Genomic DNA, 57419 nt, shown 5'->3' with positions numbered 1-57419 from the left:
CAGGCCATGCCAGCGGCAGCCGCGCAAGGGCCGCCCCGCCGCGCTGGCTGTGTCCCCCTCCCGCGAAGCGAGAGAGGGGGAAGGCGCGAAGCGCCTCAGGGGGTGTGCCCTCACACTCTTTCGAAAATACCGGCTGCGCCCTGCCCCATGCCCACGCACATGGTCACCATGCCGTACTTGAGCTTCTTGCGCTGCAACGCATGCACGACGGTGGCCGAGCGGATCGCACCGGTGGCGCCCAGCGGGTGGCCGAGGGCAATCGCGCCGCCCATGGGGTTCACCTTGGACATGTCGAGCCCCAGCGTGTTGATCACCGCGAGCGACTGCGCCGCGAAGGCTTCGTTCAGCTCGATCCAGTCCATGTCGTCCTGCTTCAGGCCCGCATAGCGCAGCGCCGCAGGGATGGCCTCGATCGGGCCGATGCCCATGATCTCGGGCGGCACGCCCTTGCTGGCATAGCTCACGAAGCGCGCCAGCGGCGTCAGGCCGAAGCGCTTGACTGCAGCTTCGCTGGCCAGGATCAGCGCCCCCGCGCCGTCGCTGGTCTGCGAACTGTTGCCCGCCGTGACCGAGCCGCGCGCCGCGAACACGGTGCGCAGCTTGGCCAGGCCTTCGAGCGAGGTGTCGGGGCGCGGGCCTTCGTCGAGACTCACGGTGCGTGTGCTGGTGATGATGTCGCCCTTGGCGAGATCGAGGCCGCGATCGATCACATCGATGGGCGTGATCTCGCCGGCAAACTCACCGGCCTGTTGCGCCGCGATCGCGCGCCGGTGCGATTCGAGCGCGAATGCGTCCTGCGCCTCGCGCGTCACCTTCCATTGCTGGGCGACCTTCTCCGCGGTCAGCCCCATGCCGTAGGCAATGCCCACATCCCCATCGCGCTCGAAGATCGAGGGCGAGAGCGACGGCGCGTTGCCCATCATCGGCACCATGCTCATGCTCTCCACACCGGCGGCAATCATCACGTCGGCCTCGCCTACGCGGATGCGGTCAGCGGCCATGGCTACGGCCGACAGGCCGGAGGCGCAAAAGCGGTTGACGGTGATGCCGCCCACGCTGGTCGGCAATCCCGCCAGCACCGCGCCGATGCGCGCCACATTCAGGCCCTGCTGCGCCTCGGGGATCGCGCAGCCGCAGATGATGTCCTCGATGGCCTGGGGATCGAGGCTGGGCACCTGCGCCAGCGCCGACTTCAGGATCGTCGCGAGCAGGTCGTCGGGGCGGTAGTTGCGGAAAAAGCCCTTGTGCGAGCGGCCGATCGGCGTGCGCGTCGCGGCAACGATGTAGGCGTCTTGCTGTTGTTTCATGTTGAGTACTCCTTGCGTGACGCGTTCATCAGTTCCGCACTGGCTTGCCAGTGTTGAGCATTCCGAGGATGCGCTCATGTGTCTTCGGGTGCGCGATCAGGTGCGTGAACGCCTTGCGCTCCAGCTTCATCAGGTATTGCTCGTCGACGAGCGTGCCGGTATCGACATCCCCGCCGCACACCACTTCGGCGATCAGTGTCGCGATGTGCTGGTCGAACTCGCTGATGAAGCCGCCGTCGCGCATGTTCACCAGCGAACCACGGATGGTGGCGATGCCGCTGCGGCCCGCGACCGGGAAGGTGCGTGCCAGCGGCGCGCGCCAGCCGGCGTTGGCCATGGAGCGGGCTTCGTTGATCGCCACATGGAGCAGCTCATCCTTGTGCGCAACGATGATGTCGCTGTCCAGCAGGTAGCCCAGCTTGCGCGACTCGATGGCGCTCGTGCCGACCTTGGCCATCGCCGCCGCGGTGAAGCCTTCGGTGAGGAAGGGCAACAGGTCCTTGCCCGTGCTGGTCGTCGCGTTTTCGGCGGCGCGGCGCGCGATGTAGGTGAGACCGCCTGCGCCCGGCACCAGGCCCACGCCGACCTCGACGAGGCCGATGTAGCTCTCCATGTGCGCCACGCGGCGCGCGGAATACACCGACAGCTCGCAACCACCGCCCAGCGCCATGCCGTGGATCGCAGCCACCACCGGCACCTGCGCATAGCGCATGCGCAGCATCATGTTCTGCAGTTCCTGCTCGATGCTCTCGATCGCCTCGGCGCCACCCACGACGAATGCAGGCATCGTCGCCTCGAGGTCGGCACCCACGCTGAACGGTGCGTCACCGGACCAGATCACCATCGCCTTGAAGTCGCTCTCGGCAACGTCCACGGCTTCCACGAGGCCTTCCATGACCTCGGGGCTGATGGCATGCATCTTGTTCTTGATGCTGGCAATCAACACCTCGCCGTCGAGCGTCCAGGTGCGCAGCGCCTTGGTTTCCGAAATCGTCGTGCCCGCGGTCTTCCAGTCGGGCAGGCTGTCCTCGCCCAGCAGCTTCTCGGGGAAGATCTGGCGCTGGTACACCGGCAGCTCGCGGCGTGGAACGAACTTCTTCTGTGCGGGACTCCACGAACCCTGCGCCGTGTGCACGCCGCCGGCCTCGGCCACCGGACCCTCGAACACCCATTGGGGCAACGGTGCCTTGGTCAGCGCCTTGCCCGCGTCGATGTCTTCCTGCACCATCTTCGCCACATCGAGCCAGCCGGCCTCCTGCCACAGCTCGAACGGGCCCTGCTTCATACCGAAGCCCCAGCGCATGGCCTGGTCCACGTCGCGCGCGGTATCGGCGATGTGCTCCAGGTGGATCGCAGCGTAGTGGAAACTGTCGCGCAGGATCGCCCACAGGAAGCGACCCTGTGCGCCTTCCGCGTTGCGCAGCAGCTTGAGGCGCTCGCCGGCGGGCTTCTTGAGCATGCGGCCGTAGACCTCGTCGCTCTTCTGGCCTGCGGGGATGTATTCCTCGCTGTCGAGCTCGAACTGCAGGATGTCGCGGCCGACCTTCTTGAAGAAACCGGCCTTGGTCTTCTGGCCGAGGTTCTTCAGATCCAGCAGCTTCTGCAGCACCGCGGGCGTTCCGAAGTTGCCGTAGAACGGATCGGTCTCCAGGCTCAGGTTGTCCTGCAGCGTCTTGATCACGTGGGCCATGGTGTCCAGACCCACCACGTCCGCCGTACGGAAGGTGCCGCTCGACGCGCGGCCCAGCTTCTTGCCGGTGAGGTCATCCACCACGTCGAACGAGAGGCCGAAATTCTCGGCCTGCTTCATCGTCGAGAGCATGCCTGCGATGCCGATGCGGTTGGCGATGAAGTTGGGCGTGTCATGCGCACGCACCACGCCCTTGCCGAGCGTCGAGGTGACGAAGGTCTCGAGCTGGTCGAGCACCTCGGCGTTGGTCGTGGGCGTGTTGATCAGTTCCACCAGCTGCATGTAGCGCGGCGGGTTGAAGAAGTGGATGCCGCAGAAGCGCGGCTTGATCGCATCCGGCAGCGCCTCGGACAGCTTGGTGATCGACAGGCCCGACGTGTTCGATGCCACGAGCGCCGTCTTGGCGACGAACGGCGCGATCTTGTGGTACAGGTCGAGCTTCCAGTCCATGCGCTCGGCAATGGCCTCGATGATGAGGTCGCAGCCCTTGAGCAGCTTCATGTGCTCTTCGTAGTTGGCGGGCTGGATCAGGTCGGCATCTTCGGCCACGCCAATCGGTGATGGCTTGAGCTTCTTGAGGTTGGCGATCGCCTTCTCGGCAATCGCGCTCTTCGGGCCTTCCTTGGCAGGCAGGTCGAACAGGATGACGGGGACTTTCACATTGACGAGATGGGCAGCGATCTGCGCACCCATCACGCCCGCGCCGAGCACGGCGACTTTCTTCACCTGGAATCTAGACATATTGTTGGTTCCTCAGAAATTCCACACTTCGCTTGGCTCATGCCACAGCAGGACACGGCTCGCCCGCCACTGCGCCGAGGGCCGCGGAGCAGGCCATGCCAGCGGACGCCGCGCAAGGGCCGCCCCGCCGCGCTGGCGTCGTCCCCCTGGAGGGGGAAGGCGCGTAGCGACTCAGGGGGTGTTTCATAGTCAGTTCACGCGCTGCCACGTCTGGGTCCGCCAGAAAGGACCAAGGAAACCGCGCACCTCGAGCTTCGCACCACCTTCAACGGGGGTGAGGCTCGCGCGGTATTCCTTGCCGTTCTCGGGGTCGATGATCTTGCCGCCGGACCACACCTCCTTGTCGGCTTCCTTCTTGCCGCCACGGATGATCTCCAGCCCGATCATGGGCTTGTCCTTGCGGTCGTCCTTGCATTCGACGCACAGGGCTGCCGGATCGGCCCCTTTCTTGAGCAGCTTCTCGATGCGGCCATGAAGGCCGTCGGCTTCATCGGTGATGCGGATTTCCGCCTTGGCTTCACCGGTCTTGTCATCCACGCTGCGCCACACGCCTGCCGGGGACATTTGTGCGAACGCAGGTACGGCCATGGCCAGGCCCAACGCGGCTGCAAACAGGGTTTTCATAAAGCCTCCATCGCAAAGATGCTCATCTGGCAATCAGGTTTCAGGCAACGCACGGACCATCAGGCCAGTGCCGCGTCCGTATCCATCAACGACTTCGAACCGGCGCGCGCTGTGCGCATCAGCGAAGCAGTCTCGGGGAACAGCTTGGCGAAGTAGAAGCGTGCGGTCTGCAGCTTGCCCTGGTAGAACGGATCGGTGTTGCCATTGGCGATTTCGCGCAGCGCAACCTGCGCCATGCGGGCGAAGAAATAGCCAAACACGAGGTGGCCCGCAACGCGCAGGTAGTCCACGGAAGCCGCGCCCACTTCGTCGGGGTTCTGCATGCCCTTGAAGCCGATCTCGGTGGTGAACTTGGTCATCTGGTCGCCCAGCATCGCGATCGGGTTGATGAACTCGGCCATCTTCTCGTTCACGCCTTCCTCTTCCACCAGTTGCGCGACCAGCTTGCCGAACTTGCGCAGGGTTGCGCCCTGGTTGGAGAGGATCTTGCGACCCAGCAGGTCCAGCGCCTGGATGCCGTTCGTGCCTTCGTAGATCATGTTGATGCGCGCGTCACGCATGAACTGCTCCATGCCCCATTCCTTGATGAAGCCATGGCCGCCGTAGACCTGCTGGCTCATCATGGTGGCGGCCCAGCCGTTGTCGGTGACGAACGCCTTCACGATGGGTGTGAGCAGCGCCACGAGGTCGGCGCTGTCCTTGCGCACCTTCTCGTCGGTGTGGTTCAGTTCCTTGTCGATCAGGAAGGCCGTGTAGGTGATCAGTGCGCGGCCGCCTTCTGCATAGGCCTTGGCGGTCAGCAGCATGCGGCGCACGTCGGGGTGCACGATGATCGGGTCAGCGGGCTTGTCCTTGGCCTTCACGCCCGACAGGCTGCGCATCTGCAGGCGGTCCTTGGCGTAGGCCAGCGCGTTCTGGTAGGCCACTTCGTTGAGGCCCAGGGACTGGTTGCCCACGCCCAGGCGTGCCGCGTTCATCATCACGAACATGGCCTGCAGGCCCTTGTTGGGCTCGCCCACCAGGGTGCCGATGGCGCCGTCGATATTGATCTGCGCGGTGGAGTTGCCGTGGATGCCCATCTTGTGTTCGAGCGCCCCGCAGAAGATCGGGTTGCGCTCGCCCAGCGAGCCGTCGGCCTTCACGTGGTACTTGGGAACCACGAACAGGCTGATGCCCTTGGAGCCCTGCGGCGCATCGGGCAGGCGGGCCAGCACCAGGTGCACGATGTTGTCCGCCATGTCGTGTTCGCCGGCGCTGATGAAGATCTTGTTGCCGGTGATCTTGTAGGTGCCGTCGGCCTGCGGTTCAGCCTTGGTGCGCAGCAGGCCCAGGTCGGTGCCGCAATGCGGCTCGGTCAGGCACATCGTGCCGGTCCATTCGCCGCTGGTGAGCTTGGGCAGGTAGGTTTTCTTCTGCTCTTCCGTGCCATAGGCGTGCAGGGCTTCATAGGCGCCGTGCGAGAGGCCGGGATACATGGTCCATGCCTGATTGGCGCTGTTGAGCATTTCGTAGAGCGCCGAATTGACCACAAAAGGCAGGCCTTGCCCGCCGTAGTTGGGGTCGCATGACAGCGCCGGCCAGCCGCCTTCTACGAACTGCTTGTACGCTTCCTTGAAGCCCGCGGGGTCTTCACCTCGTTCGTGCTCTTGTCGAGCGTGCAGCCTTCCTCGTCGCCGCTGATGTTCAGCGGGAAAGTCACGTTGGCGGCGAACTTGCCGGCTTCCTCGAGCACGGCGTTGATGGTGTCGGCGTCCACCTCGGCGTACGCCGTCATCTGCTTGTAGTCGTCGGCGATCTTGAAGACCTCGTGCATGAGGAATTGCATGTCACGGAGTGGCGGCGTGTAGGTAGGCATGTGGACTCCAGAAAGGTGATGTGAATGAACTGAAGAAAAGGATCGTGGACGCGGATTCGGAAGACTGTCTGGCGCCTGCCGTCATGCGGCGGCGACAGGGTCGGCGCCGTAGCGCAGCAGGATGCTGTTGAAGCCACCCACCGCGCGCTTGATCGAGCCGGGCGTGCGCAGGAATCGGGCCTCGTAGTGCAGGGCGAGAATCAGGCCGTGGATCTCGAACAGCATCTGCTCGGCATCCACGTCGACCTTGAGCTGGCCGCACTCGGCGCATTGCTCGATGGCGCGCTTCATCGCTGCATGCCAGGTGAGGACCGAGTTGGCGAGTGCGTCACGCACCGGACCTGCGCGGTCATCGAACTCGACGGCCCCGCTGATGTAGATGCAGCCCGAGTCCAGCTCGATGGACGTGCGCTTCATCCAGTTGTCGAACATCGCACGCAGGCGCGGCAGGCCGCGCGGTGCGGTCATCGCCGGATAGAAAACTTCCTGCTCGAAACGCGTGTGATACTCGCGGATGACGGAAATCTGCAGTTCCTCGCGCGAGCCGAAGTGGGCGAACACGCCGGATTTGCTCATGCCCGTGACATCGGCCAGCGCACCGATGGAAAGGCCTTCAAGCCCGATGTGCGTGGCAAGGCCCAGCGCGGCCTCGACGATGGTGGCCTTGGTCTGCTGCCCCTTGTGCAGCACCCGGCCTTCGCGGCTCGCGGGAGCGCGCGCAGTCTTGCGGGTTGGGGTGGAAGTGGCCATGCTGGTCAATAAAAAGAACGATCGTGCTATTTTGCACAAAAGTTTTCTCCAATGCCAGAGTCCACCCCTATCTTCTCGTAAAAATCGGGAAAACCCTTGGTGCGCACGCGCAGGCTCCTACCCTGAAATCGGCGCTCTGACTATCGACCCATCAGTTGTGAGCAGGAAACACCCATAGCGCCGCCTCATACCGTCGACAGGCTGGGACGGCATATGCATGCGAGCAATAAAGTGTGAGGAACAGTGCCGCACCGGCCCCGGGAATACCCACAACCGGCGGGAAAGTTCATGCCAGGGCAGCGTCTTTCCGCAGTCCGGGCATGGAGGAGGTCAGTGCCTCAGTGGAGCACTGCCAGCAGTACCTGCGTGTCTGAGGCGGGAGAGGTCTTGAAGCCCGAGCGCACGAAACGCAGCAGGCGCCCGCGCATCAGGTCCCCCAGCAGCGCTGCGCGCAGTTGAGCGTCGGCGCTGGGCGTGCTCGAGCCCGCGCTGTCGGCGCCGTCGCGCAGGCACTGGCGCAGGGCAGCCTCGATCTTGTCGAAGAACAGGTTCATGCGCTGCTGCAGGCGCTCGTTCTCATGCACCAGCGCATCGCCGATCATCACCTTGACCATTCCGGGATTGCGCTCGGCGAACTGCAGCACCATCGCAGCAATGCGCAGCGCCTGCTGCGTGCCTCGGTTGGCGCCATCGCCCGGTTCAGCACCGGCCTCGGTGATGCGATTGATCAGGGTGAACACACTGCTTTCGATGAATTCGATCAAGCCTTCGAACATCTGCGCCTTGCTGGCGAAATGCCGATAGAGCGCCGCTTCGCTGACTTCCAGTCGTGCAGCCAGGGCCGCAGTAGTGATGCGCTCGGCTCCCGGCTGCTCCAGCATGGCGGCAAGCGCCTGCAGGATCTGCACGCGGCGCTCTCCGGGACGGGGACGCTTGCGCACAGGGGCCTGCACGGGGGAAACGACATCGGTTTCTTCTACTGAGGACATGGGGGTTTGTTTATTCGCAACAGTTGTAATAAGAATTTTCGCATACCCGCTTTCGGAGAAAGCGGGCATTCCTCACTGGCACGCAAGTTCAAGTTCTTGCGAAGCGCACTGAAACGCGCAATCCACTCTTGCCTTCATTATTGTCAAAAACCAAGACCGCTCCGTGCAAACGTGCAATTTCGTCAGCAATCGACAGGCCCAGTCCCGAGCCTTCGACCGCACAGGCGGCAGCCGACTCCCCGCGATAGAAACGCTCGACCAGGCGCAGCCGCTCCTGCGCCGTGATGCCGGGGCCGTCGTCCTCCACTTCGAGCACAGGCACGTCGAGACCGTCGATCTGCTCCAAACAGCAGCGGATGGTGACGCTGCCGTGGGCGCGCGAATACTTGATCGCGTTGTCCACCAGATTGGCGAGGAGCTCGCGCAGCAGCCAGTCATGGCCGCGCACCTGCACCGGATTGGCTTCCAGGCCGAGATCAATCCCCTTGGCCATGGCCGCATCCAGGTGGTCTTCCAGCGTCTGCTCGCACAGCGTCTTCAGATCCACACCGGGGGCCGATGAGCCACCCAGCAGGTCCGGCTGCTCGACGCGCGAGAGCGCAAGCAACTGGTGCGCGAGCTTCGACGTCCTGCGCGCAGCGTCGCGCAGCTTGGTGATCTGCTCGATACCTATGCTCACCCGCGCGTCAGGCAACGCCTCCGATGCCGGGGCAGGCATTGCCTGGGGGGCGAGCGCCCAGGCCTCCACCTGCGACTGCAGGCCCGCCAGCGGTGTCCTCAACTGATGCGCCGCATCGGCAATGAAGCGGCGCTGCGCCTGGGCCTGCGCATCTACTAAGGCGAAGAGATGGTTGAGCGACTGCACCAGCGGCCGCACCTCGTGTGGCGAGCGATCTTCGTCGATCGGCTGCAGGTCGCGCGGAGAGCGTCGTTCCACGGCCTCCGTCAGTTCCACGAGAGGCCGCAATGCAATCCGCACGCCCAGATGGATCGCCCAGGCCGCGCAGGCGATCAGCACCAGGTGCGGCAGCAGCACCCGCCATATCACCTGCCGGCCCCATTGCTGGCTCGGGTCGGAGCCGTCGGCCACCGCCACCACGAACTCGCCGGCCGCCGTGCGCCCACGCTGAAGCGCAACGCGGTAGAGCGTCTGGTTGTACTCGATGCTGTGGAACTCGGGCTCCGTGGTGCGCGGAACGGTGGTCTTGATCCATTCGTCGCCCAGCCGCACCCGGCCGTTCAGGTCCCAGACGCTGAAGCCCGTGAAGCCCGCCCCCTGGCGCAGGAACTCCTCCACCGGCGGCGCGAGTATCAGCACCAGCGAGGACGACTCGCCCGGCTGAGTGACTTCCAGAACGGAATCGGCCAGCGGCGTGAGCAGGCGCGCAAGGCGCTGGTCCGCACGGCTCGCTGCCTCATCGGCCCAGAGGTACTCGACCCAGCTGCCCACCAGCGCCAGCAGCACGAGTGGCAACAGCAACCACAGCAGCAGGCGATTGCGCAGCGTGAGCCGCATGCTGGACGGGACGGCGTCGGAGCCTGCCTGCGGCGTGGCAAGAAAAGCCATCAGGTGTCTGGCTGCCTCAGCTCGAGGCGATAGCCAAATCCGCGGATGGAGCGCAGCGTGACGCCATGCGGCTCGAGCTTGGTGCGCAGGCGCGAGATGTAGACCTCCACCGCGTTCGGCGTGATCTCGCGGTCCCAGCCGGTGAGCGCCTGCAGCAGCTTTTCCTTGTTCGCGGGCTTGGGAGCGTGCACCATCAGATATTCCAGCACCGTCCACTCGCGCGGGCCGACCTCGAGCACCGCCCGCGCCGTACCAGGCACATCCGCGCCCTCTGCCACCTGCGAGCGCACGCTGAGGGTGCGGCGCGCAGTGTCGAGTTCCAGCGAACCAAACGAGAGAATCGCCGTGGTTGCGGCCTGCGAACGGCGCAGCAACGCCCGCAGCCGCGCCAGCAGCTCGGGCAGCTCATAGGGCTTGAGCATGTAATCGTCCGCGCCCCAGTCGAGGCCCCGGACACGATCCTCCAGGGCATCGCGTGCGGTAAGAATCAGCACCGGGATGGACGGGTTCACCATCTCCGGCCGGCGCAGGTGCCGTGTGAGCTCCAGGCCGTCCATACCGGGCAGGCCGACGTCGATCACGGCCACGTCGAAGTGCTCCTTGCCCAGCACCTCCGCAGCGCGCTCGCCACTGCCAACCCAGTCCACCGCATAACCGGCATCGCCCAGCCCGAGCTTGATGCCGCTGGCCAGCATGACGTCATCCTCGACCAGCAGCAGCCGCATGCGAAAAGGGCCTGGGGATCAGTAGCTGCGAATCATGGTGCCGTAGGCCTGATCGGTCAGGATTTCCAGCAGCATGGAGTGCGGCACACGGCCGTCGACGATATGCACGGCATTCACGCCGCTCTTGGCGGCATCGATGGCACCCGCGAGCTTGGGCAGCATGCCGCCCGAGATGGTGCCATCCTCGATGAGGTCGTCGATCTCGCGCGAGGTCAGCTCGGTCAGCAGCTTGCCTTCCTTGTCGAGCACGCCTGGAATGTTGGTGAGCAGCACCAGCTTCTCCGCCTGCAGCACGGAGGCCAGCTTGCTGGCCACCACATCGGCATTGATGTTGTAGCTCTCGTTTTCCTCGCCGAAGCCGATCGGGCTGATGACGGGAATGAAGGCGTCGTCCTGCAGCGCCTTCACGACGCTCGGGTCGATGGCGACGATATCACCCACCTGGCCGACGTCGTGTTCGATGCTGGGATCCTTGTTGTCCAGCAGCTTGAGCTTCTTGGCGCGGATCAGCCCTCCGTCGCGCCCGGTCAGGCCCACGGCCTTGCCGCCCGCCTGGTTGATCAGGCCGACGATGTCCTGCTGCACCTCACCGGCCAGCACCCACTCCACCACTTCCATGGTTTCGGAGTCGGTCACACGCATGCCCTGAACGAATTCGCCCTTCTTGCCCAGGCGCTTGAGCGCGGTCTCGATCTGCGGCCCACCGCCGTGCACCACGACCGGATTCATGCCCACGAGCTTGAGCAGCACCACGTCCTCGGCGAAGTCAGCCTGCAACTCGGGATCGGTCATGGCATTGCCGCCGTACTTGATCACCATGGTCTTGCCATGGAACTTGCGGATGTAGGGGAGCGCCTGGGCCAGGATTTCGGCCTTGTCGCGCGGTGCAATCGAGGAAAGATCGTTCATGGGTGAAAGGCCGTCCGGCAGCAAATGGAGATCGGAAAGATCGACAACCTCAAATTGTGCCGCAAACGAATGACCGCTGACGCAAACCGCCCCGCCACTCGCACGGACAGGGGCTATTTGGCAACTCAGCGCATCACAGCTTCATCCAGTTGGGCACCTTGAACCGCACGATGCACAGGTACGCCACCACGTAGCTCACCACGAACAGACCGCAGAAGGCCATCAGCACCCACGTCTTGTTCCAGAACAGCACGGCGGGAACTACCGTGAGCATGGTGAACGCCCACAGATAGGGCGATGTGCGATTGTTGCGCATCAGCATGCGGCGCGATTCGTCGTCATGGAACACGCCGATCACGAGCCGCCGGTAGATCAGCTGGTGAAAATGCAGCGCGTCCGCCATGCCCGGCGACACCCCCCGCGCCAGCTTGCGGTAGATGGAAAACAGCGTCTCCCAGATCGGATAGATCAGCAGCAGCACGGGGAACCATGGGGAGACATCGGGATTGCGCTGCACCAGGGAAATGCTGACCATGGCGATCACCACGCCCCAGATGTAGGCTCCTCCGTCGCCCGCGAACAGCATGCCACGGGGGTAGTTCCAGACCAGGAATCCGCCCGTCACGGCAGCCAGGCAGATGATCAGCGAGCCCAGCGAGCGATCGTTCACCTGCAGGCACACGTGCGCCAGCGCGAGGCTGATGATCAGCGCCACCATGCCCGCCAGGCCGTTGTAGCCGTCGATGATGTTGAATGCATGCGGAAGGCCGGTGATGGCCAGCAGCACGATCGCCATGCCGATCCAGGGCGCCTGCACGAGCCACGCGTCAATCCAGGTCATGCCCAGGCGCGGGATGTTCAGGTCGAGCAGCCAGACGGCCAGCACGCCCGAGAGCAGCGTGAGCGCCAGGCGGTAGCGGATGGGCATGCGCTGCGTCATGTCCTCGACGATGCCGCCGAGCGCCGCCGGGAGCACGGCAAAAATCCAGAAGAAGGCCCAGTTGCCCAGGCGCAGCGAGCCGGGATCGCCCGCCTGCGTCTGCACCACGCCCAGGGCCCAGCTCACGCACAGGCCGAGCAGCAACGCCACGCCGCCCATGCGAGGCACCTCGCCGATATGGAAGCGCTGAGGCTTGGCGTCATCGTAGTGGGGCGTGCGGCGTCCCTTGAGCGCACGGATGATGAAGGCAGCGCACAGCCCGGAAACCAGAAAGCCGATCAGAGACAGCCAGATCATGGGTGCACAGCCCCACGCGTAGCCCCTGGGGCCTGCGCCAGCGGGGGAAGACGCCTGGCTTGGCGGTAGACCGAAGAACTCCACAGCCGCAGGAGGCTGCGAACATGCCAGAACAGGTGATTGAGCGAACGCCCACTTCTGCGCTGAGCTTCATGGATAAGGCTCACAGGAGCCTTCACGAGCGTCCATCCCGCCAGTCGGATCCGCAGACTCAAATCGACATCCTCACAGTACATGAAATAACGCTCATCAAAACCTTGCAATTGCTTCCAGACCGCCGTCGGAAGCACCAGACATGCGGCATTCACCCAATCCACCCGTTTTTCGCCGTGCCCCAGCGCCCGACGTTGCCAAAGAGCAACAGGCGTGGGAAGCGCCCGCTCGCTGTCCTGCACCTGTCCATCCACATCCAGCTGCTCCGGATACGAACACCCCACCCCCGGCTGCGAGGCGCAATCGACCAGCGCAGCAAACGGATCAGCTGTCAGGCGGATGTCCGGATTGAGCACGCACACACAGTCTTCGCGAGCGTCCGCGAGAGCCCGATTGTGGTTTTCGCCGAAGCCAAGCGGATGCGCGTTGCGGCGAATCTGCAGCAGGAAAGGCCAGGCGGAATGCGGTTCCGGGGACAGATCGATGGTTTCCCCCGGCAAGTTCAGCGTCACGATCACCCGATCGACGGATTGACCGCTGAATTTCTTCAGATCATTGATCAGATCTACAACGCACTCACCATGGCCGTGGCTGACAACGGACACTGCCAACCGTCTTGGAATTGTTATCTCGGAATCCATCGGGTGCGTATTGTCCTCGTTACAGACTCGGCTTGTGTCATTTTTTGATTCCCGCCAAGACTTGGGCCTTAGTCATAATCCGGGTATGACACAGAATATTGAGGATTTGCACGTCTATCTGCGCAATATCCGTCCCGGCGAACGCACGTCGCTTTCGGTAATCGCGAGTTTAGTCCATCGAGGCGCCACGCTGCTGGACCTGGGCTGCGGCAGCGGTGCGCTCGGCCAGTACCTGGCCGAGACCATGGAATGCACGAGCGATGGCCTGACCTGGAGCGAAGCAGAGGCGTCCCATGCCCGTCCCTACTATCGGCAAGTTGAAGTAGCAGATTTAGAAAATTGCGATTTACTTACATTATTTGCAAATAGACGCTACGACTACATCGTCTGCGCCGACGTTCTGGAGCATTTGCGCCAGCCGGAGCGCATTCTCGAGGCCTGTCGCACCCTGCTGGGACCGCAAGGCAAGCTGCTGGTGTCCGTGCCGAATGCGGGGTATGCCGGCCTTGTTGCAGAGTTGTTGCAGGGTGAGTTCCGCTATCGTGAAGAGGGATTGCTGGATCGCACCCACCTGCGCTTCTTCACCCGCCGCTCGCTGTCGCGCTTCCTGGGCGAGAACGCCTGGCAGATCGATGTCCTCGATACAGTGCGCCGGGAACTGCCCGAATCGGAATTCAAGACGCAATTCGACGACCTGCCCCCCGCCGTCTCGCGCTTCCTGCTGGCCGCCCCCGATGCCTTGGCCTACCAGTTCATCGGCGCCGCCCATCCAGTAACCGAGCCGGTCACCAACATCCTCGATGGAGAAGCTGCGGAAGACGGTGCCCCCCAGGCCCTCTTCACCACGCAACTGTATGTCGACCGCGGGCAGGGCTATACCGAGGATGGCAAGCTCAGCGCCACGGGCGCGATCGGCCTCGATCACCAGAAGGTCCGCTTCGACATTCCGGCAGGCGAGACTCCCGTCACACGGCTGCGGTTCGACCCGGCAGACCGCCCTGGCTTCATCTACCTGTACGCCATCACGCTGCGCGATGCCGCGGGCAACGCGCTGTGGAGCTGGGACAATCAGCGCGCCGGCAAATCGCTGCTCAGCCAGACGGAGCACCACCAGATCGTCTGGCAGGCGCCCACGCCGCTGATCTCGGCCGCCACGGTCGCGCTGCTCACGGGAGACGATCCGTGGCTGGAGTTGCCCGTGCCCTGGAGCCAGATCGCCGAAACCGGGAGCCAGGCGCTCACGCTCGAAGTGGACATCGGTTGGCCCATGTCGGCCGACTACATGACGCTGGCGCACCAGGTGCTGCCGCTGCAGGACCGGGTGGATGCACTCCATGGCGAGGTGCATGTGCTCAATGACCGGGTCAGCGCCCTGACCGGCCACGCCGAGCATCTCTCGAATGCGCTCGAGTCCAGCGAGAACAGCCGCAAAAGCTTCCAGAGCGAATCGGCACAGTTCCAGCGCAATGCGACCCGTCTGGAGCATGAACTGGTAAAGGTGCAGGGAGAATTCAAGGACCTTGCCGAACACCTGAAGAACATCGAGAACTCCACCGTGTTCAAGGCCACCCGTCCGCTGGTCAAGGCCAAGATCGTGCTGGACCAACTGCGCGGGCGCAAGCCCAAGCACGAGACGCTCAAGCCCAACCCGTTCCTGCACTCGATGCAACCCCGCTTTCCGATGGAGCCAACATCGCATCCGGTCGACGTCATCGTGCCGGTCTACCGCGGGCTGGCCGATACCCGGCTGTGCGTGGAGTCGGTGCTGGCTGCGCCCGTGCAGGTGCCCTATCGCCTCATCGTCATCAACGACTGCAGCCCCGAGCCTGAAGTGACCCAATGGCTGCGCGAACGCGCCGCGGGCGAGCCGCGCATCATGCTGCTCGAGAACGAGGAAAACCTCGGCTTCGTCGGTACCGTGAACCGCGGCATGGCGCTGTCGCAGGACAACGACGTGCTGCTGCTCAACAGTGACACCGAAGTCGCCAACGACTGGCTGGACCGCATTCGCAACGCGGCCTATGGGGATCGCAAGATCGCCTCGGTCACGCCATTTTCCACCAACGCCACCATCTGCAGCTATCCGCGCTTCTGCGAGGACAACCCGCTGCCGCCGGGCTACGACACCGCACGCATGGACGCCCTGTGCGCCGCGACCAACCCGGGAGCGGTCGTGGACGTGCCCACGGGCGTCGGCTTCTGCATGTACATCCGGCGCGACAGCCTCAAGGAAGTGGGCCTGTTCGACACCAAGAACTTCGGCAAGGGATACGGCGAGGAAAACGATTTCTGCCAGCGCGCCATCCGCTCGGGCTGGCGCAACGTGCACCTGCTCGACACCTTCGTGCTGCACACCGGCGGCGTGAGCTTCGGCGACAGCAAGAGCCCGCGCGAGCGTGCGGCCATGGACAAGCTTGCGCGCCTGCACCCCCACTACGCGAGCGACGTCCACAAGTTCGTGCAGGCCGATCCGGCGCGCCCGTATCGCCTCGCCCTCGATGTGGCACGCATCCGCGATGCCAACCTGCCGGTGATCGCGACCGTGCTGCACGACCGTGCGGGCGGCACCGTGCGCCACGTCCGCGAACTGGCCGAGTACCTCGAAGGCAAGGCCGTGTTCCTCATCCTCACGCCGTCGGCCAACAAGAGCGTCTCGCTGCGCATGGCATCGGCGGCGGAGGGGTTCGAACTGGCCTTCAAGATCGAGGACCAGTTCGAGGACCTGCTGAACGTGCTGCGCCAGCTGCATGTGTCGCACGTGCACTACCACCACCTGCTCGGCCACGACAGGCATGTGCGCGACATCCCTGCGCTGCTGAACGTGACCTACGACTTCACCGCGCACGACTTCTACAGCTACTGCACCTACATCACGCTGACCGGCGAGGAAAACCGCTACCAGGGCGAACACGCGCCCGGCCAGTGCAAGTGCTGCACACCCGACATGCCCGCGCCGATGGAGGGCAACGTGGCACGCTGGCGCGGCGCGAACGCGCGCTTCCTGTCCGCGGCGCGCCATGTGATCACGCCAAGCCATGACACGGCCCGGCGCATCCTCGGCTTCGCACCGGCCGCCCACGTGCATGCCGTTGCCCACACCGACATCGATCCGGCGGTGCCGCTGCCGGTACCGGCCCCCCAGGCGATTGCCGACGATCGCCCGCTGCGCATCGTGGTGCTGGGTGCGCTCAGCGCCATCAAGGGCGCCGATGTGCTCGAGGCAGCGGCCATGGAAGCCACGCGCCTTGGCGCGCCCATCGAGTTCCATCTGCTGGGCTATGGCTACCGCCATCTGCTGAGCCAGCCCAAGGCGGCCCTCAGCGTGCATGGCGCCTACAAGGACGAAGAGCTTCCCAAGCTGCTCGCCTGGCTCAAGCCGGACCTGGTCTGGTTCCCCGCGCAATGGCCGGAGACCTACAGCTACACGCTGAGTGCCGTGCTGCAGGCCGGCCTGCCGCTGGTCGTGCCGGACATTGGCGCGTTCGCCGAGCGTGTCGTCGGCCGCCCCTGGAGCTGGATCAGCGACTGGGATCACGATGCCAAGTCGTGGGTGAACTACTTCACGCAGCTGCGCAGCGAGCATTTCGTGCCGGCCGTCGCGCCTACCATCGAAGCCTCGCAGCCCGCCGGGCTCGTTGCGCCGACGCCCGAGCCATGGAACTACCGCGAAGACTACTTTGCCGGCATGTCGGCGCCATCGCAGCCGGAAGGCGACGGGCCCGAACTCGACCGTGACTACCTGGCGCAATTCGTGCAGGAGCGTGCGTATACCGGAGCGACCAAGGCCGGCCTGCTCGGCGTGCTGGTCTACCTGCGCTCCCTGCCGGTGCTGCGCGGCGTGGCGCGCAAGATTCCACCGCAGTTCCAGCGTCAGGTGAAGACCTGGCTGAACGGGTGAAATAGGCAACCGCTGAGCGGTTCGAGCAACGCTGGCACCAAGGCAATGGGCTCCCTCGGGAGCCCATTGCCTGGATCACTTGGCGTCTGACATCACCCGGAACAGCGTCCAGTTCACGCCATCGGTCTTCTCGATCTGCAGATGCGCGTTGCCCTTGAGCAGGTCGGCGTCCTGCAGGTTGGCGAGCACGAAATCCGCTTTCACCTTGGCGAAATCGAAACGCTGTGGCTGCACTGCGAGCGTCACCGCATCCATGCGCGGACTGCTGATCTGGAAATCGGCACCGGCCATGGCCGGCTCGAGCTTGATCTGCATGAACTGGTAGCGGTTGTAGATCGGCTCGAGCTTGCCCTCGGGATCGAGATCGCGCCAGAACCTGAGCGGAGGATCATAGAAAAAGCTGTTGACCACGCCCACGCCCGAGATCGGCAAGGCGCTCACCCACAGGTCCTCGTTCACCACGGCAACACGCGCCGGCACGCTGGCGCCCGGACGCTTCAATGCGGACTGCAGCTCCGGCACCAGTTGCACATGCCGGGGGCCTGCTGCAGCGGATTGAAGGGAAGGCTCACGGCGAGCGTCCATGCCGCGCTGATCGCCACCGCGCTCCAGACCTGCCCACGCACCAGCAGGTAGGCAAGCCACGCGGCTGCGGCCAATATCAGGGCCAGCACCGCGGGATTCAGCCACTCCTGCATGGGCACCGGCATCATCGACAGGCTGCGCGCGTTGAACCAGGCAAAGCCGATGGCGGTCGCCATGGCCACCCCTTGCAGGCCCGCCGTTCTCGCGCGGGAGCCATCGGCCCATTGCCGCAGCGCCGGCGCATCCTTGAGAAAGTACCCGAGCAGGAACACCTGCGCCAGTACCAGCACCACATCGAGCCGGAAGGCCGGAACCTTGCCCCACAGCGTTGCGCTTGCCAGCCAGGCCGGAATCCCCATGAACATGTGCACCAGCACGAACGCCGTGAACAGCCACAGCACCACCACCAGCGCATCCACGGAACGCCTGATGACAAGCTGCAGCAGCGTTGCCACGGCCAACGGAATCAGCAGGTAGAGGCTGCCCGCCGCATCGCTTGGAATGGACCACTGCGAACTCTCATACAGCGTCACCAGATTGGCCAGCCCCTTAGCCAGGTGCCATGGCTCGACATACCCGCCCAGCTCCATCGAGCGCTGTCCCGGATACACCGTGTGGCCCAGCGCGCGAATGGCCTCCTGCGCATCGCTCCACCAGGCCCCCAGCAGCGCGCCGCCCACCAGCGCCGCAAGCACCAGGCCGAGCGCCTGGGCCACGCCACGGTGCATGCGCGAGCGCATGTGCCACAGCTGTGCCAGCGTGAGGCATGCCATCAGATAGGCCAGCGGAATCTGCCAGCCCGGATAGAGCACCAGCACAAAGCCCGCTGCAGCCCACCCCAGCACCAGCCCCCAGAAAGCCGCACCAGCCTTGCTTTTGGTGAGGAACAGCCGCACGGCAGCCCATGCCGCGAGCAAGGGGAAAAAGCTGGCATACGCGGGCCAGCCCGACCACCCCACGGAATAGGCCGATCCCGGAACCAGCACTGCCAGCACGGCCGCCTTGCGCCAATCCAGCGCGAACCAGCAGCGCAGCACGGCCCACAGCGCGAGAAAGCAGGCAAAGAAGGGAAACCACCAGTGCCACGCCAACGCACGTTTCAGGTCGAACGCGACAAAGCCCCAGCTCGCGGGCTTGGCGAGGGCCGGAAGCCCCAGCGTGGGAGCGCCGCTCATGCCCACCACATTCATGTTCTGGCCATACACGCCATGCAGCGGATTGACCGAGGAAAGCCACCTCGGCTCAGCCCCTTGGCTCATGGCCAGCGGCGTGACGATCAGCCATTCGTCGCGCCGTACCTCCTGGGCCTTGCCGATGAAATTCGCTCCGTCGTGCTGCAAGATCCTGGCCCGCTCGAGCAGCAGGGGAAGCGAGGAGCCGCTCCAGCCGCCCGCCACCAGCAAGGCAAAGGACGCCAGGACCGCAGCCGCGAAGCCCCGGCTCCCCGCAATGCCGTCACGCCGTGCAAAGGAGAGCATCAGGTAGCCCACGGGTAGGACAACCGCCAGCGCCAGGGCGAGCTGCGCCTTCATGCCGGGCGTGCGCGCACCATCGGGGATCAACACCTCGCGCGCCTCGCCGCTCAACGCCAGATCAAACCGTCCCCCGTCGCCATTGGTGACCTGCACGCGCAGTGGGAACGCGCCAGGAGCGGCATCCCTCGGCAGGCGTATGGGCAGATGGAATCCGCTGGCGAGCCACAGCGGCTGTCCCGTGGATTCGACCACATCGGGCCGGTTGGTCAGGAAGCCCAAACGGCCGCGATAGACGGCACGATCGCCCAGCCAGATTTCCACCAGCGTGACATAGACACTCGGGTTGTATGCGGCGGCCCAGCCCTGCAGGGTCAGCACACCATCGCGCACCTCGGCCTTGTCGACATAGCCCTTGCCAGCGGCCGTGGCGGCCACCGTGGGATTCAGCGGCTCGCGCGCATGGCCGGGCGTGGACCACACCGCCATGGCCAGCCACAGGAGCAACGAGAACACCACCATTCCGAAGCGCCCCGAAAGCGAAGAGGCCATTCTGGTCGCTGCGAGCGGGTGGCTCCGGGTCGGCATCGCGTTCATGGCGATTCAGGCAATGCAGGTGATTTGCGCTGCCGGATCAACGATAGCCCGGCATCACGCGATAGCGCAGTTGCTGCATCAGCCGGCGGCGCAGCATCTGCATGCCGCTGAGCGGCGGCTGGCGGAACACGCCCACCGTATCGCCCCAAGCGGCGCTGTCCTCGGACGGATGCGGCTCCCAATCGGTGCTGACCTGCAGCAGCTCAAGCGATGCGTACTTGGCCAAGGCGCGATAACCATCGGGATAGAAGCGCCAGCAATCCTGCGGATAGCTGTGTTCGGGACCGCGCGACGGCGCCAGCAGGAAGATGTGGCCGCCCGGCTTGAGCACGCGCACCATCTCGAGCCAGGAACACCAGAAATACTCCACATGCTCGAAGGCCTGGCCGGAAACGATCACATCCACCGAAAAGCTGTCGAACGGCAGCCTGTAGGGCGACTGCAGCACCACGTCCACATTCGGTCCCGCGGCAAGGTCGACACCGGTGTATTGCCAGCTCGGATGCAGGAAGAACTGCTTGTAGCTGCCATTCACGTCGTAGCTGCCGATGTCGATGATCTTCAGCGGCCGGCTCGTGCTGGAGGACAGGTATTTGTGAACCAGCCCCTGCACGTGGGCCAACGAACTTGTATGCATGCTTTGCGGATCCTAGGCTTAAATCATGAGGCAGCGTGTCGGCTTGCCATCACGGCTTCTCGATGACGATGGCATCCTGGTGATGCCAGAACTGGCGCTCGGCGACCTTGAGCAGGCGCGCGTCGGGCAGGGTCTCGGCAATGCGCGCCCGAACGAACGCCTCCGACGTGAAGGTCGTGCCGTACTCCTGGCCATCGATGGCGTTCGACTCGCTCGAGGCGACGAAGAAATAGCCGTTCTCGTCCAGCGTCACGTTCTGCTTGAACACGGCTTCCGCGCCGTGCGTCGTGAACACCAGCACACCACCGGGCGCAACCATGTCGTAGATGCGGCGCAGCCAGCGCGACCAGGTCGATGCGGGCAGATGGGTGAACAGCGACAGCACGAACACCAGGTCGTGCTGCTTGTCCCACTGCACCTGCTCGGGCACGGAGGGCGACACGAAACCCTCCACGCCGAACGTCTTGCGTGAGAAATCGACCGAATCGACCACCACATCGTTCGCCACCACGCGATCGGCCCCCAGGGCCTTCACCAGATGGCGGGTGAAACGGCCATGGCCGCTTGCGAACTCCAGCACGCTCCGGGTTTTCAGCAGCGGGTGCCCCACCTCCTCCAGCAGCAGCACCAGCTCGGAGAGGGTGCGCCAGCCATCGGCCAGATAGTCGCGGATGGGGTTCAGGCTCGACGGATGGGCCGCAAAGAACTTGAAGATGTCATCCGCTTCGGAGATCTGGCACGGACAGCCCATCCACTGCCCATAGGACAGCAGCGGGAAGTGTTCCTCGATGAGGTTATGGGCAGCCAGGCGCGTCGCGGCCACGTCGCGCGCAGCCACCAGCAGCTGCCCCGCGGCCTCCATCTCGCCACGGCCCATCAGGGTCCTGGCCTGGGTGACGGGGTCGGGTGTCGTCGTGGAGGCGTTTTCGGAGGACATCATCAATATTCAGGAAACAAACGTTGAGCAGTGAGCGGGTTCTGCGCGGGCAGAAAGAACTTCAGGAGCGAACTTCAGGTCCACTCATGCGGCAGGCGGACAAGGCCCGGCATGAGCGTAGGCGAAACAAAACGGAAATGCTGGTAGTGCAGCCATGCATCGTATAGCACGAGACCGCTTTCATCGAACAGGTAGGCACTGACCACGTATTCGCCACTGTGCAGCGGCAGATTCGGAAAGCGCAGCACCGAGCGCCACGTACCGTCGGGTTGGCGCACGGGGTGGGCGCCCTCCTCGTGCGTGGCCAGCGAGGTGATGCCCGTGCCCTGCGATTGCTCGATCATGAAACCCAGGTTCGGGCGCTCCTCGCCGCGGCCGCGCACGAGGAAGGTCACCTCCAGATCCACGCTCTCGAGCAGCGGCGGCTTGCCTTCGCCCAGATCGGAAATCGTCACCGACAACAGGCTCGCGCCCATGGCATCGGGATTCGCCTGCATGCGGGTGCCGGAGGCCTGCGGCTCGGGCAGATCGTCATCCACGGCATTGAGAGCGATGTCGGATTCGTCGCCTGGCTCCGCCAGCGGCAACGATTGTTGCGGCGGCTGCGGTGCATCGGCGCGCAGGCGGCTGTGCATTTCGTACGAGCCCATGACGGCCTCGGTCGGCCCCATCTCCATCACCTGCCCGCCCTTGAGCCAGATGGCCTGATCGCAGAGATGGCGGATGTGGTACGAGCTGTGCGAGCAGAACAGGATGGTGCAGCCGTTGTCGCGGAACTCCATGATGCGCGCCACGCATTTCTTCTGAAAATGCTGATCGCCGACCGCCAATGCCTCATCGATGATGAGCACATCCGGCGGCACCGCCGTGACCAAAGCGAACGCAAGCCGCACCGTCATGCCCGACGAATAGGTCTTCACCGCACGGTCCATGGCGTCGCCGAGTTCGGAGAACGCGATGATGCCGGGTTCGAGCTGCTTCATCTCCTCATGGCTGATACCGATGAGGCTGCCCGCGAAATAAAGATTGTCACGACCGCTGAACTCGGGATGGAATCCCGCCCCCAGCTCCAGGATCGCGGTGACACGCCCCACGCGGTCTACCGTGCCGGAGCTTGGCCGCATCGTGCCGGCGAGCAGCTTGAGCAGCGAGCTCTTGCCCGCGCCGTTGTCGCCCACCACACCCACGCATTGGCCACGCTTGAGCTCGAAAGAGATGTCCTTCAATGCCCAATGGCTGCGATGGCGCACCTTGTTGCTGAACAGCGCCTTGAAGCGCTCGCGCGGCGAATCGTAGAGCTTGTATTCCTTGCTGACGTGGCTGACGCGCAGCACCACCTCGTTCGGATTTTCGCCGTTGCGCACCGGAGTACCCTGTGTCGTTGCCTGCACGTTCATAGCCAATCCACCAGTTGGTCATGGCTGCGGCGCACCGCCACGGAGAGCAGCGCGGCCGCACCACCGATCCACAACACCAGGGCCAGCCACACATGCCAGGACGGCCACGCACCTTGCAGCAGAATCGTCTGCCAGCCCGAAACCACGGGCGTCATCGGATTGATCCACAACACCCAACGCCAGGCGGCCGGGAACATCGTCATCGGGAATAACACGGGCGAGACAAAGATACCGATCTGCAGCGCAAAACCGACCATCTGCACCGTATCGCGCAAGGCCGCGGCCATGATCGCGAACAGATACGCGAGCACGAAAGTCATCATCACCTGCAGCAGCAGCAGCGGAATCACCGCAATCACGGGCAGGGCAAAGTGATGCACCGGCGCATAGGCCAGCGTGAGCAGCAGCAGCATCGGGCCGAACACCACTGTGCTGGCCAACACGGTACGCGCCGGAAAGATGATCGGAGGAAGCGCATTCTTCTGCAGCAACCCGCCGGCATCGAGCAGGCTGTTGGTGCCACGCCCGAACGCATCGCAGAACGCCATCCAGGCGAGCGAACCAACGATCAGATAGGTGCCGACACGTGTGGTGGGCGCATGCTCGCCCAGGCGCATCGCAAACACCACATCGAATACCAGATAGTAGGCAGCCACCGTCAGCAGCGGCTGAATATAGGCCCACAGCACCCCCGCCGCCGAGCCCTGGTATCGCGCCACGACTTCCCGCCGCGTGAGAACGGCAACAAGCCCACGCAAGCGCCACAGTTGCGCGAGTTCTGACAGAAAGGTGCCCATGTAGATGCGTGCGTCGTATTGCGCGATTCGAAGATCGTGGATCAGTCAAGCCGGCCGACGCTTTCAGCGAGCGACCGCCGGGAATGCCAACGCTGTTCTTGCCAACGCCAGAATCACTTGGCCCACAAGAGACGCCCCCACAGCGCCGGCCGAGCAAAAGGGCACATTGTAATGAGATGGGGCCTTGTCTGCACAAGGCCCCAGGGAGAACAGGCATCACCCGCTCCAGGCGATGCCATGAAACAGTATGCCGTCAGGCTTACTTGGCGGCAGCTGCGCCCAAAGCCTTGATCGCCTCTTCGTTGATCTTGGCGTCCTTGATGAGGCCGTTGGTCATGGCCAAGCGCTTGTCGGTGACTAGGCGCTTGGACGCAGCCTCGCGCAAGCGCTCGCCTACTTCTTCATATGGGAGCACACGCGAAGGCTTGCGATCCTCCAGCTTGATGATGTGCCAGCCAAACTGCGTTTTCACCAAGTCGCTGACTTGGCCGTTGGTCTTCAATGCATCCATCGCCTTGCTGAATTCGGGAACATAGCGGGAGGCGGGTCCAAAGCCGAGATCACCTCCACTGGGAGCGCTACCGGCATCTTGCGAGTTGTCCTGAGCCAGTTTGGCAAAATCACTGCCACTCTTGATCTGCGCCAGCAGTTTCTCCGCCTTGGCCTTGGCTTCGGGCGTATCACCCTCGATCAGGATGTGCCGAACACGTGTTTCCTCGGGAAGAGTGAATGCCTTGGGATTGGCCTTGTATTCAGAGCGCGCATAGTCATCAATGGCCTTGGCATCCGGCTTGTTGGCTTCTTCAAACTGTGTGATCCGCGCATCGGACAGTGTCTTTTCGTCAGCCAATTTCTGGCGGGCCTTGACGATAGGCTGTGCAGCCAGGCCATTCTTCTGAGCCTCAAGTGCAAGCAAGCGACGAGCTGCGAGATTTTTCGCGGTTTGCGCTATGCCTTGCTCGCTCTGCAACATTTGCTTGCGCTGAGATTCGGGAGCTCCCACGGGAATGCTCGCCAGAATATCCTGATCCGTAATCTTAACGGAACCAACTTCAAGCACCACCACTGGGGCAGCAGCCCAAACACCAGCGGAAAAGCACAAGCCTACTGCAGCAGCAGCCCAATGACGAGAAAGATTCATAACCCTTGAGATCCTGTTTGAAAAATGTTCCAACATTGAGTGAAGTGCTTGGAACAAGCGGCCACCACTCAATATCAAGGCCAATTCACGCATTGATCGGGAATGGCCTGCAACATCGAAGTCAGCTTTATATCGCACACCGCAATAAGAAGCATGAAACACATTGCGTTTTGAGTACAGAGAGTTGACTCGCACGCATCTCGGTAGTTCCCAAGACCAAGGGCGAGATCAGTTTGCATTTGTTGGCTTGACAATCTCTCGGCGCTGAATCGTTGCTCATGCCAGATGCTACAGACACGGGCTTCTTCAGTTTCCGGGTAGCGCTGGACCATCTCATCAGACTATCGATCTATGCAAACCACGTCTCTAATGAGGCTGCGGAAGCGCGAACGCACTCATCACCGAACGCTCGATACAACCCTGCTGCTGCATGCACTCGAGTTTTTTACCCCCAGCACTCCACGATGAGCATAAAAAAGGCGGGGATAAATCCCCGCCTTCTTGGCTTACTTATCCGAACGTCAGATTACGGACGGATGAAGCGATGGCCCCAGGTCACGCTGAAGTTACCAGACGTGCCTTGGTCAACGGCTTGGTTGTAAGCGCTAGCGAATGCGCCGCCGATGATTGGCAGGCCAACGCCGGTAGCGCCAGGAGTTGCCAGATCAGCCCAACCGTTTTGGTACTTCGAGGAATCCACACCGCTCAGGGCCAGCTTGGCGCTCAGAACAGCAGACTTCGAGCTAGTAGCTTCTTCGCCGAAGGTCAGGATCGACACTTCACCGCAGAATGCCTTCTTTTCAGCAGGCGTACCGGGGGAGATCACGTCTTCGTTGGAAGCAACTTCGGTTTCTTCTTCACGGCCCCAGATTGTTGCGGAAGGATCGTTCACGCACAGAGCGTCACCGTTCTTCACAACGTTCTTGTTGGTGTCGAAGTGCAGAACGTTGGCTGTGTTTTGCAGAGCCTTGTCGTTCTTGTAGTCCATGGCCACAGCGTAGCGGCGGGTAGGCATGGAGAACACCCAGTCGGTGTTAGCCATGATGCCGTCGTCAGTCCAGAACTCGTTGATGACGTGAGTCGTAGCGATGGACTTGGCCAGGTCTTCAGCTTGCTTGCTTGGTGTAGCAGCACCATTCAGGTACGGCGTAGACATGTCAGGCAGGTCGTACATTGCGGCGGCAACAGCAGCAGCAGGCGTGTTCAGCACGGGATCGGCAGTGAACAGAGCCACGTTAGCTGCAGCAACTGGGTTGTTGGTTTGTGGGAAGTACACCACATTACCAGTGCCCAGTGTGCCGTCAGCCTTCACAGCCTGGATGGCCGTTGCGGAACCGGACCACGACAGAGCCTTAGGCACGTTCATGATCGTCCAGTTGCCCATCAGACCAGTCGTTGGGTTCACGAGACCCAGAAGAGCATAGTCAGCCTCGGCAGCCAGATCGTTCGACAGCTTGTTCCAAGCAGCCAGTTCTGCAGGAACAGCGGAATCCCAGCAAGGAGCCTTGCCGTTCTTGTGCTTGATCACGTTGTAGACGAGCGAGTCCTTAACGATGTCAGCCATGTTGAAAATTTCAACGTAGCCTTCCAGCGTCTCACCATTCTTGTCCACCTTGCCGCTGACGCGATCCGTGATGAATTCACGGTTCACGCTCTTAGGACGTGTGCAGCTGTTGTCTTCCGTAGTCAGGAACGACTTGCCAGCAGAATTCTGGCTGACGTTGGCGGTCCACACGTCGCCAGGCGACAGGAACACTTGGAAGTCGAACACGTCGTCAGAGTTCTTGGCGCCGCGGAAACGAACCTTGACAGCCTTACCGTTCACGGTGTCGGTGTTCACCAGCGACAGCAGAGTGGCATTGCCGTTCTGTGTGGTGAAGTAAGGAACCAGCAGCATATGGCCGATGCCTGTGTCACCGAAAGCCAGCTGGGTAGCAGTAGCTGCCGTACCCAGGGTTTGGATGGCATGTGCGCTACCAGCAAAGCCCACCACAGCGGTAGCAATGCTCAGAGCGAGAACATTCTTCTTCATAGAAACTCCAGTTGAAAAGTTGTTTGGCGCAACTAAGGTAGAGGTTGATTACGCCTTTTAATCCTAGCATAGCGGGGAGGCACTTTGCCTAGAGAATTCACCCCCTCCGCTTCGAGATGTTGGTTGGGTGCAACATTTACAGGTACTCGATACTCGTTTCCTCCATCAGTCACGCCAATTCAACCTGCAATCGGGCATGGGGCTCGGCTTCAGATTTTCTCGAAGTACCACCACTGCCCGTCTTCCAAAACCCACGTTTCGTCAACATAGGTCACGATTTCCTTAGGGAACTGCTGACGCATCATGATGGTTGCCGTCGCCGTGAGCTTGATCTGAGCATCACACTTGTCCGCCGTCGGGCAAGTTACCTTGTTGACTTCGCCCTTGAGAATACGCACATCCTTGCCGCGCAAGGTAACGAATTTCTCATAAGGAACCGTTCCTCGATAGCCTGGCGTATTGTATTTGTAGGCTTCAGTGAAGTCACGCTTCACCCAGGCTGCCCAGCGCGCGTTCGCGCGCTTCTCCACGACTTCCTCAGGGGTGCCCCCACCCAACGTGGCGCAACCAGCCAAAAGAGCAAGCGCGGCGCCCGCCGTGATCAACTTGGCAGAGCGCGCCCGTCGGCCCTGCTGCAAGGGGAGCGCCTGTGTTGCACTGCGATCTATCATGTTTATTTACTCCTGGATACAGAATGAGGTGAAATGCATCAAATTACTGAGGAGGTAGAGCCGAAATTGGCGTAGAAGTTCGCGCAGGCGCATCCTCCCGCTTCAACCCATCCGTATCCCGCAAGCCGCGCATGCGATCACGCAACTCATCGGACACTTCGCGAATATCGATGTCAGTACGAACGACCCGTGGCGAAATCACGACAAGCAGTTCAGTCCGATTGTTCGTCGTGCTTTGTGTCCCGAACAAGGCACCCACCACGGGAATGGAGGACAGGATCGGAACACCGTTCTTGGTCTTTGTCTCTGTATCCTTGATCAAACCTCCGAGCACGATGGCATCGCCCGAACGCACTGCCACCTTGCTGCTGATCTGGCGCTGCATGAAGATGGGTTGTTTCGTCGTCGCATCGGTTCCGCCCACATCCGTCAGCATCTGGTCGATCTGCATGGTCACCAGGTTGCCGGAATTCACGGACGGGGTCACCACCAGGTTCACACCGGTATCCTTGTATTGAACTGTACTGGTCGTGGCCGTATTGGTGGTCAGGTAGTTGGTCGTGCTGGTGTTGACCGGCTGCTGCTGCCCCACGGCGATCGTGGCCGTATGATTATCCAGCACCATCAGATTGGGGCTGGACACCACCTTCAGGTTGGTCTTGGTGGACAACGCCGACAACAGCGCACGCACCTTCCCTGCGGAGTTGGTCAGCGAATAGGTGAATGCCCCCGCTACTTGCAGGGCCCCATTCAGGCCTCTCGGATCCGTCGTGGTGCCGGTGGCATTCGGGTCTCCGCCGATGTAACCCTCACCAGCATAGGCATTGTTGCGACCAAGAGGACGCGGGTCGCTGAAGGCCCACTGCAGGCCATAGCTCAGGCCATCGCCCAATGTCACCTCGACGATTGACGCCTCGATCATCACCTGTGTCGGAGGAATGTCCAGGCGCTTGAGGGTGGCCTCGATCTTCTCGTACTCCGCCTTCGTCGACCAGATCAGGACCGAATTGTTGAGTTCGTCTGCCACTACACGGATCGAGCCGAAGCTCGCCGTGACAGAAATGGACGGTCGGTTGACATTGTTGCCGGTGTTGCGCAGGTTGAGGTTGTTCAAGCCTCCGGAGCCGAACCCGGATCCCGCGGACTGCCCGAATGGCGATCCACCGCCAAAGCCTCCGCCGTATGCACCACCACCGTAGCTGTTGTTGAAACCGCCAGCGCCGCCACCGAATGCATTGTTGTTGCCGAAATTGTTGTTGTTGAATCCCGTGTTTCCAGCCACCCCACCCTGGCCTGGTGCCACGCCGGTCGCACCGGTCGCGTTGCTGCCATTGTTGGCCTGGAAAGGATTCTGCATGCCACTGAAGATGCCGCTGAGCACGGTCGCCAGGTGACGTGAATTCACGTTCTGCACCTGGTAGATGAACAGTTGGGGCTCAGCACCGTTGTCGCTGGGCTGGTCCAGCTTCTCGATCCAGCGGCGTGCCTCCTCCAGATAGGAGGCGCGTGGCGTTACCACCAGAATGCTGTTGATGCGAGCAATGGGCAGGACCCGGATGGCACCATACAGCGGGAAGTTTTCACTGAGCGCCACGGCCGGAGCGCTGGCCGCAGCCGCTCCGGCGGCACCGCCGCCTCCCGGTGTTCCTGCCGATTGCCCCGCGGGACGCGGAGGAGGCGCGGCAGCGCCGCCCGCACCTGCCGCCCCGCTGTTGAGCAGTTGCAGCGCCGACTCCACCTCCTTGATCGAGGCATATTTGAGCGGGAAGATGCCGACGGTCATGCCCTTGAGCAGGTTCACGTCGAAGGTGCGGACCATGTCCATCCACCCTTCGGCCTGCGTGCGCGTGCCCTGCATCACCAGGACATTGCGCAGCGTGTCGACGCGGATGATCGCATCGCCCGGCACCATGGGCTTGAGGATGGTCGCCATCTCCGTCGCGCCGATGAACTCCAGCGGCACGATGACCACGCCATAGCCCGGCGGCATGACGTTCTTGCCACCCGCCACGCGGATGTTGGACACGATGCCCTTGAGCGCTTCCAGCTTGCCCACATGGTAGACACCGCGCGAATCGCGCCCCATGGCCAGGCCATTGGCCTGCAAGGCACTTTCCAGCAGCGACAGGCCATCGTCCGGAGAGATCGGGCCGCGCGTGGCAAGCGTCACGGTGCCGTTGATCGGCTGGTGCAGGATGTAGTCGACCTTGAGCACTTCACGCATGAAGACGCTGACCACGTCGATGATCGGAGCTTCCTCGAACTTGTAGCCACTGGCCGGCCCCTCGAGCGTCTTATAGGCCGCCGGGGGATTGATCATCTGATCGTCGCCGCGAATGATGCGAGGCTCGAAGCTTGCAGCATTGGCGGTATCCGCGGTATCCCCTGCGCCGTCCGCCTTGACTGCCTGAGTCGCCTTGGGAGTCACAGGAGCCGGAGCGGGCACCACCGCAGGCGCAGGAGTCTGTGCGGCAGCGGGGGGAGCCGCCGGTGCGGACACCACGGGAGCTGGTGCTGATGAGCGCCTCATGTGCCTGCCCGCGGCAGGGTCGGCGGCCGTTTGGGCCTGGAGCGATCCGGTCAGGGCCACCAGCAGGCTGGAAGCGATCAGTTGGCGCGAGTTCATGGATTTCAATCTGTTCATTGGCTTAGCTGTTGTGCGGACTTGCGTTGGAGACCACGTCTTCACCGACGACGCATAGTCCGCCGCCTCTCTTCCATCATTCTTTGAAGTTGTTCACTGCGTTGCTCTGGCGTTCCGGTCGGACCCGCAGCGCTGACGCCACTGGGGTTGGGCGCTGCACCCGGGGCACCCGCAACAGCCTTGGGCGGAGGCGCGGGCTTTGCCACGACCAACGTCAGCTTGCGCTCTTCACCATCCTTGGAGAAGACGGCATCGCGATCATCAATGCCCTTGAGCGTCCAGCTCCCCACCTTGCCATCGATCGACACGCGCTGGACCTTGCCGCCGATGCGGGCCAGCATGCCTGTGGGTGATCCTTCTCCACCATAGAGGCCGAAAAGATGGATATCTGCAAATGGATCCGGCTCTGCCGGCTTGTCATCCTTGGGCGGCGGGGGCGGTGGGGGCGGACGTCGATTGGGCGAGAACAAGGGTCGCTCCAGCGTGGCCACGAACAGGCTCACATCCACCTTCGACGCCGACACCGGCAACGGGTCTGCGAACTGGAGATCGGGGAAGATGGGCTCGGGCGGCGTCCAGACCGTGTTTCTGAGCGAACCATCCGGCCTGAGCCAAAGCGCTGCCAACCCCGCGGTCAGCGCAAGGATCAGGATGGCAAGAATACGTGTTGCGGGCTGTGTCATGCAGGTTTGCGGTGCAACACCGAGAGTTTGAGTTCAGCAGCAAGGCGCTGCGGCTTGTCCGCCGTCTGGCGCCCCGTGACCTGGATATTGATGCCGTCCACCAGGATCACCGGCGTGAGGCTGGGCAGTACCGCCAGAGCCGCCTGCAGGTGAATCAGTTCCCCCTCCGCACGGACCGAGAGGGAGATGCGCTCGAAACCCTGGTCCGTCTTGGTGGGCAGCACCTGGCTGCTGACGACAGCCATGCCGGCCGTGGTCAACACCGAGCGCACGCTCTGCTGAGCGGCATTGCCCGCCTGCGTGGCATCCATCTCATCGGGAAAAACAAAGGCAGAGATCCGCTCATTGACGACCTTCAGGCCACTATCGAGCTTGTCTTCGCTGCGCTGGATGCCCAGGATGCGGGCGAATCTCGGCTCGAGCTTGTCCAGTTGCGACTGCGCCTGTGCTGTCTTGTCGAGCAACCAGGCGCCGAGCATCAAGAATGGAATGAGCAGGACCACGACGGTCAATGCCATCAGGATCATGTCCTGACGCGAAAGCTGTTTCATCGCGCGCCTCCTGCTGCGGCCTTGTTGCTGGGTGATGACGCCGGCGGTGTCGCCGCCGATGCGGGCGTTGCGACGGGAGCCGCCGAGGATGCCGATGCCGACGCCGAAGAAGCAGGCGCTGCAGGCACGGCAGTCGCGCCGGACGCCGCACTTGCCGGAACCTGGGCTGCGGAGGCACCGGCAGCCGGAGCAAGCGCCGTGGCCACTGCGGCATCCCCGGCGGAGACGCCAAAATCGTCGGTCAGCAGGAATTCAATCTGAAAACTGTCCTTGAGCATGCCCGGGCGCCGCGTGGTGGCGGACAACGGCCGCACCTCACGCACCTGTGGAAGCGATCCAAGCTTCTGCATCAACCCGGCGGCATCCGATGAATCGCCGGCAATCATGACCTTGCGGCCTTCGAGCTGCAGTCGCTGCAGCACGGCGTCATCCGGCAAGGCATTGGTCAGCATCTGGATCACCTGCAGTGCATCGAGACGGTGGCCGATGATGTCGGCAAGGGCTTTCACCTCGCCTTCGGCCTTCATCAGCGCTTCGCGCTTGGCGAGTTGCGGTGCAGCGCGCTTGTCCAGCATTCCATAGGCGATATTGGCCTGCATGACACGCGCGCGCAGTTGCAGGTAGGGAGTGATCGCCATGGCCGCCATCAACAGGATCGCCACGGCAGCCAAACCGCCCACGAGCGTCCAATAGCGCCGCGCACTGGCGGCACGCGCCGACTCGCCATATCCCGAGACCAGCATGGCCGCATCCTTGCGGCCCGGAGCCAGCGCCCAGACTTCCGGCTGCCGACCGCCCTCGGCCACGTCCAACTGCGCCCCGAAATGCTGCGAGATCCGCTCGCGGGAGGCCACCACCATGTCCACGGCAACCACGTCCGGGCTCGGCACAGCGGCCTTGTTGTTGATGGCGTAGCCCCACGCCAGGTCGGACGAGCGGAACGGACTGCTGTTGGCAGCCTCCAGCCCGATGGCGCGCGACATGTGCTCGCCGTCCAGCGGCGGCATGAAAAGGCGCTTGCGCAGGACCATCTGCTCGGGCAACACCACCGCCTCGAAGGCTGGCCCCTTGCGCCGGGTGGATGCATCCGGTCCGTCGGACACCTTGCGAAAGCCGCGTGACCGTGCATCGGGCTCCCAGACAGATTCAGTCCCGACATCGCCCGCCGCCCCCCGCACACGGATGGCGGCGCCCGGTGCCAGCCACGACCATGACGGCGAACTGGCCAGCTTCACCCAAGGACTCTTGAGATCGCGCCACAGATTCCGCAGGTCGAGACCAAACAGCCTCAAATCGTCACTGGCAATAGGCATGCTTCAATTTCTATGTTGTAGGGGTCGATGCCAGCTCAACTCGGAAAGCGGCGTAAAAAACCCGCCATGGTAATCCGTCTTTTGCTGCGGGGCCAACCATGTACCGGCGGATGACAATGATCGCGCCCCCATCGGGCAACGGTACACGCGCGTTGAGTTCGACAACCTTGGAGGGAGAGCCGCTGTCGATGAAGGCGCCGTTCATGCCACTGGTGTCGGCGCCGATATTATCGCCAGCCCGCGATTGTAGGAAGGTGCCCACAGCGCCTTGATTACCGCCCGCAACAATATTGAGCACAATGGGGGGAGCCGCCTTCACATTCACCATGCCCGATCCACCCGCCTCGGTCGTGAGAGCGGGAGCCACACGGGAATAGAGCGCATAGTCCATGCCCGAGATGAGCATCAGGTCCTCCACGGCCTCGAAGCCCGGCGGCCGTCCCGAAGGACCGGGCTCACGTCGCATGGCCTCCACGGCGTTGGCCAGATTGGTCGCGGCGCCCTCATCCAGTCCGCCCGCATACTGGAATGCCGCCGCCAGCAGCGGCACCGGAGCGCGGTTCAGGTCGATGAGACCATTCATCGGAACCAGCCGGACCTGGACTTCCCGACCGGCGTAGGAAACAGGGGCTTCGACCAGCTTGTCGATGGGCTGGCCCGATGCCAGCATTTGCTGCAGCGCGATCTGCATCGCGCCTTCCCCACCGCCTGTGCCGCCACCGACTGCCGAGCCAGGCCCGCGGTGCGCAACTCGGCCCGCACGGTCAGCATGATGCCTCCGACCAACACGGTCAGCGCCGAAACCAGCCACAGCACGGCGATCAACGCAAACCCGTTCCGAGTGGAGCGCATGGGCATTCTCGTCATTGCGACCCTCCCCCAATCACGTCCTCACCGCTCAGCAGGCCCCCAGGGCGGCTGACCGGCAAGGGCCAGAGCGGCACGGCCCATTCGAGTGGCGAGCGCGAGCCGCGCTGGATGGCGATCACCACGCTGGCCGGCACGCGATCAGCATGGCCCCACGTGTCTTCCCATTCACTGTTGGCATCGATGTTCTGAGGACGATCGTTCTCGTAGCGCAATGCGATTCCGGTCACATCGGTCATGAGTACCTGGGAAGAAGCCGAACCCCAGTCCGGAAATTCCGGCTGGTCATTCCAGGGGGCATAGCGAATGACGAGCGCTCCGCCACCCTGCCCTGCAGATTCGACACCCAGGTGGAAATACGAACGACCACCGGCGCCATAGCGTGCCGGCAATACGCCCACCCAGGAGACCTGGTTGGGTGTGCCGCTGAACAGCACCGGCGGACCACCGGAGTCGCTTTGCGGCGCAGCGCCCATCGGCAGCGTGCTCTGCAGCGGCGTGCCACTCAGCGGTCGCGCCGAAATGCGGCCCAGAGCGCCGCGCACGAAGCGCTCCGCCACACGATCCTCGTCCTGCATTTCAAGGCGTGCATCCACGCGTTCGCTGCTCTGACCCGCGCTGCGCATGGCGGAGACCATCGCCAGCATGATGATGGAGAGAAGCACCATCACCACCAGCATTTCAAGCAGCGTGAAGCCACGGTAGGCTGCAACGGCGCTACGTGCACGCAGACGACGCACGGAATGGCGGGGAATCGACACGGCGGCGCTCATCACGGAGACCTCGGCCCGCGCTCGGGGCGCAAGGTCATCAAGACCAATTCCTTGGGCTCGCCACGCTCCTGCCAGCTCACCACCACCCGTACTTCATGCAGCTTGGGCGCCTGCGGACTGGTATTGCCTTCATCGAACGGACGTGTCTGGATGTTCCATGCCACGTCGCCGATCGCACCCGACTCGGCCAGTCCCGCGGGCGGTACACCGCTCACGCGCTCCAGTGCCGACTCCGCCACCGACGTGGCTTGTTGCCGCAGGTCCAGGTCACCGACGCTGCGCACGCTGGAGCCGGTGGCGCGATACAGCACGCCCAGCGAAATCGCCATGATGGCGAACGCCACCAGCAGTTCCAGCAGCGAGAAGCCACGGGCAGCGCGACGCGGATGGCGGCTGCCCAGGAAAGGAGGCCGCGTTGTCATCGCTGCACCGGCTCCTGTTCCACACGGCCCGAAAACCAGTCGGCGCGCACGCGCACTCCGCCGCCCGAAGCCATGCGCAGCACATCCACGCTGCCACCGCTCGCCCCTCCGGAGGGCAGGAAGCGGATCGCAAAGCGCGAACCCTTGGCCTCGTTGTTGGCCACGATGGCGCGCAGCTCCACGCTGTCGGGAATCCCGCGCCCCTTGCCACCTTCGATCCCGTATTGCTTCTGCTCGAGATCGACGGCAAAGGCGGTTTCCACCCCCGTGAGCACGGCCTGCTGCCGCGCGGCGCGCATCTCGGTGACCACACCACGCACCACGTCGCGGTACTCCATGGAAGATTTCATCCTGTCGTAGGCGGAAGGGGCGATCGACATGACCAAGGCCAGGATGGCAAATACCACCATGATTTCGATCAATGTGAATCCGCGCTCCTTTGCCACGACAGAACTATTCCCACTGTGCCGGTGATACAGCCGCAAGCAGCGCGTCAGTGCGCGTTGCGCACGTCGGCGTTCTCGCCCTCACCGCCTGGAGCGCCATCGGCACCCAGCGACAGGATCTCGAGGCTGCCACCCTGGTTGGTGTAGCGGAACGGATGGCCCCATGCGTCGGTCGGCACGTCGTCGCCCTTCAGGTACGGACCGGCCCAACCGTTGGCATTGCCCGGGCGCTTCATGAGCGCGGCCAGGCCTTCGTCGTTGGTGGGATAGCGGCCCACATCCAGCTTGTAGATCTCCAGCGCCTTGTCGATGTCGGCAATCTGCACGGCCGTCGTCTTGGACTTGGCTCCGCCGAGCTGGTTGAGCACCTTGGGACCGACCAGGCCGGCCAGCATGGTCAGAATCGCCAGCACGACCAGCAGTTCGATCAGGGTGAAGCCCGCCTGGGCCTTTTTCTTGCGAGTGTTGTTCATGGTTTGAGTCATATAAAACAAAGCTGTTAACCAGCCAGATCGTTGACGGAAAGGATTCCCATCAGAATCGACACGATGATCGCGGCAATCAGGATACCGAGCACCAGGATCAGCACCGGCTCCACCAGGGTGAGGGTGCGTTTGATACCCACCTCCACCTCACGGTTCAAAATATTTGCGAGTTCAAGTGTCATCGGTCCGATGCGACCCGTCTCTTCGCCAACGCGCAGCAGGTTGATCGCCAGTGGTTCGAACACACCCGCGCCAATCGCCGCATCGGCCACCTTGCCGCCCTCCTTGACCTTGGGCGCCATGGTTTCGAGCGGCTTGCGCAGCAGGATGTTGGTCACCGTCTGCGTGGAAATATGCAGCGCGGTCAGCAGGGGAACGCCATTGCCCAGAAGCGTGCCGAGCGAACGCGAGAACAGCGTCATCTCGTACTTGCGGGACAGCGTGCCGACCAGGGGCATGCGCAGCACGACCGACTGCCACCATTGGCGACCGCCCGGGGTCTTGAGCCACTTGAAGATCAGCCAGATCACCAGCGCCGCGCCGATCACGATGAACCAGCCGTAGTGCTGAAACACCTTGCCGATGTTCATCACGACGCGCGTCGGTACAGGCAGCGCATCGCCCATGTCGTTGAACAGCTTCTCGAACTGCGGCACGACGAACCCCAGCATCGCCACCAGCGACAGCACGGCCACGCCCAGCAGGATCGCCGGATAGATGGCCGCGGAAATCACGCTTTCGCGCAGCGAACGCACGCGCTCCATGTGCTCCACCAGGCGCGCCATCACGTTGGACATCTGTCCGCTGATCTCGCCCGAGCGGATCATGTTCACATAGAAATCGCTGAACAGCTGCGGATGGTTCGCCAGGGCCTTGCTGAGCGGAGTACCGCTCTTGACCTTCTCGAGGATGTCGGTGAGCAGGACCGTCACGCTGGGCTTGTAGCTCATGTCGATCAGCACGCGCAGCGCGTTGTCGAGCGCCAGCCCGGCCTTCAGCATGATGGCGAGCTCGGACGTCAGCGACAGCACGTCGGCCGCGTTGACCTTGGCCTTGTTGGTGCTCTTCTTTCTGGCCCCACCCGCCGCACCGCTGACGGCTGACTTCGCCCCCGAGGCGCTCGCTTCGCGCACGTCGAGAGGCGTCAGCCCCTGCTCACGCAGGCGCTTGAGCACCATGGCGCTGCTTGCCGCATTCGTGCTGCCCTTGGTGACCTTGCCGTTCGCCCCGACTGCGCTCCACTCGAAATCAGGCATCGCTCTGATCCTGTGTCACGCGCGCGAGCTCGTCGAGGCTGGTCATGCCGGCCAGTACCTTGCGCAGCCCGTCCTCGTGCAGGCTCAACATGCCGTCATGCGCGGCAATGGCATTGAGCTCACCTGCGTCCTTGCCCGCCAGGATGGCCGAGCGGATCTTCTCGTCCAGCACCAGGAGCTCGTGAATGCCGGTACGGCCCTTGAAGCCCGTCTGGCGGCATACGCTGCAGCCCACGGGCCGGTAGACCGGCGTGCCCGGTTCGCAAAAGCGCGAGAGGCCCGAAGACTTCCATTCGCTCTCGGACGGAACATAGGGCTCCTTGCATTCCTTGCACAGCGTGCGCACCAGGCGCTGCGCCAGGATGCCGTTCACAGAGGAAGTGATGAGGTAGCCTTCGACGCCCATGTCCTTCAGGCGGATGATGGCGCCGGCGGCGGTGTTGGTGTGCAGCGTGGACAGCACAAGGTGACCCGTCAGTGCGGATTGCACGGCGATCTGCGCGGTTTCTCCGTCGCGCATTTCACCGATCATGATGATGTCCGGGTCCTGGCGCAGGATCGAGCGCAGCGCGTTCGCGAAGGTCAGATTGATCTGAGAATGCACCTGGATCTGGTTGATGCCCTCGAGCTGGTACTCGACCGGATCTTCCACGGTGATGATCTTCTGCGTGTCGGCATCGAGCTTGGCAAGCGCCGCGTACAGCGTGGTCGTCTTGCCCGAGCCGGTGGGACCCGTGACCAGCAGAATGCCGTGCGGACGGGCCAGCAGTCCGTTGAACTTGTCGAGCGTGTCGTCCGCAAAGCCCATGTCCACCAGACTGAAGCGCACACTGGCGCGGTCCAGCACACGCATCACGATGCTTTCGCCGTGCACGGTCGGCACGGTCGACACACGCAGATCCAGCTCGCGGCCCTTCACACGGGTCTTGATGCGGCCATCCTGCGGCAGGCGGCGCTCGGCGATGTCGAGGTGCGCCAGCAGCTTGACGCGCGAGCCGACTGCGGCGCTGTGCTTGGGCGGAACGATCTCCGAGGAATGGATCACGCCGTCGACGCGGTAGCGCACATGCATGCCATCCTCGAAGGGTTCGAGGTGGATGTCCGACGCCCGCATGTCGATCACGCGGCCGACGATGGCGTTGACCAGGCGGATCACCGGTGCTTCGCTGGCCAGGTCCTTCAGGTGCTCGACGAAATCGCCCGCGTCGCCCTCCATCATGCCCAGTTCGTCGCCATCGACCACTTCCTGCTGGGGTTGCGCGAGCGCACGCTCGATGTCCGATGCATTGCCGATGAAGGGACGAATCTCGAGCCCTGTCACCATGTGCAGCGCCTTCAGCACGAAGTCGTCCTGCGGCACCGCCATGGCCACGTCCAGGCGGCCGTCCTCGACCCTGAGCGGATAGACGTTGTGGCCGACCAGGAAGTCCGAAAGCAGCCCCTCCACCTCGGGCATCAGCGTCGGAAACTCTTCGGAGGTTACGATAGGAACCTCCAGCTGCTTCGACAGTGCCTGGGTGATGTCGATCTCCGACACCACGCCCAGTTGCACCAGCACCTTGCCCAGCATGCCCCCCAGCTCGCGCTGCGCCGTAAGAGCGCGCTCGAGATCACGATGGTTGATCTTGCCGGACTGGATCAGCAACTCGCCCAGCCGCGCTCGTCCGAGCGCAGGCGGATCTGCAAGGATTAGGTCGTCGCTATCAGCTGAGTGTGTCATCATAAAAATGCTGTTCCCCACAGGGGTTCCTGGGGGAGCTTCCAATTTCAGCCGCTCCCCGGCGGCATAACCCTCCATCATACCGGCCAAGCCTTAGTAAGGCCGATCCAGACCCATTGCAGGAATTCATGCCGCTCGCACTGTTACGCAAATACCAAAAAAGGGGAAATTTAGGAGCAGCAGCGGCCGCATTGGCGTGGCTGGCAGGCTCGGCCCATGCACAGATTGCGACAGACGGGATGCTTCCACGCGCTCCATTGTTCGTAACCCCACTCGTTTCCGGCATATTGCTGTGCAATGACGGAAACCGCAACACCGAGCTGAAGACCCTGGAAGAAATCCAGGACTGGTGCGTCCGGAACCATGCCACTTCGGACCTGGCGGCCAAGACGCTGCTGGACCGGCTGGAGCCCAGGGGCCCGTCAGGCCAGGTGAAACTGGGGTACACCCTTCTCGTCCCCTTGCTGGAACTGTTCGAGGAGCGCGACGCCCAATGGATCTTGAGCCCCGACAAGGCACGGCGCTACCTCGACGTGATCTCGGCCATTGATCGCCCCGTGGTCGTGTACCTGATGGGAGACCACTATGACAGCAGCTCCCGCCTGTCCCAGGAATTGGCCAAGGATCCACGCAACCTCCTGTCCTACGCGTCCGGTCCGGTTCCCACCAGCCGCTATATCGGCCACGGCATCATCCCGTTCACGCTGCGCACCGACGAGTCGATTCCCGTCAACCAATACCGCTTCCAGGCACTGCGCCACATGGCGCGCCAGATCGGTACGCTGGATGCCAAGGCGCGCGCGAACATCGTTGCAGTGACCCTCGCCGGAGAGCTGCACCAGATGTACCCCGATTTCGAAAACGGTGTCGGGGAGTACCAGAACATGCAGGTGACCGACTACAGCCCCGAGTCCCAGCAGGAGTTCAGGGACTGGCTCACGGCCAGGTACGACACGGTGGAGCGGCTCAATCGCAGACTGGGCTCTCACTTCGGCGCGTTTGCGGATATCGAGGCTCCGGCCCTCGACATCCGCAAGACACCGCTGCGCTCCTTCGCGCAGCACTATGACGCATTCGCCGGCGGCACGCTCCCCATGTTCGGCTGGCTCTGGGATCCCGCGCAGACGATCCAGAAGCTCTCGCTGTATCTGGACGGAAAGCCACACGGCGAAGTCACACGGGGCCTGGGGCGCATGGACGTGTATCGCGCAAAAAAGGAAGTGCGCACTCCCAATACCGGCTTTCGCAGCACGATTGACTTCCGCACCCTGACAGTGGGCAAGCATGTGGCTCAGATCATTGCGACCTCGGACGGCAAGCGCTATCTCATCGGCGAGCGGGAATTCGTCGTCGTGCCACCCGATCAATCATCGACGGCCCACGCTCCCGAGCCGGCTCGGCTGACGGGTCTGCCTGACGCCAGTCAGCTGGACTCCGTGCAGTACTGGCTGGACATGCCCAAGCCGCTGCAGGATGTCTACTACAACCCCCTGGCGCGCGAGTGGAACGAGTTCCGCTCCCACCAGGTCACGCAGATGCTCGCGCGCTTCTACCGCATCGCGCGCTCCGAAGGGCTTCCGGCGAACTGGCTGTATTCACATCAAATCGTGTCGGAAACCAACGGCGCGTGGAATCCGGTGCTGTTCGCGTCCGATGCCTCGGTCTCCAACACCAGCCCGTGGCGCACCGGAATCAACCAGTACGGCGCCAGCCCCTATGCATTCGAGTATCTGAAGAAGAAACACATCAAGGCCTACGGCGTGCCGGAATTCAATCCGCTGCAGGGCAACGATCCGAAGGCCGCACGGGACGCCTTCGTCCGGCATTACCAGGCTGGAGCGAAATTCGTCAGCCCGTTCTTCCTGTCCGTGGTGCCCGCGCGCCTGCGGGCCGCTGACGACAAGCGCCACTTCGACATCGCTCCCGACAACACCAACGATGGCGCCGATGTCCTCTACGACGCCATGCAGTGGTTCGTTCGCAAGTAGTCGCCGCGCCGCCTGAGAGCGGACGCCCAGGCTTGCCGGTTTAAGCAAACACCTCGGCGTCCTTGAATGCCGTGCCCTGCGCGTCCTTGGCCGAGAGCTGCGGCTCGCCATCGAAATGCCAGTCCACGCCGATGTCCGCGTCGTTCCACAGAATGCAGCGCTCATGGGCAGGGGCGTAGTAATCGGTGGTCTTGTAGAGAAAGTCGGCCGTTTCGCTGAGCACGACGAAGCCATGGCCGAATCCCGGAGGAACCCAGAGCTGGTGCTGGTTGTCCTCGCTCAGTTCCGCACCCACCCATTGACCGAAAGTGGGTGAGCCCCTGCGCAGGTCCACTGCCACATCGAAGACCGCTCCGCGGGCCACGCGCACCAGCTTGCCCTGGGGCTGCTGGATCTGGTAGTGCAGGCCCCGCAGCACGCCCTTGCGGCTGCGGCTGTGGTTGTCCTGAACGAAGTCGAAATCCGTTCCAGTCGCTTCGTTGAAGGACTTCTGGTTGAAGCTCTCAAAGAAGAAGCCGCGCGCATCGCCGAACACCTTGGGCTCGATCAGCACGACTTCGGGAATGGCCAGGCGGGTGGCTTTCATGGCATCCAATCAATCAAAAAACACAGTCCGCTCCGCGATCCTGCAAGGCATCGCGGTGACTCGAAGGAATCAGTAGATCTTTTCCTGCAGCACACGCATCAGGTACTGGCCGTAGCCACTCTTGGTCAACGGCTTGGCCAGTCGCTCCAGCTGTGACGAGTCGATCCACCCATGGCGCCACGCCAGCTCTTCGGGGCAAGCGATCTTCAGGCCCTGGCGATGCTCCAGGGTCGCGATGAACTGGCCGGCCTCCAGCAGGCTTTCGTGCGTTCCGGTATCAAGCCACGCGTAACCGCGGCCCATGATTTCCACATGGAGCTGGCCCTGCTCCAGATACAGGCGGTTCAGATCGGTGATCTCCAGTTCGCCGCGCGGCGAGGGTTTCAGGCCCCTGGCCAGTTCCACCACCTGCTCGTCATAGAAGTACAAACCCGTGACGGCGTAGCTCGACTTGGGTTTTGCGGGCTTTTCCTCCAGCGACAGCACGGTGCCGTTGGCGTCGAATTCCGCCACGCCATAGCGCTCAGGATCCTGCACGTGGTAGGCAAAAACGCTGGCGCCCTCGGTCCGCGCGCTCGCATTCCCGAGCAATTCATGGAAATCGTGGCCGTAGAAGATGTTGTCGCCCAGCACCAGTGCGCTCGGGCTGCCGTCCAGGAATTTCTCGCCAATCAGGAAGGCCTGCGCCAATCCGTCCGGGCTGGGCTGCACCGCGTATTCGAGCCTGAGGCCCCACTGGCTGCCATCGCCGAGCAGCTGTTCGAAACGCGGCGTGTCCTGCGGCGTGCTGATGATGAGGATCTCGCGGATACCCGCGAGCATCAGCGTGGAGAGCGGGTAGTAGATCATCGGCTTGTCATACACCGGCAGCAGCTGTTTGCTGATTGCCAATGTGGCCGGGTGCAGGCGCGTGCCCGAGCCGCCTGCCAGAATGATGCCCTTGCGTTGCGTGTTGCTCATGTGGTTGTTCTCGCGAATGGACGGAAGTGAGCTCACAGGATTTCCGTAAGCATGCGCCGGACACCGTGCTGCCAGTGCGGCAATGTCAGCCCGAACGTGGACTGCAGCTTCGAGGTGTCAAGGCGCGAGTTGTGGGGGCGCGCCGCGGGGGTCGGGAACGCCGAGGTCGGCACCGGCGCGATGTCCGATGCCTTGATCTGCAGCTCCGGCTGGATCTTCTGCGCTTCGGAAATCACGAACCGTGCATAGTCGAACCAGGTCGTCACGCCGCCCGCCACGCAGTGGTACAGGCCCGCGTCCTCCGGATGCTGTTGCAGATGGCGGATGCCATGCGCGGTCACATCGGCCAGCAGGTCGGCGCCGGTGGGCGCACCGAACTGGTCGTCGATGACGGTGAGGCGGTCACGCTCCTGCGCAAGACGCAGCATGGTCTTGGCGAAATTGCCGCCACGCGCCGCAAACACCCAGCTCGTACGCAGAATGAGGTGCCTGGCACCGCTCTGGCGAATCAACTCTTCGCCTTCCAGCTTGGTGCGGCCATAGACCGACAACGGCCCGGTCGCATCGGACTCGGTCCAGGGACGCTCGCCCGACCCGTCGAACACGTAGTCAGTGCTGTAGTGAACCAGCATCGCCCCCATCTGCGCAGCCTCCTGCGCGATCCGTCCCGGCGTCGTGGCATTGAGCCTGCGCGCGAACTCGGGCTCGCTCTCGGCCTTGTCCACCGCCGTGTGCGCGGCAGCGTTCACGATCACATCGGGCCGCAGGGCGCGCACCGTGGCCGCCACATCATCGGGGCGCGAGAAATCACCGCAATGCCCGGTGCTGTCGAAGTCCAGTGCGGTCACCTCACCCAGCAGGCCCAGGCTGCGCTGCAGCTCCCAGCCGACCTGACCACCCTTGCCCAGCAGAAGAATCTTCATGCCGTGGCCTTCTGCTCTTGTGCGTATTGCTGCGAAATCCAGTCACGGTACGAGCCCGTCTGCACGGCCGATACCCACTGCGGGTTGTCCAGGTACCACTGCACGGTCTTGCGGATGCCGGTTTCGAAGGTTTCCGCAGGTTTCCAGCCAAGTTCGCGCTCGAGCTTGCGCGCGTCAATCGCATAGCGGCGATCATGGCCGGGGCGATCCTGCACGTAGGTGATCTGCTCGCGATAGGCCTGGCCATCCGGGCGAGGCCGCAGTTCGTCGAGCAAGGCACAGACCAGGTTCACGATCTCGATGTTCGGCTTCTCGTTCCAGCCCCCCACGTTGTACGTTTCGCCCAGCGTGCCGGCGTCAAGCACACGGCGAATCGCGCTGCAGTGATCCTTCACGTACAGCCAGTCGCGTACCTGCATGCCATCGCCATAGACGGGCAGTGGCTTGCCCGCAAGCGCATTCACGATCATCAGCGGTATGAGCTTTTCCGGAAAGTGGTACGGACCATAGTTGTTGCTGCAGTTCGTCGTCAGCACCGGCATGCCATAGGTATGGTGCCAGGCGCGTACCAGGTGGTCGCTGGCCGCCTTGCTCGCCGAATACGGGCTGTTGGGCTCGTAGTTGTGGTCCTCGGTGAAGGCCGGGTCGTTCGGCTTGAGCGTTCCGTAGACTTCGTCGGTGGAGACATGCAGGAAGCGGAAGGCCTGCTTCCCCGCATCCGGGAGCGCCGCCCAATAGTGGCGCGCCGCCTCGAGCAGGCGGAAGGTGCCCACCACGTTGGTCTGGATGAAGTCTTCCGGGCCATGGATCGAGCGATCCACATGCGATTCGGCAGCAAAGTTCACGATGGCCCGCGGCTGATGCTCCTCAAGCAGGCGCGCAATGAGTTCACCGTCACCGATGTCGCCCTGCACGAAATGATGGCGCGCATCACCCTGCAGGCTGTGCAGGTTCTGCAGGTTGCCGGCGTAAGTCAGCTTGTCCACATTGACCACGGGCTCGTCATTGACGGCCAGCCAGTCCAGAACGAAATTGGCGCCGATGAAGCCCGCGCCGCCAGTAACCAGAATCATCGTGATATGCCCGTTGTAGCTAGGGGATAAAAGTAGCAATTATCCCAGAGGCACCGGACAGGTTCGGACAATCATAGACGGCTCACTCTTGCGCTGCCTGCTTGATTGGTATCCACTTGCTCTCCGAACGTCCCCTGCAACGATCACCTGGAAGGAGCCCGCATGACCCGCAAATCCCCCCCCGACGACGGGAAAACCCATCCTTTCGAACAATTCCCGCACATGGCCAAGGAGTCCACCGAACAGATCTGGCTGGCGGGGCTCGGGGCCTTTGCCAAGGCGCAGCAGCAAGGCAGCAAGGCTTTCAATTCGCTGGTGCAGGACGGCATGGCCCTGCAGAAACAGGCTCAAAGCCTGGCCCAGGAACACCTGCAGCACGCCGGCGAACAGATGAGCCAGCTGGCCAGCAAGATGAATGCACGCGCCGCCGAGCCGCTGGACAAGCTGGAATCGCTGTTCGAGCAGCGCGTCGCCAAGGCAGCGCAGCGACTGGGCCTGCCCACGCGCCAGGAAATGCTGGCGCTGCAGGAGCGTGTCGAGGAACTCACCCGCGAGGTCGAGCAACTACGCTCCGCGCAGCCCCCAGCGACGGGAGCGCGCCAGCGCAAGACATGAGGCCAGCCAAGGCCCGGGTGACCCCAGGCTCGTGCTCCCACTTTGCGTGATGCTCTCGATTTCGCGCAGATCACTCATCGATTACCCACTGTGCGCGACCCTTGGCAGCGGTTAGAGTGAAGGCTCGGCAAGCCTCGACAAGGCAAGAGAGACAAGGAGACCGGCATGGCGACCCGCAAAGCACCGCGCCGCACCGCGCAGCGAATTCTCGAGAGCAGTCTCGCGCTCTTCAACCGGTTCGGCGAGCCCGGCGTATCCACCAATGCGATTGCGGCCGACATGGGCATCAGCCCGGGCAATCTCTACTACCACTTCCCCGCCAAGGACGATCTGGTCAACGCGCTGTTCCTTCAGTACGAACAGGCATTGCAACCCATCCTCGACGCCGCCGACGCGGTCACCAACGTGGAGGATGCCTGGTTCTTCCTGCACTCGCTCTTCGAAGCCAACTGGCAGTACCGCTTCGTCTTCCGCAATCTCAACGAGCTGCTGTCGCGCAACCGCCATCTCGAGGCACGCGTGCGCGAATGGATGGATGCTCTCGGCCGCAGCATGAATGCCCTGCTTTCGACCATGCAAAGCCATCGCGCCCTGCTCGCGCCCCCTCTCGGCTGGGACACCGTGGGCACCAGCATGGTGGTGGTGCAGGTTTACTGGCTCAGCTATGAGTACGTGCGCGATCCGCGCAAGGCGCTGGAGGAAGACAACGCACAGAACGCGGCCCTGCGCAGCGCGGCCCATGTGCTGAGCCTGCTGGCCCCCTACGCCACCAGCGGCCAGCAGGCGCACCTGCGGCACCTGATCGACGCCTATGGGGTGCGACAGGCCGAGGCACAGGCGAACGCGGCCGCCTGAGTATCCCCCCAGCCCTTTACGCCGTCACAGCGCCACCGTGGTGCGGCTGCGGCTCGCGGCAATCTCCAGCAGACCGTCGAAGATCAGCTGTTCGACGAGTTCGAAGGGCCGCGTCATGCTGGGGGCCATCTTCCAGCCCGCGCCGCCCGTCATCATGCAGGCAGGTTCCATGCCGCAATGGTCCTTGAGATGCTGGTACATGCGCTCCACGGCACCGGCGATCGCATAGGTGCCGCCGCTGGTGAGCGCATCGCTGGTGTTCGACGGGAACGGCCTCACCTCGCCCGTGGGCACGTGCAGGCCGGCCGTGCCGGTTTCGAGGGCCCGCAGCATGATGCCGTGGCCCGGGAGAATCAGGCCGCCGAGGAAGCGCCCGTCGGTGTCGATGGCCTCCACCGTGACAGCCGTCCCCACCATCACCAGCACCAGGGGACGCGCGGGCCCCTGCGCCAGCATGCGATGGCGTGCGCCGATCATGGCCACCCAGCGATCCGCCCCCAGCCGTGAGGGATGATCGTAGCCGTTGACAAGTCCCGCTTCCTGGGTCGACGGAACGACCCATTGCGAGGCCACGTCCCATAGCTCCATCTGTTCTGCCACGCGGCGCTTGACCGCATCACCGGCCACCACGCAGCCCAGCATGCGCTCGGGCGCCGGAAGCGAAGCCCACGGCCCTTCCGCCAGACGGTCAATATGGTCCAGGAACTCGGCACCATGCGCCAGGAGATTGGCGCCGGGTCGGGAAGCATCGAACAACGCCCATTTGAGCCGGGTGTTGCCCACATCGATGGCCAGAAATGTCATGCCCGAGATTATCCAGAGTTTTCGAGATTTAACACTTGCCCGGCGAAACCACGGTGCAGAATGTAAGCCTTGCCAGACGCATCCAACGAACTTAGGGTAAATCGCTGACACGGACAGTCAGGGGATGCCCTTACAGTGGCAAGTCGCTCAATTCCCCCAACCTTCCCCCAACCTCAGGAGATCACAGCATGGGATTGTTTAGTTTCATCAAAGAAGCAGGTGAGAAACTCTTCGGCGGTTCCTCCGCCCAGGCCGCAGCGCCTTCGGAGGATCTGAACGCCAAGGCCGCATCTGCCATCGAGACCTACATCGGTGCGCAGAATCTCGGCGTCAGCGACGTCAAGGTGCAATTCGACGGTGCCACCGGTGCGGTGAAGGTGTCCGGCGTGGCTCCCACACAGGCCGCCAAGGAAAAGGTCACCCTGTGCTGCGGCAACGTGGCCAGCGTGCAGTCCGTGGACAACCAGATGAGCGTGACCAATCCGGAGCCGGAAGCCCAGTACCACGACGTGGTGCGCGGCGACACGCTGTCCGCCATCGCCAAGAAGTACTACGGCGATGCCAACAAGTACCCCGTGATCTTCGAGGCCAACAAGCCCATGCTGTCCGATCCCAACAAGATCTACCCAGGCCAGAAACTGCGCATTCCGCCGCAGTAATGCCTCCTGCCTGCCGCGGCCCATACCCATCGCGCTGCGGCAGAGCAAACGGAAAGGCAAAAAAGCAAAGCCAGGCAGCCTCAAGGCCGTCTGGCTTTTTTCTATTGACCTTTTCTATTCATGCGATCCCGCATTGCAGCGGCAGGCCGGCGCCACATCCTACTGGTTCCAGGGCAGGCCGTGAAAGCGCCAGCCGCCGACGCGATTGCGCTGGCCGTTGGCATCCGGATCACCTTCGAAACCTTCCAGGATGTTGTAGGCCTCGATGCCCAGTTCCGCCGCACGCCGGGCCGCGGCCACCGAGCGCACGCCACTGCGGCAGAGCATCACGGCCTTGCCGCCTTGCGGCACGGCCGCGCGCAGCATCTCGTCGAATGCCGCATTCATTGCCATGCCCGGCCACTGCTTCCATGCCACGGCAACCGCTCCGGGCACCTTGCCCACCCACTCTCGCTCGGCATCGGTGCGCACATCGATCAGGATGGCCTCCCCGGCCTGCACCCAGTGCCACGCCAGTTGGGGACTCACGTTGCCCGCGTAGCCTTCGGCCGGCTGGGGCTGCTCTGCGTTCGAAGTCATATCGTGCTGCGTCGTTTTCATGGCCTCATTCTGGCAGAAGCCATGTCGCCGCTGCATCAATCCCATGAAGGCGTCGCTTCATCCTTGAGGCTCTTGCGCAGCGCCTTGTAGTCAGGCACCACCGTGGCCACGGTGTCCCAGAAACGCGGTGAATGGTCCATCACGCGCAGATGCGACAACTCATGGGCGACCACATAGTCGATCACCGAGGGGCGGAAGTGCAGCAGGCGCCAGTTCAGGCAGATGGAGCCATCGGAGCGCGCGCTGCCCCAGCGTGTCTGCGCACTCGACAGCCGCAGCTTGGTCCAGCGCACATTCAGCCGAGGCGCGAAATGATCGAGCCGCGCGATGAAATGGGCCCGTGCCTGCTTGAGCAGCCAGGCATGCACCGTATCGCGGATCTGGGCTGCATCCGCCGTGAGCGGGAGTGCAACGTGCAGTTCGCGCGGCAGACCTTCATGAGGCGCAGCCACCAGCGCCGCACCACGCCCCTGGAAACGGTGCTCGGCGTCCAGCACGATCCTGAGGGGTTCACCGAGAAAGGGAAACACCGCCCCGTTTTTCCACTCCACCTGCGCGTCCTGCCTGCGCTGCTGCCGCAGTTGCGATTCGCCGAGCTTGCGCAGGATCCAGTCGGACTTTTCCTGCAGTGCTGCATCGATGGCCGACAGCGTCACCCAGCCCGGCGCGCGCACCGAGAGTCCATCCACATCCACCACAAAGCCGATGCTGCGTCGGCGCACGCGCTGCAGAAGATAGGCAACACGCGCCTCGCCCAGCAGTACCTCCCGATTGGCCTGGGGGTGCCGGAACGACGCAGGCGCGAGGACGCTGCGCAATGGAACGGCTGCGGCTGCAGGCGTTGCAGAAGCCGCGGGGATGTCCGAGCGCGGCACGTCGGCAGAACGCCCATCACCGTGCTCACCACCTGGATGGCCCTCGGGAACGCTCCACAGGTCTCCCGTCTCTGTGCCCTCCGCCTTCAGGCGCCTGCTGCGGCCTGGGTGGGTGCCGGGCCTGGCGGGCTCCGCGCCCCCCCGGGCCTGGCCTGCCGTGAAGTCCCGGGCGGGGCATCGTCACCGATGCCGAACAGGCCGAGCGCCAATTGAATCAAGCCCTGCCCCACCTGGTTCTCACTGTTCCTTCGGATAGGCCTCTGGGTCGAGCCTGCGCATTTCGGCCTCGATCCAGTCCTGCGCCTTCTGCATCAGCTCTTCCTGCGTCAGCCCCTCTGATGGAATCTGCGGCCCGACGGAGACATCCACGATGCCGGGACGCTTGGTGAACGGCTTCTTGGGCCAGCAACGTGCCGAGGTCACCGCGATAGGCACCACCGGCACGCCCGCACTCACCGCAAGGCGCGCACCGCCGCTCTTGTATTGCCCCGCCTCGCCCCGCCCCACACGCGTGCCTTCGGGGAACATGATCACCCAGGTGCCCTGCTCCAGGAGCTTGCGGCCCTGCTGCAGCACCTTGGCAAACGCACGGCTGCCCTGGCTGCGGTCGATGTGCACCATGTCCAGGCTGCCAATGGACCAGCCGAAGAACGGAATCTTCAGCAATTCCTTCTTGAACACATAGGCGAGCGGACGCGGCATGATCGCCGGCATCAGGAAGGTTTCATAGGTGGACTGGTGCTTGCACAGCAGCACCACGCCTTGCCTGGGGTCCGTCGGCAGATGCTCCATACCCGTCACGCGCGGCCTGATTCCCAGAAGCGGCCCTGCACTGTGAACGGACAGGGCAAGCCAGGCCCGCGCGATCGCATAGACGGTTTCCTTGCGTGCACCGCCGAAGCGCGCGGCCAGAAGCGCCAGCGTGTAGGGAATCACGGTGACGGCCATCAGCAGCAGATGAAGAACGGAACGGATGAAAGCCATGGTGTTGAATCGATCAGTCTCTTGAAGTGAAGTGCAGCCCTGCAGGGCATTGACGCCAGGTACCGCCTCAGTGCGCGGCGGCGGCCTTGGCGGCCTGCGCCGCGGCAATGAAGTCCACACAGGCGTTCAGATCCGCATGTATACGCGTTCCCCGGGGCCACGGCGCCGCAAGCGGCTGCGAAGTATCCAGATGCCCGGCTGCGCCCGTACACACCAGATGCAGCTGCTGGATGCCTGCGGCCTCGGCGGCCTGCAGGTGCGCGAGGCAACTGCCCACCGCCACCATCATCTCGCCGCGCTCGACCCCGTAACGGTCCCGTATCTGCTCCATCAGGCCCGGCGCGGGCTTGCGGCAGGCACAATGTTCGGATTCCGCATGCGGGCAGAAGAACACCGCATCGATGCGGCCACCCAGCGCGGCCAGCATCTTGAGCATGCGCGAGTGGATGGCGTTGACCCCATGCACATCGATCACGCCGCGCCCAAGCCCCGGCTGGTTGGTGGCGATCACCACATGCCAACCGGCACGCGAGAGGCGGGCCACCGCCTCCAGCGCACCGGGAATCGGCGTCCATTCGTCGGGTGAGGTGATGTACTCGTCACCCATGGCGTTGAGCGTGCCGTCGCGGTCGAGAATGGCGATTTTCATCATGGTCGGATTATGCGAGCTAGCGGGCAATGACCCGCCCGTCCATTGTCCACACATCCGCGACCGGCGTCACTCATGCTCGCCTTGCCTCAGGCCAGGCGCGACAGGTCGGCCACGCGGTTCATCGCCACATGCAATGACCTGAGCAGGCCCTGGCGATTGAGACGCAGTGCCTCCTCGTCGGCATTCACCATCACATCGTCGAAGAACTTGTCCACAGGCACGCGCAGGGCCGCCAGCGTCTGCAGGCTGCCGGTGTAGTCACCCTGCGCGAACTTCGCATCGGCCTGCGGCACGGTCTGCTGCATGGCGGCGTAGAGCGCCTGCTCCGCGGGCTCCTGCAGCAGCGCGGTATTCACATGCGCATCCACCTCGCCTGCTTTCTTGAGGATGTTGCCAATGCGCTTGTTGGCCGCAGCCAGTGCCGGCGCCTCGGGCAGCGCGGCAAATGCGCGCACGGCCTGCAGCGCCTTGGGAATCTCGCCCCACGGCACGTTTGCAGCGATCACCGCATCGGCCTCCTGGGCGCTGAAGCCCTGCTCGCGCAGATAGCCGGCCAGACGCTCACTGATGAATTCCAGCAGTTGCGCGTTGCTCTTGTCCGCATCGGGCAGCAGCGCACCGAAGCTCTGCGATGCGGCCTTGAGGACGCGCGCCAGATCCAGCGGCAGCTCCTTCTCGATCAGCATGCGGACCACGCCCAGTGCATGGCGACGCAGCGCGAACGGGTCGCGGTCACCGGTAGGCAGGTTGCCGATGCCGAACATGCCGACGAGCGTCTCGAGCTTGTCGGCCAGCGCCACCACCACGCCCACGTTCTCGCGCGGCAGTTCGTCGCCCGCAAAACGGGGCTTGTAGTGGTCCTCGATGGCATGGGCTACCTGCACCGACAGGCCGTCGTTGGCAGCGTAGTAGCCGCCCATGATGCCCTGCAGCTCGGGGAACTCGCCGACCATGTCGGTCACCAGATCCGTCTTGGCCAGCATGGCGGCGGTGTCGACGCTCTCCATCAGGTAGTCTTCGGCGATCTCGCCCTCCACGCCACCCAGCTGTTCCGGATGCGCCTTGGCGATCGCGTCGAAGAGGTCGTGTGCAATCGCCTTGGCAATCGCGCGCACGCGCTGCATGCGCTCGCCCTGCGTGCCAAGCTTGTTGTGGTAGACGACCTTGGAGAGCGCATCGACGCGCGAGAGCAGCGTCTTCTTGCGGTCCTGGTCGAAGAAGAACTTCGCGTCGGCCAGGCGCGGGCGCACCACGCGCTCGTTGCCGCCGATCACGGCGCCGGCATCGGCCGGGCTGATGTTGCTCACCACCAGGAACTGGTGGGTGAGCTTGCCCTCGGCGGACAGCAGCGGGAAGTACTTCTGGTTGGCCTTCATCGTGAGGATCAGGCACTCCTGCGGCACGCCGAGGAACTCCTTCTCGAACTCGCAGACCAGCACATTCGGGCGCTCGACCAGCGCAGTCACCTCGTCCAGCAACGCCTCATCCTCGATGGCGCGCACGCCGCCGCCCACGCGCTCGGCTGCTGCCTTGAGCTGGCGCGCAATCTCCGCCCGGCGCTCCGTGAAGCTGGCGATCACGGCGCCCTGCTCGCGCAGTTGGGTCGCATAGGCATCGGCATGGGCCAACACGACAGGATCGACACTCGCCTCGAAGCGATGTCCGTGCGTTCTGTTGCCGGCCAACAGGCCCAGCGCATTCACAGACAGCAGCACCTCGGTACCGTGCATCGCCACCAGGCCGTGCGCGGGTCGCACGAAGTTGACGCTGCTCCAGCCATCCTGCAGTTGGTAGCGCATGACCTTGGGGATCGGCAGCTTGGCGATCGCCTCGTCAAGCGCCTTCTGCACGCCCTCGGTGAGCTGCGCGCCCTTGGCAGTGCTGTTGTAGTAGAGGACGTCGGCCTTGCCGTCGTTGATGCGCTCAAGCCCCGCGACGGCGGATTCATCAGCGCCCAGGGCATTGAGCTTCTTGATCAGCGCGGGCGATGCCTTGCCTTCCGCCGTCAGGCCGACAGCCACGGGCATGAGCTTCTGCGACACAGCCCGGTCGGGGGCAGCAGGCAGCACTTCGGTGATGTGCGCAGCCAGGCGGCGTGGCGAGGCATAGGCCGTCAGGCGCGAATCGGGCGAGGTCAGCCCTTGGGCCTTGAGCTGCTCGAACAGCACGCCGGCGAACGCATCGCCCAGCTTCTGCAGCGCCTTGGGTGGCAACTCTTCGACAAACAGTTCAACCAGAAGATTCGGTGTGGTCATGTGAATATCTCTTCTACTTTGCGCTTCTTCGGGTCGCCTCAGGCGGCTTTCTTCTGTTGTTGTTCGGCCTTGGCGATATCGGCCAGCACCTCGTCAGCCCAGGCCTTCGGGGCCATCGGGAACCCAAGGCGCGCGCGGCTGTCGAGGTAGCTCTTGGCCACTGCGCGCGCGAGGTTGCGGATGCGGCCGATGTAGGCGGCGCGCTCGGTCACCGAGATCGCTCCGCGTGCGTCCAGCAGGTTGAAGGTGTGCGCCGCCTTGAGCACCTGCTCATAGGCGGGCAGCGCCAGCTGTGCCTCCATGAGGTGCTGCGCCTGCTTTTCGTACGCGCCAAAGGCCGTGAACAGGAACTCGGCGTCGGAATGCTCGAAGTTGTAGGCGGATTGCTCCACTTCGTTCTGATGGAACACATCGCCGTAGCTCAGCTTGCGGCCGCTGCCATCCACCGTCCAGACCAGGTCGTACATGTTCTCCACGCCCTGCAGGTACATCGCAAGGCGCTCCAGGCCGTAGGTGATCTCGCCGGTCGCCGGCTTGCAGTCGATGCCGCCCACCTGCTGGAAATAGGTGAACTGCGTCACTTCCATGCCGTTGAGCCAGACTTCCCATCCCAGTCCCCATGCGCCGAGCGTCGGGTTTTCCCAGTCGTCCTCGACGAAGCGGATGTCGTTCTTCTTCAGGTCGAAGCCCAGCGCCTCGAGCGAGCCAAGGTACAGCTCCAGGATATTGTCCGGCGCGGGCTTCAAAACCACCTGGTACTGGTAGTAGTGCTGGCCACGGTTGGGGTTCTCGCCATAGCGGCCGTCCTTGGGGCGGCGGCTGGGCTGCACGTAGGCGGCCTTCCAGGGCTCGGGGCCGATGGCGCGCAGGAACGTAGCGGTGTGCGATGTGCCCGCCCCGACTTCCATGTCATAGGGCTGCAAAAGCGCGCAGCCCTGGTCGGCCCAATACGACTGCAATTTCAGGATGATTTGTTGGAAGGTCAGCATGGCGAGTGTTAGCGTGTTGGGGTAACGCGTTAGTGCTACCCACTAACAAAGTTAGAGTGTTAGCGTGAACCGGCCATTTTAGTTGGCCCAAATAAAACCGGGGGCCGCAGCCCCCAGTCAATCACAATCTGTCTAACACGTGAGTGTTTATTGGCCATCCCAGCGGCGCAGGACCAGCGATGCATTCGTGCCGCCGAAGCCGAAGCTGTTGGACAGCGCCTGGCGCACCGGCGCATCGCGCGTCACGGTCACGAGCGGCATGCCTTCTGCCGCAGGCTCCAACGTCTCCACGTTGGCCGAGCCGGCGATGAAGCCCTTGTTCAGCATGATCAGGCAGTAGATCGCCTCTTGCACGCCCGTCGCGCCCAGCGAGTGGCCGGTGAGCGACTTGGTGGACGAGAAGGCGGGAATCTGTTCGCCGAACACCTCGCGGATCGCACGCAGCTCGGGCACGTCGCCCACGGGTGTGGAGGTGCCGTGCGTGTTGATGTAGTCGATGGGGCCCTCGACACCCTCGATCGCCTGTCGCATGCAGGCGATCGCGCCGGTGCCCGAGGGAGCCACCATGTCCTCGCCGTCGCTGGTTGCGCCGAAGCCGACCACTTCGCCGAGGATATGGGCGCCGCGCGCCAGCGCATGCTCCAGGCTTTCGAGCACCACCGCTCCGCCGCCACCCGCGATCACGAAGCCGTCGCGGTTCGCGTCATAGGCGCGCGAGGCCTTCTCGGGCGTTTCGTTGTACTTGGAGGACATCGCACCCATGCCGTCGAACAGCAGTGCCATGCCCCAGGACAGCTCCTCGCCGCCGCCGGCGAACATCACGTCCTGCACGCCCCAGGCGATCTGCTGCGCCGCGGCACCGATACAGTGCGCCGACGTGCTGCAGGCCGAGGTGATGGAGTAGTTGATGCCCTTGATCGCGAAATTGGTCGAGAGGCACGCCGACACGGTGGAGCTCATGCAGCGCGTGACCTGGTACGGCCCCACGCGGCGGATGCCCTTGCTGCGCAGCGTGTCGGCCGCCTCGATCTGGTTGGCTGGCGAGCCGCCGCCCGAACCCATGATCAGGCCCGTGCGGGGATGGGAGACCTGCTCCGGCGTCAGGCCGGACTGCTTGATGGCGTCTTCCAGCGCAATGTGCGCATACGCGGCCGCATCGCCCATGAAGCGCAATTGCTTGCGGTCGATGCGTTCTTCCAGATTGATCTCGGGAATGCCTGCCACCTGGCTGCGAAGGCCCAGTTCGGCAAACTCCGGCATGGCCTTGATGCCCGGGCGGCTCGCGCGCAGCGAGGCCTCCACCGTGTCAAGGTCGTTGCCGATGCACGAGACAATGCCCGCGCCCGTGATCACCACGCGCTTTTTCATGCTGCAGCCCCTTGGCCGTTGCCTTCGCGCATGAACAGGCCCACGCGCAGGTCATTGGCCACATAGATTTCCTTGCCGTCGGCGAGCAGGCGTGCGTCGCCGATGGCCATATTGAGCTTGCGTTTGATGACACGCTTGATGTCAATTTCGTAAGTGACCAGTTTCACGTCGGGGCCGACCTCGCCCGTGAACTTGACTTCACCCGCACCCAGAGCCCGGCCGCGGCCCGGCAGCTGCAGCCAGGTCAGGTAGAAACCGATGAGCTGCCACATGGCATCCAGACCCAGGCACCCCGGCATGACCGGATCGCCCTGGAAATGGCAGGCGAAGAACCACAGATCGGGCTTGACGTCGAGCTCGGCCACGATTTTTCCCAGACCATGCGCACCACCATCGGCATCGATGTGGGTGATGCGATCGAACATCAACATGGGTGGCAGAGGCAGGCGCCCGCTGTCCGGCGTGAACAACCGGCCTTCGCCCGAGGCAATCAGTTGTTCATAGGAAAAAGAATCAGCCATTGTCAGTCATTCTCCAGACGGCAGCAGCCGTCGTCGTGGGATCTGCTGGAAATTCGATCCAGCCGTTTACAGTCTTGAAAAGGGCATCATTATCAAGGGTTGTAGTAGACCAACCACAACAAGGGGCCAAGAAAAACACCTTAACACCCCGAAGTTCACTGATTTTGGTCAATGTGCAACACCGGTGAGCGATTGCGCCGGATGAACGCAACCCCAGCCACCAGCAGGCCCAGGCCCCAGAGCGGCCACAAGCCGAATCGCCCCACCCACCAGGCGTAGGGAGTGACCGCGCCGAAGTTACCCTTCACATCGGCCTGCAGCACGCCGCGCGTGTCGCGCGCCAGGCTGTGGGTGACCCGGCCCCTGTGGTCGATGACCGCCGTCGCGCCGGTATTGGTGGCGCGCACCATGGGCCGCTCGAACTCCAGCGTCCTCAGGCGGCTGATGGCCAGATGCTGGTCGATTGCGAGGGAGTCTCCAAACCAGCCGATGTTGCTCAGGTTCACCATGAAGGTGGGGGCCGACTGCGGATCCACGAAACGCGCGCCCAATTCCTCGCCGAACAGATCCTCGTAGCAGATGTTGGGGGCGATGCGCTGGCCCATGAACAGAAACGACGGCTGGCCCACGTGCCCCCGATTGAAGTCACCCAGTGGGATGTTCATCATCTCCGTGAACCAGCGGAAGAATGGCGGGATGAATTCGCCGAACGGCACCAGGTGGTGCTTGTCATACTGATATACCCGTTGCTGTCCGGCCGTAAAGCCCAGCACGGAATTGGTATAGCCATCGGTGAAACTGCCCAGCGGGATACCTACCAGCAGGGCCTGTCGCCCCTCTGGCCGGACATAGCGCTCGGTTACCGCGTCGAGATAGCCATCCGGCAGTTGCCGGGGCAGCAGCGGGATCGCCGTCTCGGGAGCCACCACCAGGGAAGCCTGCTCCTCTCGCAGACGCCCGGCATACCACTCGAGCGCCATCGGAATGCCGCTGCCGGCCTGGAATTTTTCGTCTTGCGGAATCTGTCCCTGCAGAAGGGCCAGGCTCATGGGCGGATTCTGATCCTGTGTATCGATCCGCACCAGCGCCTGCTCCCGCTGAAACGCAAGACCCGCCCAGGCCAGGACCGCGACGGCTCCGACAGCCCACCAGCTGCGCGAACGGAGATCCCGCCTCTCGACGAGCACGACGGCGGCGGCGATGAAAGCGGCCACAAAGCACATGCCGTACACGCCGATCGTGCGTGCCAGCACCGACAAGGGCCCCTGTACATGTGCATAGCCAACGGCGCCCCAGGGGAAACCTGTCCACCACTGCCCGCGCGCCAGCTCGGCCAGCATCCACAAGATGGCGAAAAGCGCTGCCGCCGCCAGGCGATGGGTCGGCAGGCACCTGCGAAAAAGCCAGACCGCAAAAGCGTAGTACGCCCCCAGGAAGGCGGCCAGCCCCAGCACGGCGGCTACGGCCAGCGGCGCAGCCAACCCGCCGTAGGTGTGCATGGAAATGAAGAGCCACCAGAACGTACCGCACAGCCATGCCGTGGCGAACAGCCAGCCGAGCAGTCCCGCCCTGCGCGGTGTTGCCGCACGCATGGCAATGAAGACGAGCGTGGCCAATGCCGCCAGCTGCAGCCACCACAGCGGTGCACCGCTGCCGGGCCAGGCCAGCGAGAAGGCCTGAAGCACGCCCGCGGCGGCCGCCAACGGCCACATCCACCAGGAAGCTCCAGCACCGCCGGCGCGGCGGCCAGGGTCGAGATCACGATTCATGCGCTGCACCGCCCCCAATGGATCATGGCCGTGCCTTCACGCATCGTCCGGGGTCGCATCATGCGGCGACACCTTGAACCAGCGCACGGCCCCGCCCTTGGTGTGCAGCACCAGAAAGCGCAGTCCGCCGATGTCGAAATGCTCGCCCTTGCGCGGCACGCGGCCCAGCTCGTGGGCGATCAGGCCGCCGATGGTGTCGAAGGATTCGTCAGGGTCGCTGCTCGCAAGCCTCACCTCGAAGGCCTCCGCCACGCGGTCGACGGGCGTGTCACCGCTCACGCGGTATGTGTGGTCGGCCAGGCCGAAGATGTCGCCCTCTTCCTCGGGCTCGTCGAACTCGTCCTCGATCTCGCCCACGATCTGCTCGATCACGTCCTCGAAAGTGACCAGGCCGGCGATGCGCCCGAACTCGTCGATCACGATCGCCATGT

Annotated in this window: 50 protein-coding genes and 1 pseudogene (1 of these 51 running past the window's edge); 5 read left to right on the top strand and 46 right to left on the bottom strand. The window is 63.5% G+C overall.

Annotation, left to right across the window (positions count from 1 at the left end):
• Positions 1 to 110: 110 nt before the first annotated feature.
• The 11 genes and pseudogenes from H9K76_RS02950 to H9K76_RS02900 all read right to left on the bottom strand — a co-directional run bounded on the left by H9K76_RS02950 (position 111) and on the right by H9K76_RS02900 (position 13188).
• On the bottom strand, positions 111 to 1307 hold the full coding sequence (locus H9K76_RS02950; protein ID WP_187598102.1) for an acetyl-CoA C-acyltransferase: 1197 nt from the start codon (positions 1305 to 1307) through the stop codon (positions 111 to 113).
• 28 nt (positions 1308 to 1335) lie between these two features.
• Entirely contained in the window at positions 1336 to 3738 is a 2403-nt protein-coding gene (locus tag H9K76_RS02945; RefSeq protein ID WP_187598101.1) for a 3-hydroxyacyl-CoA dehydrogenase/enoyl-CoA hydratase family protein, read from the bottom strand.
• A 189-nt stretch (positions 3739 to 3927) separates the two neighbouring features.
• Positions 3928 to 4362 (bottom strand): DUF2147 domain-containing protein, encoded by a 435-nt coding sequence (locus H9K76_RS02940; protein ID WP_187598100.1) that lies wholly within the window; start codon positions 4360 to 4362, stop codon positions 3928 to 3930.
• Positions 4363 to 4421: 59 nt separating this feature from the next.
• Positions 4422 to 6217: pseudogene (locus H9K76_RS02935) on the bottom strand (acyl-CoA dehydrogenase C-terminal domain-containing protein).
• Between the two features lie 81 nt (positions 6218 to 6298).
• Positions 6299 to 6967, bottom strand: a complete 669-nt coding sequence (locus H9K76_RS02930) for a TetR/AcrR family transcriptional regulator (protein ID WP_187598099.1) — start codon at positions 6965 to 6967, stop codon at positions 6299 to 6301.
• Between the two features lie 338 nt (positions 6968 to 7305).
• Positions 7306 to 7956, bottom strand: coding sequence for a nucleoid occlusion factor SlmA (gene slmA, locus H9K76_RS02925; protein WP_187598098.1), 651 nt, complete (start codon positions 7954 to 7956; stop codon positions 7306 to 7308).
• 88 nt (positions 7957 to 8044) lie between these two features.
• A complete protein-coding gene (locus H9K76_RS02920) occupies positions 8045 to 9472 on the bottom strand; it encodes a sensor histidine kinase (RefSeq protein WP_187600429.1) in 1428 nt (475 codons plus the stop codon).
• A 50-nt stretch (positions 9473 to 9522) separates the two neighbouring features.
• On the bottom strand, positions 9523 to 10248 hold the full coding sequence (locus tag H9K76_RS02915) for a response regulator (RefSeq protein WP_187598097.1): 726 nt from the start codon (positions 10246 to 10248) through the stop codon (positions 9523 to 9525).
• Between the two features lie 18 nt (positions 10249 to 10266).
• Complete coding sequence (gene argB / locus H9K76_RS02910; protein ID WP_187598096.1) at positions 10267 to 11157, bottom strand: acetylglutamate kinase; 891 nt, start codon at positions 11155 to 11157, stop codon at positions 10267 to 10269.
• Positions 11158 to 11290: 133 nt separating this feature from the next.
• The gene (locus H9K76_RS02905; protein ID WP_187598095.1) at positions 11291 to 12394 is read right to left on the bottom strand and encodes a glycosyltransferase family 4 protein; all 1104 of its coding nucleotides are present in this window, start codon (positions 12392 to 12394) and stop codon (positions 11291 to 11293) included.
• Complete coding sequence (locus H9K76_RS02900; protein WP_187598094.1) at positions 12391 to 13188, bottom strand: glycosyltransferase; 798 nt, start codon at positions 13186 to 13188, stop codon at positions 12391 to 12393. The genes H9K76_RS02905 and H9K76_RS02900 overlap by 4 nt, the downstream gene beginning before the upstream one ends.
• An 85-nt stretch (positions 13189 to 13273) precedes the next feature.
• On the opposite strand from H9K76_RS02900, the gene H9K76_RS02895 reads away from it, so the two are divergent.
• Positions 13274 to 17086 (top strand): methyltransferase domain-containing protein, encoded by a 3813-nt coding sequence (locus tag H9K76_RS02895; RefSeq protein WP_187598093.1) that lies wholly within the window; start codon positions 13274 to 13276, stop codon positions 17084 to 17086.
• 75 nt (positions 17087 to 17161) lie between these two features.
• Here the strand turns inward: H9K76_RS02895 and H9K76_RS02890 are convergent, their stop codons facing one another.
• From H9K76_RS02890 to H9K76_RS02795, 20 genes are all read right to left on the bottom strand, one after another.
• The gene (locus H9K76_RS02890; protein WP_187598092.1) at positions 17162 to 17617 is read right to left on the bottom strand and encodes a DUF7654 domain-containing protein; all 456 of its coding nucleotides are present in this window, start codon (positions 17615 to 17617) and stop codon (positions 17162 to 17164) included.
• On the bottom strand, positions 17584 to 19695 hold the full coding sequence (locus tag H9K76_RS02885; RefSeq protein ID WP_187598091.1) for a DUF7657 domain-containing protein: 2112 nt from the start codon (positions 19693 to 19695) through the stop codon (positions 17584 to 17586). Before H9K76_RS02885 ends, H9K76_RS02890 begins: the two co-directional genes overlap by 34 nt.
• Positions 19696 to 19777: 82 nt before the next feature.
• Entirely contained in the window at positions 19778 to 20377 is a 600-nt protein-coding gene (locus tag H9K76_RS02880) for a methyltransferase domain-containing protein (RefSeq protein WP_187598090.1), read from the bottom strand.
• A 49-nt stretch (positions 20378 to 20426) separates the two neighbouring features.
• The gene (locus H9K76_RS02875) at positions 20427 to 21314 is read right to left on the bottom strand and encodes a class I SAM-dependent methyltransferase (RefSeq protein WP_187598089.1); all 888 of its coding nucleotides are present in this window, start codon (positions 21312 to 21314) and stop codon (positions 20427 to 20429) included.
• 74 nt (positions 21315 to 21388) lie between these two features.
• A complete protein-coding gene (locus tag H9K76_RS02870) occupies positions 21389 to 22711 on the bottom strand; it encodes an ABC transporter ATP-binding protein (protein WP_187598088.1) in 1323 nt (440 codons plus the stop codon).
• On the bottom strand, positions 22708 to 23508 hold the full coding sequence (locus tag H9K76_RS02865) for an ABC transporter permease (protein ID WP_187598087.1): 801 nt from the start codon (positions 23506 to 23508) through the stop codon (positions 22708 to 22710). The genes H9K76_RS02870 and H9K76_RS02865 overlap by 4 nt, the downstream gene beginning before the upstream one ends.
• 259 nt (positions 23509 to 23767) lie before the next feature.
• Positions 23768 to 24649, bottom strand: a complete 882-nt coding sequence (locus H9K76_RS02860; RefSeq protein WP_187598086.1) for a peptidylprolyl isomerase — start codon at positions 24647 to 24649, stop codon at positions 23768 to 23770.
• Positions 24650 to 25175: 526 nt separating this feature from the next.
• Complete coding sequence (locus H9K76_RS02855) at positions 25176 to 26681, bottom strand: cell surface protein (RefSeq protein ID WP_187598085.1); 1506 nt, start codon at positions 26679 to 26681, stop codon at positions 25176 to 25178.
• Positions 26682 to 26890: 209 nt separating this feature from the next.
• Positions 26891 to 27352 carry a hypothetical protein gene (locus H9K76_RS02850; protein ID WP_187598084.1) on the bottom strand — a complete coding sequence of 154 codons (462 nt, stop codon included), beginning with the start codon at positions 27350 to 27352 and terminating at the stop codon, positions 26891 to 26893.
• Positions 27353 to 27395: 43 nt separating this feature from the next.
• On the bottom strand, positions 27396 to 29978 hold the full coding sequence (gene gspD, locus H9K76_RS02845; protein ID WP_246475264.1) for a type II secretion system secretin GspD: 2583 nt from the start codon (positions 29976 to 29978) through the stop codon (positions 27396 to 27398).
• 59 nt (positions 29979 to 30037) lie between these two features.
• Positions 30038 to 30679, bottom strand: coding sequence for a hypothetical protein (locus tag H9K76_RS02840; protein ID WP_187598083.1), 642 nt, complete (start codon positions 30677 to 30679; stop codon positions 30038 to 30040).
• Positions 30676 to 31230, bottom strand: a complete 555-nt coding sequence (gene gspM / locus H9K76_RS02835; RefSeq protein WP_187598082.1) for a type II secretion system protein GspM — start codon at positions 31228 to 31230, stop codon at positions 30676 to 30678. The genes H9K76_RS02840 and gspM overlap by 4 nt, the downstream gene beginning before the upstream one ends.
• On the bottom strand, positions 31227 to 32543 hold the full coding sequence (locus H9K76_RS02830) for a PilN domain-containing protein (protein ID WP_187598081.1): 1317 nt from the start codon (positions 32541 to 32543) through the stop codon (positions 31227 to 31229). Before H9K76_RS02830 ends, gspM begins: the two co-directional genes overlap by 4 nt.
• Positions 32544 to 32553: 10 nt before the next feature.
• Positions 32554 to 33234 (bottom strand): general secretion pathway protein GspK, encoded by a 681-nt coding sequence (locus H9K76_RS02825; RefSeq protein ID WP_187598080.1) that lies wholly within the window; start codon positions 33232 to 33234, stop codon positions 32554 to 32556.
• A gap of 172 nt (positions 33235 to 33406) precedes the next feature.
• Entirely contained in the window at positions 33407 to 34171 is a 765-nt protein-coding gene (locus tag H9K76_RS02820; protein ID WP_187598079.1) for a prepilin-type N-terminal cleavage/methylation domain-containing protein, read from the bottom strand.
• 11 nt (positions 34172 to 34182) lie between these two features.
• Positions 34183 to 34605 carry a type IV pilus modification PilV family protein gene (locus H9K76_RS02815; protein WP_187598078.1) on the bottom strand — a complete coding sequence of 141 codons (423 nt, stop codon included), beginning with the start codon at positions 34603 to 34605 and terminating at the stop codon, positions 34183 to 34185.
• Positions 34602 to 35015 (bottom strand): GspH/FimT family pseudopilin, encoded by a 414-nt coding sequence (locus tag H9K76_RS02810; protein ID WP_246475263.1) that lies wholly within the window; start codon positions 35013 to 35015, stop codon positions 34602 to 34604. Before H9K76_RS02810 ends, H9K76_RS02815 begins: the two co-directional genes overlap by 4 nt.
• 83 nt (positions 35016 to 35098) lie before the next feature.
• The gene (gene gspG / locus H9K76_RS02805) at positions 35099 to 35536 is read right to left on the bottom strand and encodes a type II secretion system major pseudopilin GspG (protein WP_425489668.1); all 438 of its coding nucleotides are present in this window, start codon (positions 35534 to 35536) and stop codon (positions 35099 to 35101) included.
• Positions 35537 to 35550: 14 nt separating this feature from the next.
• Positions 35551 to 36792: a type II secretion system F family protein gene (locus tag H9K76_RS02800; RefSeq protein WP_187598075.1), complete on the bottom strand. Its 1242-nt coding sequence runs from the start codon at positions 36790 to 36792 to the stop codon at positions 35551 to 35553.
• Complete coding sequence (locus H9K76_RS02795; RefSeq protein WP_187598074.1) at positions 36785 to 38512, bottom strand: GspE/PulE family protein; 1728 nt, start codon at positions 38510 to 38512, stop codon at positions 36785 to 36787. The genes H9K76_RS02800 and H9K76_RS02795 overlap by 8 nt, the downstream gene beginning before the upstream one ends.
• A 257-nt stretch (positions 38513 to 38769) precedes the next feature.
• Between H9K76_RS02795 and H9K76_RS02790 the strand changes: the two genes are divergently transcribed.
• Positions 38770 to 40500, top strand: a complete 1731-nt coding sequence (locus H9K76_RS02790; RefSeq protein WP_187598073.1) for a beta-galactosidase — start codon at positions 38770 to 38772, stop codon at positions 40498 to 40500.
• 40 nt (positions 40501 to 40540) lie between these two features.
• On the opposite strand, the gene rfbC is transcribed toward H9K76_RS02790, so the two are convergent.
• The 4 genes from rfbC to rfbB all read right to left on the bottom strand — a co-directional run bounded on the left by rfbC (position 40541) and on the right by rfbB (position 44042).
• A complete protein-coding gene (gene rfbC, locus H9K76_RS02785; RefSeq protein WP_187598072.1) occupies positions 40541 to 41086 on the bottom strand; it encodes a dTDP-4-dehydrorhamnose 3,5-epimerase in 546 nt (181 codons plus the stop codon).
• Between the two features lie 69 nt (positions 41087 to 41155).
• Entirely contained in the window at positions 41156 to 42046 is an 891-nt protein-coding gene (gene rfbA / locus H9K76_RS02780; RefSeq protein WP_187598071.1) for a glucose-1-phosphate thymidylyltransferase RfbA, read from the bottom strand.
• Between the two features lie 32 nt (positions 42047 to 42078).
• Positions 42079 to 42969, bottom strand: coding sequence for a dTDP-4-dehydrorhamnose reductase (rfbD, locus tag H9K76_RS02775; protein ID WP_187598070.1), 891 nt, complete (start codon positions 42967 to 42969; stop codon positions 42079 to 42081).
• Positions 42966 to 44042, bottom strand: a complete 1077-nt coding sequence (rfbB, locus tag H9K76_RS02770) for a dTDP-glucose 4,6-dehydratase (RefSeq protein WP_187598069.1) — start codon at positions 44040 to 44042, stop codon at positions 42966 to 42968. Before rfbB ends, rfbD begins: the two co-directional genes overlap by 4 nt.
• Positions 44043 to 44204: 162 nt before the next feature.
• Here rfbB and H9K76_RS02765 point away from each other — a divergent pair, with 162 nt between their 5' ends.
• Entirely contained in the window at positions 44205 to 44657 is a 453-nt protein-coding gene (locus H9K76_RS02765) for a phasin family protein (RefSeq protein ID WP_187598068.1), read from the top strand.
• A gap of 165 nt (positions 44658 to 44822) precedes the next feature.
• A complete protein-coding gene (locus tag H9K76_RS02760) occupies positions 44823 to 45512 on the top strand; it encodes a TetR/AcrR family transcriptional regulator (RefSeq protein ID WP_187598067.1) in 690 nt (229 codons plus the stop codon).
• Positions 45513 to 45536: 24 nt separating this feature from the next.
• Here H9K76_RS02760 and H9K76_RS02755 read toward each other — a convergent pair whose 3' ends face one another.
• The gene (locus H9K76_RS02755; RefSeq protein WP_187598066.1) at positions 45537 to 46316 is read right to left on the bottom strand and encodes a type III pantothenate kinase; all 780 of its coding nucleotides are present in this window, start codon (positions 46314 to 46316) and stop codon (positions 45537 to 45539) included.
• A gap of 188 nt (positions 46317 to 46504) precedes the next feature.
• On the opposite strand from H9K76_RS02755, the gene lysM reads away from it, so the two are divergent.
• Positions 46505 to 46975: a peptidoglycan-binding protein LysM gene (gene lysM / locus H9K76_RS02750; RefSeq protein ID WP_187598065.1), complete on the top strand. Its 471-nt coding sequence runs from the start codon at positions 46505 to 46507 to the stop codon at positions 46973 to 46975.
• A gap of 159 nt (positions 46976 to 47134) precedes the next feature.
• Here the strand turns inward: lysM and H9K76_RS02745 are convergent, their stop codons facing one another.
• From H9K76_RS02745 to H9K76_RS02700, 10 genes are all read right to left on the bottom strand, one after another.
• The gene (locus tag H9K76_RS02745) at positions 47135 to 47554 is read right to left on the bottom strand and encodes a rhodanese-like domain-containing protein (RefSeq protein WP_187598064.1); all 420 of its coding nucleotides are present in this window, start codon (positions 47552 to 47554) and stop codon (positions 47135 to 47137) included.
• Between the two features lie 56 nt (positions 47555 to 47610).
• Positions 47611 to 48450, bottom strand: a complete 840-nt coding sequence (locus H9K76_RS02740) for a M48 family metallopeptidase (RefSeq protein ID WP_425489666.1) — start codon at positions 48448 to 48450, stop codon at positions 47611 to 47613.
• Between the two features lie 237 nt (positions 48451 to 48687).
• Positions 48688 to 49434 carry a lysophospholipid acyltransferase family protein gene (locus H9K76_RS02735; protein WP_187598063.1) on the bottom strand — a complete coding sequence of 249 codons (747 nt, stop codon included), beginning with the start codon at positions 49432 to 49434 and terminating at the stop codon, positions 48688 to 48690.
• A 67-nt stretch (positions 49435 to 49501) separates the two neighbouring features.
• Positions 49502 to 50083, bottom strand: coding sequence for a D-glycero-beta-D-manno-heptose 1,7-bisphosphate 7-phosphatase (gmhB, locus tag H9K76_RS02730; RefSeq protein ID WP_187600426.1), 582 nt, complete (start codon positions 50081 to 50083; stop codon positions 49502 to 49504).
• Between the two features lie 89 nt (positions 50084 to 50172).
• The gene (gene glyS / locus H9K76_RS02725) at positions 50173 to 52341 is read right to left on the bottom strand and encodes a glycine--tRNA ligase subunit beta (protein WP_187598062.1); all 2169 of its coding nucleotides are present in this window, start codon (positions 52339 to 52341) and stop codon (positions 50173 to 50175) included.
• Positions 52342 to 52379: 38 nt separating this feature from the next.
• The gene (glyQ, locus tag H9K76_RS02720; protein WP_187598061.1) at positions 52380 to 53330 is read right to left on the bottom strand and encodes a glycine--tRNA ligase subunit alpha; all 951 of its coding nucleotides are present in this window, start codon (positions 53328 to 53330) and stop codon (positions 52380 to 52382) included.
• 147 nt (positions 53331 to 53477) lie between these two features.
• A complete protein-coding gene (gene fabB, locus H9K76_RS02715; RefSeq protein WP_187598060.1) occupies positions 53478 to 54698 on the bottom strand; it encodes a beta-ketoacyl-ACP synthase I in 1221 nt (406 codons plus the stop codon).
• A complete protein-coding gene (gene fabA, locus H9K76_RS02710) occupies positions 54695 to 55219 on the bottom strand; it encodes a bifunctional 3-hydroxydecanoyl-ACP dehydratase/trans-2-decenoyl-ACP isomerase (protein ID WP_187598059.1) in 525 nt (174 codons plus the stop codon). Before fabA ends, fabB begins: the two co-directional genes overlap by 4 nt.
• Before the next feature lie 155 nt (positions 55220 to 55374).
• Positions 55375 to 56988, bottom strand: coding sequence for an apolipoprotein N-acyltransferase (gene lnt / locus H9K76_RS02705; protein WP_425489665.1), 1614 nt, complete (start codon positions 56986 to 56988; stop codon positions 55375 to 55377).
• A gap of 36 nt (positions 56989 to 57024) precedes the next feature.
• Positions 57025 to 57419, bottom strand: the 3' portion of a protein-coding gene (locus H9K76_RS02700; RefSeq protein ID WP_187598058.1) for a CorC family transporter. 481 nt of this gene lie beyond the right edge of the window; 395 of the gene's 876 nt are visible here — the last part of the coding sequence; the start codon falls outside the window, past its right edge; its stop codon occupies positions 57025 to 57027.

This window comes from Diaphorobacter ruginosibacter, from assembly GCF_014395975.1.
Lineage (GTDB): Bacteria > Pseudomonadota > Gammaproteobacteria > Burkholderiales > Burkholderiaceae_C > Diaphorobacter_A > Diaphorobacter_A ruginosibacter.
This window is presented reverse-complemented; position numbering and strand designations above follow the sequence as displayed.

Bases quoted from the DNA above. Each gene is read 5' to 3' on its own strand.
- H9K76_RS02950 (WP_187598102.1), bottom strand. From the start codon at position 1,307: ATGAAACAACAGCAAGACGCCTACATCGTTGCCGCGACGCGCACGCCG.
- H9K76_RS02945 (WP_187598101.1), bottom strand. From the start codon at position 3,738: ATGTCTAGATTCCAGGTGAAGAAAGTCGCCGTGCTCGGCGCGGGCGTG.
- H9K76_RS02940 (WP_187598100.1), bottom strand. From the start codon at position 4,362: ATGAAAACCCTGTTTGCAGCCGCGTTGGGCCTGGCCATGGCCGTACCT.
- H9K76_RS02930 (WP_187598099.1), bottom strand. From the start codon at position 6,967: ATGGCCACTTCCACCCCAACCCGCAAGACTGCGCGCGCTCCCGCGAGC.
- slmA (WP_187598098.1), bottom strand. From the start codon at position 7,956: ATGTCCTCAGTAGAAGAAACCGATGTCGTTTCCCCCGTGCAGGCCCCT.
- H9K76_RS02920 (WP_187600429.1), bottom strand. From the start codon at position 9,472: ATGCGGCTCACGCTGCGCAATCGCCTGCTGCTGTGGTTGCTGTTGCCA.
- H9K76_RS02915 (WP_187598097.1), bottom strand. From the start codon at position 10,248: ATGCGGCTGCTGCTGGTCGAGGATGACGTCATGCTGGCCAGCGGCATC.
- argB (WP_187598096.1), bottom strand. From the start codon at position 11,157: ATGAACGATCTTTCCTCGATTGCACCGCGCGACAAGGCCGAAATCCTG.
- H9K76_RS02905 (WP_187598095.1), bottom strand. From the start codon at position 12,394: ATGATCTGGCTGTCTCTGATCGGCTTTCTGGTTTCCGGGCTGTGCGCT.
- H9K76_RS02900 (WP_187598094.1), bottom strand. From the start codon at position 13,188: ATGGATTCCGAGATAACAATTCCAAGACGGTTGGCAGTGTCCGTTGTC.
- H9K76_RS02895 (WP_187598093.1), top strand. From the start codon at position 13,274: ATGACACAGAATATTGAGGATTTGCACGTCTATCTGCGCAATATCCGT.
- H9K76_RS02885 (WP_187598091.1), bottom strand. From the start codon at position 19,695: ATGGCCTCTTCGCTTTCGGGGCGCTTCGGAATGGTGGTGTTCTCGTTG.
- H9K76_RS02880 (WP_187598090.1), bottom strand. From the start codon at position 20,377: ATGCATACAAGTTCGTTGGCCCACGTGCAGGGGCTGGTTCACAAATAC.
- H9K76_RS02875 (WP_187598089.1), bottom strand. From the start codon at position 21,314: ATGTCCTCCGAAAACGCCTCCACGACGACACCCGACCCCGTCACCCAG.
- H9K76_RS02870 (WP_187598088.1), bottom strand. From the start codon at position 22,711: ATGAACGTGCAGGCAACGACACAGGGTACTCCGGTGCGCAACGGCGAA.
- H9K76_RS02865 (WP_187598087.1), bottom strand. From the start codon at position 23,508: ATGGGCACCTTTCTGTCAGAACTCGCGCAACTGTGGCGCTTGCGTGGG.
- H9K76_RS02860 (WP_187598086.1), bottom strand. From the start codon at position 24,649: ATGAATCTTTCTCGTCATTGGGCTGCTGCTGCAGTAGGCTTGTGCTTT.
- H9K76_RS02855 (WP_187598085.1), bottom strand. From the start codon at position 26,681: ATGAAGAAGAATGTTCTCGCTCTGAGCATTGCTACCGCTGTGGTGGGC.
- H9K76_RS02850 (WP_187598084.1), bottom strand. From the start codon at position 27,352: ATGATAGATCGCAGTGCAACACAGGCGCTCCCCTTGCAGCAGGGCCGA.
- gspD (WP_246475264.1), bottom strand. From the start codon at position 29,978: ATGAACTCGCGCCAACTGATCGCTTCCAGCCTGCTGGTGGCCCTGACC.
- H9K76_RS02840 (WP_187598083.1), bottom strand. From the start codon at position 30,679: ATGACACAGCCCGCAACACGTATTCTTGCCATCCTGATCCTTGCGCTG.
- gspM (WP_187598082.1), bottom strand. From the start codon at position 31,230: ATGAAACAGCTTTCGCGTCAGGACATGATCCTGATGGCATTGACCGTC.
- H9K76_RS02830 (WP_187598081.1), bottom strand. From the start codon at position 32,543: ATGCCTATTGCCAGTGACGATTTGAGGCTGTTTGGTCTCGACCTGCGG.
- H9K76_RS02825 (WP_187598080.1), bottom strand. From the start codon at position 33,234: ATGCAGATCGCGCTGCAGCAAATGCTGGCATCGGGCCAGCCCATCGAC.
- H9K76_RS02815 (WP_187598078.1), bottom strand. From the start codon at position 34,605: ATGACAACGCGGCCTCCTTTCCTGGGCAGCCGCCATCCGCGTCGCGCT.
- H9K76_RS02810 (WP_246475263.1), bottom strand. From the start codon at position 35,015: ATGGTGGTATTTGCCATCCTGGCCTTGGTCATGTCGATCGCCCCTTCC.
- gspG (WP_425489668.1), bottom strand. From the start codon at position 35,536: ATGACTCAAACCATGAACAACACTCGCAAGAAAAAGGCCCAGGCGGGC.
- H9K76_RS02800 (WP_187598075.1), bottom strand. From the start codon at position 36,792: ATGCCTGATTTCGAGTGGAGCGCAGTCGGGGCGAACGGCAAGGTCACC.
- H9K76_RS02795 (WP_187598074.1), bottom strand. From the start codon at position 38,512: ATGACACACTCAGCTGATAGCGACGACCTAATCCTTGCAGATCCGCCT.
- rfbC (WP_187598072.1), bottom strand. From the start codon at position 41,086: ATGAAAGCCACCCGCCTGGCCATTCCCGAAGTCGTGCTGATCGAGCCC.
- rfbA (WP_187598071.1), bottom strand. From the start codon at position 42,046: ATGAGCAACACGCAACGCAAGGGCATCATTCTGGCAGGCGGCTCGGGC.
- rfbD (WP_187598070.1), bottom strand. From the start codon at position 42,969: ATGAAGATTCTTCTGCTGGGCAAGGGTGGTCAGGTCGGCTGGGAGCTG.
- rfbB (WP_187598069.1), bottom strand. From the start codon at position 44,042: ATGATTCTGGTTACTGGCGGCGCGGGCTTCATCGGCGCCAATTTCGTT.
- H9K76_RS02765 (WP_187598068.1), top strand. From the start codon at position 44,205: ATGACCCGCAAATCCCCCCCCGACGACGGGAAAACCCATCCTTTCGAA.
- H9K76_RS02760 (WP_187598067.1), top strand. From the start codon at position 44,823: ATGGCGACCCGCAAAGCACCGCGCCGCACCGCGCAGCGAATTCTCGAG.
- H9K76_RS02755 (WP_187598066.1), bottom strand. From the start codon at position 46,316: ATGACATTTCTGGCCATCGATGTGGGCAACACCCGGCTCAAATGGGCG.
- lysM (WP_187598065.1), top strand. From the start codon at position 46,505: ATGGGATTGTTTAGTTTCATCAAAGAAGCAGGTGAGAAACTCTTCGGC.
- H9K76_RS02745 (WP_187598064.1), bottom strand. From the start codon at position 47,554: ATGACTTCGAACGCAGAGCAGCCCCAGCCGGCCGAAGGCTACGCGGGC.
- H9K76_RS02735 (WP_187598063.1), bottom strand. From the start codon at position 49,434: ATGGCTTTCATCCGTTCCGTTCTTCATCTGCTGCTGATGGCCGTCACC.
- gmhB (WP_187600426.1), bottom strand. From the start codon at position 50,083: ATGAAAATCGCCATTCTCGACCGCGACGGCACGCTCAACGCCATGGGT.
- glyS (WP_187598062.1), bottom strand. From the start codon at position 52,341: ATGACCACACCGAATCTTCTGGTTGAACTGTTTGTCGAAGAGTTGCCA.
- glyQ (WP_187598061.1), bottom strand. From the start codon at position 53,330: ATGCTGACCTTCCAACAAATCATCCTGAAATTGCAGTCGTATTGGGCC.
- fabB (WP_187598060.1), bottom strand. From the start codon at position 54,698: ATGAAAAAGCGCGTGGTGATCACGGGCGCGGGCATTGTCTCGTGCATC.
- fabA (WP_187598059.1), bottom strand. From the start codon at position 55,219: ATGGCTGATTCTTTTTCCTATGAACAACTGATTGCCTCGGGCGAAGGC.
- lnt (WP_425489665.1), bottom strand. From the start codon at position 56,988: ATGAATCGTGATCTCGACCCTGGCCGCCGCGCCGGCGGTGCTGGAGCT.